The organism is Aquimarina algicola, from assembly GCF_006443095.1.
Lineage (GTDB): Bacteria > Bacteroidota > Bacteroidia > Flavobacteriales > Flavobacteriaceae > Aquimarina > Aquimarina algicola.
Map to the genome: position 1 here is coordinate 403,146 of NZ_VFWZ01000003.1, position 57,671 is coordinate 460,816.

Annotated in this window: 49 protein-coding genes (1 of these 49 only partly in view); 22 read left to right on the plus strand and 27 right to left on the minus strand. The window is 32.4% G+C overall.

Features of this window, described 5'->3' with window-relative positions; genetic code table 11:
• Window positions 1-1,764, minus strand: the 5' portion of a protein-coding gene (gene katG / locus FHK87_RS12610; protein ID WP_140593424.1) for a catalase/peroxidase HPI. It extends 483 nt beyond the left edge of the window; only the first 1,764 of its 2,247 coding nucleotides appear in the window; it begins with the start codon at window positions 1,762-1,764; its stop codon lies beyond the left edge, outside the window.
• 593 nt (window positions 1,765-2,357) lie between these two features.
• Here katG and FHK87_RS12615 point away from each other — a divergent pair.
• Complete coding sequence (locus tag FHK87_RS12615) at window positions 2,358-4,067, plus strand: cellulase family glycosylhydrolase (protein ID WP_140593426.1); 1,710 nt, start codon at window positions 2,358-2,360, stop codon at window positions 4,065-4,067.
• A gap of 84 nt (window positions 4,068-4,151) precedes the next feature.
• On the opposite strand, the gene FHK87_RS12620 is transcribed toward FHK87_RS12615, so the two are convergent.
• Window positions 4,152-4,907, minus strand: coding sequence for a helix-turn-helix domain-containing protein (locus FHK87_RS12620; protein ID WP_140593428.1), 756 nt, complete (start codon window positions 4,905-4,907; stop codon window positions 4,152-4,154).
• Between the two features lie 315 nt (window positions 4,908-5,222).
• Between FHK87_RS12620 and FHK87_RS12625 the strand changes: the two genes are divergently transcribed.
• The 10 genes from FHK87_RS12625 (at window position 5,223) to FHK87_RS12670 (ending at window position 17,094) form a co-directional block, all read left to right on the plus strand.
• Window positions 5,223-5,618, plus strand: a complete 396-nt coding sequence (locus FHK87_RS12625; RefSeq protein WP_140593430.1) for a YbjN domain-containing protein — start codon at window positions 5,223-5,225, stop codon at window positions 5,616-5,618.
• Between the two features lie 4 nt (window positions 5,619-5,622).
• Window positions 5,623-6,336: a PspA/IM30 family protein gene (locus FHK87_RS12630; protein ID WP_140593432.1), complete on the plus strand. Its 714-nt coding sequence runs from the start codon at window positions 5,623-5,625 to the stop codon at window positions 6,334-6,336.
• A gap of 214 nt (window positions 6,337-6,550) precedes the next feature.
• Window positions 6,551-7,264 carry a hypothetical protein gene (locus tag FHK87_RS12635; RefSeq protein WP_140593434.1) on the plus strand — a complete coding sequence of 238 codons (714 nt, stop codon included), beginning with the start codon at window positions 6,551-6,553 and terminating at the stop codon, window positions 7,262-7,264.
• Between the two features lie 7 nt (window positions 7,265-7,271).
• Window positions 7,272-9,371 (plus strand): flotillin family protein, encoded by a 2,100-nt coding sequence (locus FHK87_RS12640; protein ID WP_140593436.1) that lies wholly within the window; start codon window positions 7,272-7,274, stop codon window positions 9,369-9,371.
• Window positions 9,372-9,509: 138 nt separating this feature from the next.
• The gene (locus FHK87_RS12645; protein ID WP_140593438.1) at window positions 9,510-9,764 is read left to right on the plus strand and encodes a hypothetical protein; all 255 of its coding nucleotides are present in this window, start codon (window positions 9,510-9,512) and stop codon (window positions 9,762-9,764) included.
• A 15-nt stretch (window positions 9,765-9,779) separates the two neighbouring features.
• Entirely contained in the window at window positions 9,780-10,151 is a 372-nt protein-coding gene (locus FHK87_RS12650) for an endonuclease domain-containing protein (protein WP_140593440.1), read from the plus strand.
• Window positions 10,152-10,388: 237 nt separating this feature from the next.
• Window positions 10,389-15,344: a DNA repair ATPase gene (locus FHK87_RS12655; protein ID WP_140593442.1), complete on the plus strand. Its 4,956-nt coding sequence runs from the start codon at window positions 10,389-10,391 to the stop codon at window positions 15,342-15,344.
• Between the two features lie 44 nt (window positions 15,345-15,388).
• Window positions 15,389-15,985, plus strand: coding sequence for a hypothetical protein (locus FHK87_RS12660; protein WP_140593444.1), 597 nt, complete (start codon window positions 15,389-15,391; stop codon window positions 15,983-15,985).
• A 112-nt stretch (window positions 15,986-16,097) separates the two neighbouring features.
• Complete coding sequence (locus FHK87_RS12665; protein ID WP_140593446.1) at window positions 16,098-16,589, plus strand: MarR family winged helix-turn-helix transcriptional regulator; 492 nt, start codon at window positions 16,098-16,100, stop codon at window positions 16,587-16,589.
• 43 nt (window positions 16,590-16,632) lie between these two features.
• Window positions 16,633-17,094: a GNAT family N-acetyltransferase gene (locus FHK87_RS12670; RefSeq protein WP_140593448.1), complete on the plus strand. Its 462-nt coding sequence runs from the start codon at window positions 16,633-16,635 to the stop codon at window positions 17,092-17,094.
• A 10-nt stretch (window positions 17,095-17,104) separates the two neighbouring features.
• Here FHK87_RS12670 and FHK87_RS12675 read toward each other — a convergent pair whose 3' ends face one another.
• The gene (locus FHK87_RS12675) at window positions 17,105-18,022 is read right to left on the minus strand and encodes a GYDIA family GHMP kinase (protein ID WP_140593450.1); all 918 of its coding nucleotides are present in this window, start codon (window positions 18,020-18,022) and stop codon (window positions 17,105-17,107) included.
• The gene (locus FHK87_RS12680; protein WP_140593452.1) at window positions 18,023-19,339 is read right to left on the minus strand and encodes a hydroxymethylglutaryl-CoA reductase, degradative; all 1,317 of its coding nucleotides are present in this window, start codon (window positions 19,337-19,339) and stop codon (window positions 18,023-18,025) included. It lies immediately after the preceding gene.
• Between the two features lie 372 nt (window positions 19,340-19,711).
• Here FHK87_RS12680 and FHK87_RS12685 point away from each other — a divergent pair, with 372 nt between their 5' ends.
• From FHK87_RS12685 to FHK87_RS12710, 6 genes are all read left to right on the plus strand, one after another.
• A complete protein-coding gene (locus tag FHK87_RS12685; RefSeq protein ID WP_140593454.1) occupies window positions 19,712-21,883 on the plus strand; it encodes a S9 family peptidase in 2,172 nt (723 codons plus the stop codon).
• A gap of 19 nt (window positions 21,884-21,902) precedes the next feature.
• Entirely contained in the window at window positions 21,903-23,294 is a 1,392-nt protein-coding gene (locus tag FHK87_RS12690) for a peptide MFS transporter (protein WP_140593456.1), read from the plus strand.
• Between the two features lie 13 nt (window positions 23,295-23,307).
• Window positions 23,308-24,870, plus strand: a complete 1,563-nt coding sequence (locus FHK87_RS12695; RefSeq protein WP_140593458.1) for a peptide MFS transporter — start codon at window positions 23,308-23,310, stop codon at window positions 24,868-24,870.
• Window positions 24,871-24,965: 95 nt separating this feature from the next.
• Window positions 24,966-25,505: a thioredoxin family protein gene (locus FHK87_RS12700; RefSeq protein ID WP_140593460.1), complete on the plus strand. Its 540-nt coding sequence runs from the start codon at window positions 24,966-24,968 to the stop codon at window positions 25,503-25,505.
• A gap of 121 nt (window positions 25,506-25,626) precedes the next feature.
• Window positions 25,627-27,426, plus strand: coding sequence for a pyruvate kinase (locus tag FHK87_RS12705; protein ID WP_140593462.1), 1,800 nt, complete (start codon window positions 25,627-25,629; stop codon window positions 27,424-27,426).
• 186 nt (window positions 27,427-27,612) lie between these two features.
• Window positions 27,613-28,884 (plus strand): serine hydrolase domain-containing protein, encoded by a 1,272-nt coding sequence (locus FHK87_RS12710; RefSeq protein ID WP_140593464.1) that lies wholly within the window; start codon window positions 27,613-27,615, stop codon window positions 28,882-28,884.
• 15 nt (window positions 28,885-28,899) lie between these two features.
• Here FHK87_RS12710 and FHK87_RS12715 read toward each other — a convergent pair whose 3' ends face one another.
• From FHK87_RS12715 to surE, 10 genes are all read right to left on the minus strand, one after another.
• Window positions 28,900-30,948 (minus strand): ComEC/Rec2 family competence protein, encoded by a 2,049-nt coding sequence (locus tag FHK87_RS12715; RefSeq protein WP_226294223.1) that lies wholly within the window; start codon window positions 30,946-30,948, stop codon window positions 28,900-28,902.
• Between the two features lie 457 nt (window positions 30,949-31,405).
• Window positions 31,406-32,128 (minus strand): cysteine hydrolase, encoded by a 723-nt coding sequence (locus tag FHK87_RS12720; protein WP_140593469.1) that lies wholly within the window; start codon window positions 32,126-32,128, stop codon window positions 31,406-31,408.
• Window positions 32,129-32,230: 102 nt separating this feature from the next.
• Window positions 32,231-33,061: a helix-turn-helix transcriptional regulator gene (locus FHK87_RS12725; RefSeq protein ID WP_140593471.1), complete on the minus strand. Its 831-nt coding sequence runs from the start codon at window positions 33,059-33,061 to the stop codon at window positions 32,231-32,233.
• Between the two features lie 410 nt (window positions 33,062-33,471).
• Window positions 33,472-34,158 (minus strand): hypothetical protein, encoded by a 687-nt coding sequence (locus FHK87_RS12730; protein WP_226294224.1) that lies wholly within the window; start codon window positions 34,156-34,158, stop codon window positions 33,472-33,474.
• Window positions 34,159-34,242: 84 nt separating this feature from the next.
• Window positions 34,243-34,818, minus strand: a complete 576-nt coding sequence (locus tag FHK87_RS12735) for a Crp/Fnr family transcriptional regulator (RefSeq protein ID WP_140593476.1) — start codon at window positions 34,816-34,818, stop codon at window positions 34,243-34,245.
• Window positions 34,819-34,826: 8 nt separating this feature from the next.
• Window positions 34,827-34,958, minus strand: coding sequence for a hypothetical protein (locus FHK87_RS26540; RefSeq protein ID WP_262711260.1), 132 nt, complete (start codon window positions 34,956-34,958; stop codon window positions 34,827-34,829).
• A gap of 329 nt (window positions 34,959-35,287) precedes the next feature.
• Window positions 35,288-35,872, minus strand: a complete 585-nt coding sequence (locus FHK87_RS12740; protein WP_140593478.1) for a C40 family peptidase — start codon at window positions 35,870-35,872, stop codon at window positions 35,288-35,290.
• Window positions 35,873-35,893: 21 nt separating this feature from the next.
• Window positions 35,894-37,003 (minus strand): lipid-A-disaccharide synthase, encoded by a 1,110-nt coding sequence (lpxB, locus tag FHK87_RS12745; protein ID WP_140593481.1) that lies wholly within the window; start codon window positions 37,001-37,003, stop codon window positions 35,894-35,896.
• Window positions 37,004-37,038: 35 nt separating this feature from the next.
• A complete protein-coding gene (locus FHK87_RS12750; RefSeq protein ID WP_140593483.1) occupies window positions 37,039-37,335 on the minus strand; it encodes a hypothetical protein in 297 nt (98 codons plus the stop codon).
• Complete coding sequence (gene surE / locus FHK87_RS12755; RefSeq protein ID WP_140593486.1) at window positions 37,328-38,110, minus strand: 5'/3'-nucleotidase SurE; 783 nt, start codon at window positions 38,108-38,110, stop codon at window positions 37,328-37,330. The genes FHK87_RS12750 and surE overlap by 8 nt, the downstream gene beginning before the upstream one ends.
• Window positions 38,111-38,280: 170 nt before the next feature.
• Here surE and FHK87_RS12760 point away from each other — a divergent pair, with 170 nt between their 5' ends.
• Together FHK87_RS12760 and FHK87_RS12765 are read left to right on the plus strand one after the other, a co-directional pair.
• Entirely contained in the window at window positions 38,281-40,416 is a 2,136-nt protein-coding gene (locus FHK87_RS12760) for a carboxy terminal-processing peptidase (protein WP_140593488.1), read from the plus strand.
• Between the two features lie 7 nt (window positions 40,417-40,423).
• A complete protein-coding gene (locus FHK87_RS12765) occupies window positions 40,424-41,536 on the plus strand; it encodes an ABC transporter permease (protein WP_140593491.1) in 1,113 nt (370 codons plus the stop codon).
• Window positions 41,537-41,605: 69 nt separating this feature from the next.
• Here the strand turns inward: FHK87_RS12765 and FHK87_RS12770 are convergent, their stop codons facing one another.
• The 4 genes from FHK87_RS12770 to FHK87_RS12785 all read right to left on the minus strand — a co-directional run bounded on the left by FHK87_RS12770 (window position 41,606) and on the right by FHK87_RS12785 (window position 44,344).
• Window positions 41,606-41,788, minus strand: coding sequence for a hypothetical protein (locus FHK87_RS12770; protein WP_140593493.1), 183 nt, complete (start codon window positions 41,786-41,788; stop codon window positions 41,606-41,608).
• Window positions 41,789-41,824: 36 nt separating this feature from the next.
• A complete protein-coding gene (locus FHK87_RS12775) occupies window positions 41,825-42,019 on the minus strand; it encodes a hypothetical protein (protein ID WP_140593495.1) in 195 nt (64 codons plus the stop codon).
• A gap of 27 nt (window positions 42,020-42,046) precedes the next feature.
• Window positions 42,047-43,645, minus strand: coding sequence for a vitamin K epoxide reductase family protein (locus tag FHK87_RS12780; RefSeq protein WP_140593498.1), 1,599 nt, complete (start codon window positions 43,643-43,645; stop codon window positions 42,047-42,049).
• A gap of 513 nt (window positions 43,646-44,158) precedes the next feature.
• Entirely contained in the window at window positions 44,159-44,344 is a 186-nt protein-coding gene (locus tag FHK87_RS12785; RefSeq protein ID WP_140593500.1) for a hypothetical protein, read from the minus strand.
• Between the two features lie 471 nt (window positions 44,345-44,815).
• Here FHK87_RS12785 and FHK87_RS12790 point away from each other — a divergent pair, with 471 nt between their 5' ends.
• Entirely contained in the window at window positions 44,816-45,619 is an 804-nt protein-coding gene (locus FHK87_RS12790) for a DNA/RNA non-specific endonuclease (RefSeq protein ID WP_140593503.1), read from the plus strand.
• 9 nt (window positions 45,620-45,628) lie between these two features.
• Here the strand turns inward: FHK87_RS12790 and rodA are convergent, their stop codons facing one another.
• The 6 genes from rodA to purH all read right to left on the minus strand — a co-directional run bounded on the left by rodA (window position 45,629) and on the right by purH (window position 53,037).
• Window positions 45,629-47,095 (minus strand): rod shape-determining protein RodA, encoded by a 1,467-nt coding sequence (rodA, locus tag FHK87_RS26235; RefSeq protein ID WP_226294225.1) that lies wholly within the window; start codon window positions 47,093-47,095, stop codon window positions 45,629-45,631.
• On the minus strand, window positions 47,095-48,966 hold the full coding sequence (mrdA, locus tag FHK87_RS12805; RefSeq protein WP_140593506.1) for a penicillin-binding protein 2: 1,872 nt from the start codon (window positions 48,964-48,966) through the stop codon (window positions 47,095-47,097). The genes rodA and mrdA overlap by 1 nt, the downstream gene beginning before the upstream one ends.
• A complete protein-coding gene (gene mreD / locus FHK87_RS12810) occupies window positions 48,963-49,469 on the minus strand; it encodes a rod shape-determining protein MreD (protein WP_140593509.1) in 507 nt (168 codons plus the stop codon). The genes mrdA and mreD overlap by 4 nt, the downstream gene beginning before the upstream one ends.
• A gap of 3 nt (window positions 49,470-49,472) precedes the next feature.
• Window positions 49,473-50,291 carry a rod shape-determining protein MreC gene (mreC, locus tag FHK87_RS12815; RefSeq protein ID WP_140593511.1) on the minus strand — a complete coding sequence of 273 codons (819 nt, stop codon included), beginning with the start codon at window positions 50,289-50,291 and terminating at the stop codon, window positions 49,473-49,475.
• 141 nt (window positions 50,292-50,432) lie between these two features.
• A complete protein-coding gene (locus FHK87_RS12820) occupies window positions 50,433-51,461 on the minus strand; it encodes a rod shape-determining protein (RefSeq protein ID WP_140593513.1) in 1,029 nt (342 codons plus the stop codon).
• 43 nt (window positions 51,462-51,504) lie between these two features.
• Window positions 51,505-53,037, minus strand: coding sequence for a bifunctional phosphoribosylaminoimidazolecarboxamide formyltransferase/IMP cyclohydrolase (gene purH / locus FHK87_RS12825; RefSeq protein ID WP_140593515.1), 1,533 nt, complete (start codon window positions 53,035-53,037; stop codon window positions 51,505-51,507).
• A gap of 185 nt (window positions 53,038-53,222) precedes the next feature.
• Between purH and FHK87_RS12830 the strand changes: the two genes are divergently transcribed.
• Window positions 53,223-54,476: an ABC transporter permease gene (locus FHK87_RS12830; protein ID WP_140593517.1), complete on the plus strand. Its 1,254-nt coding sequence runs from the start codon at window positions 53,223-53,225 to the stop codon at window positions 54,474-54,476.
• Between the two features lie 10 nt (window positions 54,477-54,486).
• Here FHK87_RS12830 and FHK87_RS12835 read toward each other — a convergent pair whose 3' ends face one another.
• The 3 genes from FHK87_RS12835 to FHK87_RS12845 are packed head-to-tail and all read right to left on the minus strand — an operon-like array spanning window position 54,487 to window position 57,078.
• Window positions 54,487-55,599 (minus strand): GNAT family N-acetyltransferase, encoded by a 1,113-nt coding sequence (locus tag FHK87_RS12835; RefSeq protein ID WP_140593519.1) that lies wholly within the window; start codon window positions 55,597-55,599, stop codon window positions 54,487-54,489.
• Complete coding sequence (locus tag FHK87_RS12840; protein ID WP_140593521.1) at window positions 55,596-56,591, minus strand: polysaccharide deacetylase family protein; 996 nt, start codon at window positions 56,589-56,591, stop codon at window positions 55,596-55,598. The genes FHK87_RS12835 and FHK87_RS12840 overlap by 4 nt, the downstream gene beginning before the upstream one ends.
• 49 nt (window positions 56,592-56,640) lie before the next feature.
• Window positions 56,641-57,078 (minus strand): retropepsin-like aspartic protease, encoded by a 438-nt coding sequence (locus tag FHK87_RS12845; RefSeq protein WP_140593523.1) that lies wholly within the window; start codon window positions 57,076-57,078, stop codon window positions 56,641-56,643.
• A 260-nt stretch (window positions 57,079-57,338) separates the two neighbouring features.
• On the opposite strand from FHK87_RS12845, the gene FHK87_RS12850 reads away from it, so the two are divergent.
• Window positions 57,339-57,629, plus strand: coding sequence for a hypothetical protein (locus FHK87_RS12850; protein ID WP_140593525.1), 291 nt, complete (start codon window positions 57,339-57,341; stop codon window positions 57,627-57,629).
• The last annotated feature ends 42 nt before the right edge of the window (window positions 57,630-57,671 follow it).

Consider the following 57,671-nt stretch of genomic DNA (forward strand, 5'->3'; position numbering starts at 1 on the left):
TACATCTGTTTGATCTTGAGAAGCATCTGTTCTTCCTGGTGTAAAAGGTACTGTAACATCATGACCTGCATTTTCTGCGGCTTGCTCTATTGCAGCAGAACCGGCCAATACAATCAAATCAGCAAGAGAAACTTTTTTATCAGATTGTGTGTTATTAAACTCACTTTGGATACGCTCTAAGGTATCTAATACTTTTGAAAGTTGCTCTGGATTATTTACCTCCCAGCTTCTTTGAGGCTCTAATCTAATTCGCGCTCCATTTGCGCCTCCACGCTTATCAGATCCTCTAAATGTAGATGCAGATGCCCAAGCTGTAGATACCAATTCTGATGTTGATAATCCTGAAGCTAAAATATTCTTTTTAAGCTCTGCTACATCTTGATCGTTAACCAAAGTATGCGTAATGGCAGGGACAGGATCTTGCCAGATTAACTCTTCGCTAGGCACTTCTTTACCGAGATAACGAGATACAGGTCCCATATCACGATGTGTTAATTTAAACCATGCACGAGCAAAGGCTTCTTCAAACTCTTTTGGGTTTTCTTGAAATCTTTTTGATATTTTTAAATATTCTGGATCCATTTTTAATGCAATATCTGCTGTTGTCATCATAAGATCTTGCGGTTTTGATGCATTGTGTGCCATTGGAGCAGTTCTTGCTTGTGAAGCTTCAGTAGGTTTCCATTGATGAGCTCCTGCAGGACTTTTAGTTAGTTCCCACTCATAATTTAAGAGAACATCAAAATAATCATGATCCCATTGTACTGGATTAGGTGTCCATGCTCCTTCTATTCCACTAGTAATAGTATCATCTCCATGACCGGTTCCATAAGTGTTTTTCCAACCTAAACCTTGCTCAGCTATACCAGCTCCTGCTGGTTCTCTACCTACATATTTACTTGGGTCTGCGGCTCCATGGGCTTTTCCAAAAGTATGACCTCCTGCCACTAGTGCTACTGTTTCTTCATCATTCATTGCCATACGCCCAAAGGTTTCTCTAACATCTCTACCAGATGCGATAGGATCAGGGTTACCATTTGGTCCTTCTGGATTTACATAAATTAATCCCATTTGCACGGCTCCCAAAGGGTTTTCAAGCTCTCTATCTCCTGTATATCTTTTATCACCTAACCATTCTGTTTCAGATCCCCAGTATATGTCTTCTTCAGGTTGCCAAACATCTTCTCTACCACCTCCAAAACCAAAAGTTTTAAAACCCATAGATTCTAAGGCACAGTTACCCGCAAGAATCATAAGGTCTGCCCAAGATATTTTCTTACCGTATTTTTGTTTTACAGGCCATAATAACAAACGTGCTTTATCTAAACTTGCGTTATCCGGCCAGCTATTAAGAGGTGCAAAACGCTGACTTCCTGAACTTGCTCCTCCTCTACCATCAGCAATTCTATATGTCCCGGCGCTATGCCATGCCATACGTATAAAAAACGGACCATAATGCCCATAATCAGCAGGCCACCAATCTTGAGAATCTGTCATAAGCTCAAATAAGTCTTTCTTTACCACATCAAGATCAAGAGTCTTAAATTCTTCAGCATAATTAAAATCTTCTTCCATAGGGGTGGTTAACGAAGAATTTTGACGTAGAATATTCAACTTCAATTGATTCGGCCACCAATCACGATTTGAAGTTCCTCCTCCTGCCGTTTCGTTTAAGGGACCATTCATAAAAGGGCACTTACCTCCACCATTTACACTATGACTTAAACTGTGAGGATTTGTGTTTGTTAAACTGTTATTTTCCATTGCTGATTTATTAGGATTAAAATGATTTTGTTTTAACTGTTTTGACCAAAATTACAATAATAAATTCTTATTGTTTTTAATTTATCAATATATAAAAACTATTTCAATATTTAGATCATTTATGAGTAGTAACGTTAACAAAATACGAAACAAACACTTACAAGACTAATTATTAGCACTGTAAGCAATATTTCTGTTAACTTTATAAAGAAATCTCATTATAATTTATACTATAAATTATAAAATATTTAGCAGTATTTACCAATAGAAGATAATAGCCACATCATATCAAAACTTAAGATTCAAGACCCTTTAAAAAATATTCTCACTAAAAAATAATGCTATTTTTGATCAATAACATTTAGTTTAACCAGACTTTAATAATTTAATAGAGAGAACCAAGCTTTTTTAAACATTTAATTAACATTATTGATCAACTCTCTTAGATCATTTCTAAGTATTTTTAGTAAAAATTTTACATTTTTTTCGTGGTATATTATAGATTATACCAATTAAAGTTTTATCATTATTTTAAATTTACCCTTTAAATTCGCATTGCTCTTAACCTAAACATTAATTTAAATTTATATCTTATGCAAAGCCAACTTAATGGTCTTCTTAGCAAGACAATACACAATCAAACAATTATTTTTTCTCTTTTTTTAGCATTATTTATTTTTTGTAGTCAAGCAAACTCTCAAACTATTGTACAGAAACATGGTCGACTAAAAGTTTCTGGAAACAAGATTGTTGACAAGAATAACAAACCTATTAGTTTGGCAGGAAACAGCTTATTTTGGAGTAATGCGGGAGATACTTCTGATTTTTATAACAGCCAAACGGTAACTCATTTATCCAATGATTGGAATAGCTCAATAATAAGAGTAGCTATGGGAGTGAAAGAAGTTTGGGATGGTGGAAATGGATATATTGACAATCCTGATTTCCAAAAAAATAAAATCCAAAAAGTTATAGATGCAGCTATTGCAAATGGTATTTATGTTATCATAGATTGGCATACTCACGAAGCTGAAAAATATACTCAACAAGCAGCAGACTTTTTCAAAGAGATGGCCAAATTATATGGTAACAATCCAAATGTAATATATGAGGTCTATAATGAACCTATTGGTCAATCATGGCCAACAATAAAACAATATGCCGAGACTGTTATCGCTGCAATCAGATCCGAGGATCCTGACAACTTAATAATTGTTGGTTCTTCAACCTGGTCACAAGACGTTGATATTGCATCAAACAATCCGATTAATGATGCGAATACAGCCTATACCTTACATTTTTATGCAGGAACACATTCTGAAGGATTAAGAAACAAAGCTCGAACTGCTCTTAGTAATGGAGTAGCAGTATTTGTAACAGAATGGGGAGCTGTTAATGCAGATGGAGATGGAGCCGCTGATAAAGCAGAAACACAAAGATGGCTTGATTTTATGAAAAGTGAAGGTATTAGCCATGTAAACTGGTCAGTAAGTGATAAAGATGAAGGAGCATCTATTGTAGCTCCTAACACAGGTATTTCTGGTCTAACCAGTAATAGTCTAACTGAAACCGGAAATTTTGTAAGAGGTATTATCAAAAATTGGAACGGTACATCAACAGGAGGAGGGGACTCTAACCCTCCAACAGACAATGATTGTAATTTTGGTGCTCCTACTGCATCTGCATTACCCTCTATAAGTAATAGCTCTTATTCCAATATCCATGTTATAGGTAATAATGGACCAAATTTAAGTAATGTAACTAATTTCACAATTAATTGGAGTTTACAAAATAATGGTCTATGGCAATTCTCTATGAATACAAATAACGGTAGTCCTAATTGGTGGATAGATCTTAATAGTAAAGCCTCACAAAACTTTAACTCCTCTCAACCGGGAGTTACCCTATCAGGTACAGGATTCAATAATCTAGATGGTGATTATTGGGCAGCAAAAGATGGTGATAATTTTGTTTTAGTTTCTAAAGACAAAGGATTTTCTATATATTTTAGTAATTCTAACACACCCCCAAATTGCAGTTCAAAAACAAGAAATATTGCTCAAGAATCTTCTGTAAAAATTAAGTTTTACCCTAATCCGGCTAGCAATACGCTTTCAATTTCAGGAATTGATGAAAAAGTTGACATCATTATCAGCGATATTAAGGGGAACTTGATCATCAATACTTCTGGTAACTTAGGGACAAATGATATTGATATTTCAAATCTCAATAAAGGGAGTTATTTTGTAGAGATCAAAGGAGCGAAAACAAATAAAGTTTCTCAGTTTATAAAAAGTAAATAATAACTTAAATATTGAAAACACAAAACAAAAAATGCCGGTTGTAATAATAACCGGCATTTTTTGTTATACAGAGAAGTATAAGGATCAAAGGCGATCTTTCATCTTTTTTAATTCTTCTTCAATAAACAGGAGTTTATCCTCTAAATGATCTCCAAACTCTGGGATACGTCTACAAAATACATAGCGTACTCTCCACATCTCTTGTATATCACTCAAATCATACTCTTCATCTTCAATACTTTTATGATCAGCTCTCAAAACTGCTTTACCTTTAGTTATGTACAATCGTCTAAAAATGATTTTTTCTTCGACAATTACAAAAACCAAAGTTCCGTTATTAAGTTTCTTTATGACAGAAGCAGGGACTTTTTCTCCAATTACAATATCTTTTGGGTAGAATCCTTTATCGTGAGAAGACATTTCTAAATTATTTACTGTAAACCCTCTAAACTCTTTGGTCAAATTTATAGGCAACTGCAAATCAGGTAATTCTTTTATAAAAGCTTCATTATTATATAAAGAAACATATTCATTTACATTATTTTCTGTGATACAAGGAATTGAAGCAAAGCGCTCTTTTTTTATATCTTCTGCATAAGTAGTCAAGTCTCCTTTGAACTTTAAAAGTTCATTTACAGTGAGCTCGCTCGTTAGCAAACTGTCGATCGCAATGCTAAAATAATTAGCTATTCGTATTAAAGTTTCGATTTTTGGTTCACTTCTACCTTCTTCGTATGCCCCAAGAGTTCCTCTCTTTAGATCAAATAGCTCAGCAAAAGCCTGCTGACTTAATCCTTTTATGCTTCGTATCTTTTTGATGTTTTTTCCAAAAAATGACATTTTTGCTAATTTTATTTGCAATTATAAAAATTTTGCGTACATTTACACTAACAATATTAGCTAATATAATTCAATATTGCTAATTTTAGTAGAAAAAAGATTCTAAACGTCCTACCCCAATTTAGACAAGCAAGAGCACCTACTAAAATTTTTAGCAGTTTTACTAATTATTAACATAAATTATTTACACTCATGATTATTGTTGTATATTATCTTTCTAATTTAGTGGTGCACATAACACAGAGGGTGTGCGACTATTTATAGTATTGGAAACACGAATCGAAACAAATTATTAATTTCAATTAACCATCACATATGCAAGACTATTTTCAATTAGTGAAAAACTATTTACTTCAGCTTAATTACAATATTCTTCATGAAAATAATGAAGAAGGGATTATCATGATCAGTAAAGAAAATGAGGGAATCAAAAACATGATTTTAGGGGTTGCACCTCCCATTCTAATAATGGAACAGCATATTTTTAATATCAAAAACAAAAACGAAGTCGTTTATCGCAATTTACTTCAAAAAAATCGTGACATTGTTCATGGTGCTTTTGTCCTGGATCATACAGGAGAAAAAGTAATTTTTAGAGACACGCTTCAAGTAGAAAATCTGGATCTTAATGAACTCGAGGCCTCATTAAACTCATTGGGGTTATTGCTAAGTGAATATTCAGATCAAATTATAAATTTTTCAAAACATTAAGATTATGAACTTTTTTAAAAGATTATTCAAGATAGGAGAAGCAGAAGCACATTCTGCGATAGATAAAATGGAAGATCCCATTAAAATGACAGAACAAGGTATTCGTGATATGAAAACAGATCTTGAAAAAAGCCTGGAAGCTCTAGCACAAGTAAAAGCATTAGCTATTAGAGCGAAAAATGAAACGGAAGACTTTGCTGCAAGAGCAGAAGACTATCAACAAAAAGCAATGTTGATTCTTAAAAAAGCACAAAATGGTGATCTTGATACTGCAGAAGCAGACAGACTAGCAAGAGAAGCTTTGGTAAAAAAAGAAGAGTCTATGCAGCATGTTACACGTACCAAAGGAGAGTCGGACAAGTTTGACAAATCTGTAGCGCAGCTAGAGAAAAATGTTCAGGAAATCAAAAAGAACATTAGTAAATGGGAAAACGAATTAAAAACATTAAAAGCTCGCGTAAAAGTCTCTAAAGCCACCCAAAACTTAAATAAACAAATGGCTGAGATTGACGGTTCTAGTACAGTTTCTATGTTAGAACGTATGAAAGACAAAGTAAATCAAGAAGAAGCACTTGCAGAAGCCTATGGGGATATGGCAAATTCATCAAAATCTATAGATGATGAAATCAATAATGCTATAGATGTTACAGAAGTTAATGCTGCAGACGATTTAGCAAAGCTAAAAGAACAATTGGGCATTGATAATAAAGATGCATAATACACTTAATCTGCATATCAATTAACTGATATGCAGATTAAAATTGATCTAAAATGTAAAAAAATCGATAAAATAGGGTAATAATTAAGAACCTTATGACATTTATAATTACAACATAGTATTATCATAAAACATAGAACAACTAGATAGAATCTGATTAGTGTTTTGAAAACACCATATGACACAAAACATCAACTCATAAACAACCGATCACTTGAAAGAATTATTTGACATAGCAATTTCGATAGTTAATCTACCTTTAACTATTTTATTTGGGTTATTAATACTGTATTGGGTACTAACTACACTTACAGGAATAGATCTGGATTTTTTTGATGCTGACATTGATGTTGATATAGACACTGATATGGATATAGATTCAGAGTTTGATGCTAGAACAAATCTTGATATCCAAGACGTGTCAAATACAGAAGTAAAAAGAGAAGATATCATCCGCCGTCGTGGAAAATTGAATTTTTTTCAGGTATTTCTCATCTATTTCAACTTTGTAGGATTACCATTTATGTTCACCTTTTCATTTTTTGTTCTTTTTTGGTGGGCAATTACCATGGCAGGTACTTCTATAACACATAGTTATAACAATGATTTTGGATTCTTATTTTTTTTCGGAGGAATAATTCCTGCATTATTCATGACAAAAATATGTACTATTCCTTTCAAAAAGTTCTTTACCAATTTCAATAATAAAGGAGAAAGTACTTTAGAGTTACTAGGGAGACAAGGAGTATTACAAAGCACAATATCTGGTGAAAAAGTAACTACACTAGAAGTTATTATACAATCAGATCCAATCAAGGTGATGGTAAAGTCCAAAAACGGGGTAGAAATACCCGCTAATACCACTGTAGAAATCATCAATCAGGTTAAAAACAAACAATTGTACATCATTCAACCATTAAATTATTAATTATATTATGAGTAATCTAGCAAATATTGCCATTATAGTAGTGGCATCTTTAGTACTCCTTATTGTACTATATTTTATTATCATTGCCATATTTTACAAAAAGATTCCACAAGGTGAATCTTTGGTAAGAACAGGTTTTGGGGGAACTGCAGTAGCTTTTGACAAAGGGCTATATGTGATACCTGTACTACACAAAGTAGAAATCATGGATATTTCTATCAAAAAAATAGAAATAGAGCGTACAGGGATAAATGGATTAATCTGTAAGGACAATATTAGGGCAGATATTAAAGTTGCATTTTTTGTTAGAGTAAACAAGTCTGTTGCAGATATCATCAACGTTGCACAAACGATAGGTTGTAACCGTGCTTCAGAAATAGATACGTTACGTAGTCTTTTTGATGCTAAATTTTCTGAAGCCTTAAAAACGGTAGGTAAGAAATTCGAATTTGTAGAATTGTATGAAGCCCGTAGAGAATTTAGAGACGAAATAATCGATATAATAGGAACAGACCTCAATGGATACATCCTAGATGACTGCGCTATTGATGATTTAGAACAAACTTCATTAAATGTTTTAAAACCAGACAATATTCTTGATTCTGAAGGTATCAAAAAAATCACTGAGCTTACAGCTGCTCAAAACATAAAATCAAACCTTATCAAGCGTGATGAAGAAAAAGTAATTCGTAAACAAGATGTAGAAGCTAGAGAAGCTATATTAGAGTTAGACAAACAACTTGCCGAAAAAGAAGAACAGCAAAAGAGAGAGATTTCCAATATCAAAGCTAGAGAAGAAGCCGAAATACTTAAAGTCGCTGAAGAAGAACGTCTAAAATCCGAGTCTGCACGAATTAGTACAGAAGAAAAAGTAAAAGTGGCAGAAGAAAACATGGAGCGTCAAATCATCGTGGCTGCCAAAAACAAACAACGTACAGATGCGGTAGAAACAGAAAGAGTAGAAAAAGATAGAATGCTAGAAGCAACCGAACGCGAAAGGATTGTTACTCTTGCTCAGATTGAAAAAGAAAAAGTAGTAGAAGTAGAGAAAAAGAATATTCAGGATGTTATTCGTGATCGAGTAATGCTAGAAAAAGGCGTGATAGAAGAGCAGGAAAACATGAAAGACATCGAGGCATTCAAAACTGCCGATCGTGAGAAACAAGTAAAAATAACGATTGCAGAAGCAAATGCGCAAGAAGAGCTCATCAAAACTATAAAAGCCGCAGAAGCAGAAAAAGAAGCCGCAAAACAAAAAGCTGAAGAAATAAACATAGAAGCCCAAGCTAAGAAAGAAGCTAGTGAAAAAGAAGCTGAAGCTCGCAAAACGTTAGCAGAAGCACAAGCAAAAGAAGAAGCTACAATAGGTATGTCTGAAGCACAAGTAATGCATGCAAAAGCTGATGCTCGTGAAAGAGAAGGGCTGGTAGAAGCAAATATTATAGAAAAAACAGCAAAAGCCGAAGCAGCAGGAATATCAGCAAAAGCCGAAGCTATAAAAGAAGAAGGTGTTGCCGAAGCAGAAATAATTAAAGAAAAGGCACTGGCAAAAGCTACAGGAGATAGAGAAATTGCACTTGCAGAAGCCGCAGGAATCGAAGAAAAAGCCGAAGCTATGAAAAAACTTGATGGTGTTGGAAAAGAACACGAAGAGTTTAAACTACGCTTAGACAAAGAATTACAAGTAGACCTGGCACATATCAATATCCAAAAAGAAATCGCAGATGCACAAGCAGAAGTAATTGGAGAAGCGTTAAAAGCAGCAAATATTGATATCGTAGGTGGAGAAACTATGTTCTTTGATCAAATTGTAGGGCAGATTACCAAAGCAAAAGGCATCGATCGATTAGTAAAACACTCTGATAATATTCAAGATGTAAAAGATGCAATCTTAGGAAGTGATGATGTAAAGGGAAATCTTCTAGAAAAAATAAAAGATTTCGCTACAAAATATGGAATCTCTTCTGAAGATATAAAGAATCTTACTATAGCAAATCTTCTAATGGAACTGAAACAAAGAACTACAGATCCTAATGAAAATAATTTGTTTACAAATCTTTATAACCTAGCCAATGGATTAGGGTTATCTGATAAGAAACTTAAGTAATATCCAAAGAAGAAGCTATTAAAAAACCTCTTTGATCTAGAGAAATATGAAAACTATCACAATAATAAGCCCATAAAAGTCTTCCCATTCTGGGGAAGACCGGGATGGGAATTATTTAGCTTTTAATACGGCTTAATCATGGGAATAGCAGCTATGATCGCTTCGATCAAATTCAACGATCGAAGAAACAAAAGAGAAACGTTTAGAAAATCAGTAAATAATACCAAAATAGCTATTCAAGGAATCAGGAAAGAGCAGGTTTCTGAAGATGTTTTGAAAAAAATAAGACAAAAATTAAAGAAGCAACAAGAAGTCTTGTTTAAAAAAAGATTGATCGCTTTTGGAATTTTTATACTCTTTATATCATCATTAGTAGTATATGTTTCTATTTAAAAAACCTAAGTAAGAATGAGCAAAAAGCAAATTCATAATCGAAAATACTTAGAATCCTTCAGAAAAGACCTAAGAAATAATAGCACCTCTACTGAAGCATTTTTATGGAAACATTTGCAAAAAAGTCAATTAGAAGGAAGAAAATTTAGAAGACAGCATAGTATCGGTAATTATATTGTAGATTTCTATTGTCCAAAAGAAAAACTGATCATAGAGTTAGATGGAGAAATTCACAATCATCCAAGTAACCAAGAAAAAGATCAAAAAAGAACTGAATATCTAAATGGTTTAGGTTTTATAGTGATAAGATTTGAGAATAAAACAGTATTTGATTATTTACCGTCTGTACTACAAGAAATAAAAGATAATTTTGGAGAGGGTCAATAACCTCCCCTGGTTTGTCTTTGACAAACCTTTCCCCTCCTTGGTAAGGAGAGGAGCCCATTAAGATTGATTTTATATTTTATTAATGAAATCTTTCCGTTCAGGCAATTTTCACAAAGTGAAAGAGCCTCACAAGCTCTCCTACTTTAAAAAGGAGGAGAATGAATTTCGCATAGCGGAAGAAAGAGGTGGTATGATCACCATTATAGTAAAACTAAAAAAATATCTATAGTAAAAACTATGGAAGAAACAAATAAAAACAACCAACATACACAACTAGACGGAGGCACGTACGAAATTATACAAAATCGCCTTCAGAAGCACAAAACAGAGTTACAAACCCGTCTCTCTAAGCTTAACGCCTCTAGAAAAGAAGTTTTTGGCAGTGTAGAAACTAAGCTCATCGCTAATAATCGTATCAATACCGAAAACAATTGTATCGCCAGAGATATTGTTACTATAGACGAATATTGCCTCTTTGGATATAATGTACATTTTGGACTTCGTACAGAAATTGCACTTGCAGATGTATTTAGTATTTACACGTATGATGATGATCATTTTTCTGTAAAATCTCTGGATCTTATTAACGATCCTACATTTATCAATGATTTTACAAACCTGTATAAATATTACCGAAATACAATTTTTTCAAAATTTGCTATTGTTGGCAATTATCTTCATATGGTATTTCAACTCAGTGAAAATGCCAGTGATATTAAAACCTTCAAATGGTTAATTAATGAAAGTAAGCTTACATATATTGATAATCGTAGTGAGCACGAATTCAAATTTCCGAAACAACATGAGTTTAATTGGACAGAGATAACTCGTGACATGCATCGCTATGGGACGCATCCCCATATATCGATTTTGGATAAGGTTTTTGTAGAAACCATTGGGGGCGATTTAACCATCAAAATTGAAGACAATACAGATGAAGGAAAAGGAATCTTTGATGAACCTGTAGAACATATAGATCAAACATTAGATGACGGTCAATACCGATATGCTGATTTAGGCAATCTAATCGCATTAGAGATTAAACCTTTTCAAGAACCTCATCGTTATTTTGTGTATAATCATAAAATGCAAGAAGTCAAAAAAATAGATGCTATCAAAGATTCTTGCATACTACTCCCCGATGATCAAGGCATTATTTATCCTAATGGATACTATTTACAGTCCGGAGATTTTAAACTTTTTACCAATGAAATAGGAGATGTTAAGTTTCAGGAAAAAATTATTTCTCCTAATGGAGAAGACTTCTTGTACGTTTTTTATGAAAGTGCAAATGGATTGTATACCTTAATGTCTTACAATGTTATTGAACAAGAAGTAAAAACTCCTATCGTATGTAATGGTTTTACGATTCTTAAAAATGGTGAGCTTTGCTATTTCAAAACTGAAAATGAACAAACGAAACACCATGTTATCCAAATATGGCAAACACCTTTTATAAAAGGAGATGTATTACCATCTGAGCACACAGATACGTTACTTTACAAAATAGGAAACAAAGATATTGTAAAAGCAATGGCAGAATGCCATGGGCTTATCACTCTATTAAATAAAGAAGACAGTTATGATGGTCTATATGATGATATCGCAAAGTTCTCTAATGATATTGTCGATAGCTACTATTGGATAAGAGAAGAAGAAACATTTAGACTTGATCATCCACTTGAAGAAATCAATGGAGCCGCAAATGCTGCGATCGATGAGTTCGAAAAAGTAGTACAACTTCGTAGAACAGCCTCAAACATTACCAAAGAAACACAAGAAAAAGCTGATGCAATTTTTGGTAAAATCAAGAGCAGCTCTTTTCGATCTATCGATGATTTTGTTTTAGTATTATCACAATTAAGAACATTACGAGGCGAGGTTATCGCACTTAATGATATTAGATATGTTGATAAAACATTTATCACTACTCTAGAGACCGAAATCGCAGAACAAACCGAAAAGATTTCTCAAAGATGCGTTCAGTTTTTATTAGATGATAAAGCACTACTCCCCTATCATACTCGTGTAGAAGAAAAACAAACGGTACTCGAAAACATCAAAAAAGTAATCGACGCCAAAAAACTAGAAGAAGAAGTAAATCAGATCGCGCTAGATCTCGAAATGTTGATTGATATTGTCTCGAATCTTCAAATTGAAGACACTTCACACTCTACAAAAATTATAGATAACATCTCTTTGATTTTTGCTACTATTAATCAGCTTAAAGCAGGGATCAAAAATACCATCAAGTCACTGGGTAGTAAAGAAGCTACAGCAGAGTTTGCAGCACAACTCAAACTTGTAGACCAAAGTATCATCAATTACCTTGATATAGCCAATACACCCGAAAAAACAGATGAATTATTAAATAAAGTATCTGTTCAATTAGAAGATCTCGAAGGTCGTTTTGCAGATTTTGAAGAGTTTATTTCACAGATCATTGAAAAACGAGAAGAAGTATATAATGCTTTTGAGGCTCGTAAAAATAGCTTGATAGAAGCTAGAAACAAAAAAGCAGTTGCTCTAGAAAATGCAGCAAATCGTATTTTGAAAGGTGTAAATAAAAAAGCACAAAGTTTTGATTCTGTAGTAGATATCAATGGATATTTTGCATCAGATCTTATGATCAATAAGCTTAGAGACATTGTTTCGCAACTCAAAGAATTAGAGGATGCCGGCAAAGCTGAAGCTATTGAAACTGCATTAAAAGTCGCCAAAGAAGATGCAACTCGTAAATTAAAAGATAAGCAAGACCTTTATGAGGATGGCGAAAATGTGATCAAACTAGGAAAACATAAATTTGGAGTAAATAAACAGCCACTAGATCTTACCATTGTTTACAAAGATGAAGCACTAGCATATCACCTTACCGGAACCGACTTTTATCAAAAGATCGACAATCCAATTCTAGTGCAATCAAAAAAATATTGGGATCAGGAACTCATTTCAGAAAACGATAACATTTATCGTTCTGCATATTTAGCCTATAAAATATTTGATCGTTATCAGAATAAGCGTGTTGACACGCAAACAACTTCATCAGACAAAAAAGAAACAGATCATCCTAGTCTAACAATGTTGAATGAAGAGCAATTACTGGAACTCGTAAAATCAGAAAGTAGTAAAAACTATGCCGAAGGATATATAAAAGGTGTACACGATATAGATGCATCAAAAATTTTGAAGGTATTAATCACCAAAAACCATGACCTTGGCCCACTACGTTTTTCACCAAACACTCGGGCATGGGCGCAATATTTTTGGTTTAGCTTAGATTCAGACGCGCAAGAATATTGGAACAAAACCATAAAAGCTTCCGGACAAGTATTAGCTGCATTTCCAGAAAGTAAAGAATATCACAAAGTAATTCAGAACTTATCTGAAAGTATCAAAAATGCACTATCCTCAACATTTGATAAGATAAAAGAATATTTTGATGAGGATATACAGCAAGTTGCAAATTATCTTTTTACAGAATTACAGAGTGATCAAACATTTTGCATAAGTCAAACTGCAAACGAATTGCATGAGTCACTTATCAAAGAACTTAAAACAAAAAAAGCATTAACTAAACTCAATTCATCATTAGGGTTAGACACAAAACAAAGAACCAATGGTAATACCAATTGGAGCGACAAAATTACGTTGGCCATTCAATGGGTAAGTTCTTATTTAAAAAACAGTCACCCTACTCAGTTAACATATACAAATGAAGTTGTTTGTCTATTATTATTCAAAAACGAATCTACTTCTGAAGTTATTCATGTAAATCCATCACAGGTAATTGAAGGATTAAAAGGAAGTCATACTACGATTGCAGATGGTACTTATGAATTTGATTATCATAATTTCGTAAAGGATTTATTTGATTTTACTACTGTAGAAGTTCCTGCTTTTGAAGCATACAGAGACGCAAAACATCAAGTAACAGAAGAATTAAAAGAAGCGCTTAAACTCGACGAATTCAAACCTAGAGTACTATCATCCTTTGTACGTAACAAATTAATTGACCAGGTATATCTTCCTTTATTTGGAGACAACCTCGCAAAACAATTAGGAAGTCTAGGAGATAATAAAAGAACAGACCGTATGGGGATGCTTTTACTGATTTCTCCACCTGGATATGGTAAAACTACTCTTATGGAGTATATGGCTAACCGACTGGGGTTAGTATTCATGAAAATTAATGGCCCTGCCATTGGTCATGAGGTTACCTCTGTTGACCCAACATCAGCAAATAATGCTGCTACTCGAGAGGAATTGAAAAAGTTAAACTTAGCTTTTGAAATGGGTAACAATGTTATGCTATACCTCGACGACATACAACACTGTAATCCAGAATTTCTACAAAAATTCATATCCCTAGCTGACGGAACACGTAAAATTGAAGGAATCTATAATGGACATCCTAAAACCTATGATTTACGAAGTAAAAGATTTTGTGTAATCATGGCAGGAAATCCATATACAGAAAGTGGAGAAAAATTTCAAATTCCTGATATGTTAGCAAACCGAGCAGATATCTATAATTTGGGAGATATTATTGGGGATACAGCAGACCTTTTCAAACTAAGCCTTATTGAGAATGCAATGACATCTAATCCCGTACTACATCAATTAAGCAGTAAACACTTTGATGACCTGTATAAACTTGTTGAAATTGCCGAAACAGGTTCTCAAGAAGGAGTTGAATTGGTAGGAAATCATACCAAGCAAGAAATCCAGGACTACGTTGCTGTATTAGAAAAAGTTGTTACGATTCGCAATACGGTATTAAAAGTCAATGAAACCTATATTCAATCTGCGGCTATGGAGGACGCATATCGTACCGAACCTTCTTTCAAACTGCAAGGATCTTATCGTGATATGAGCAAGCTCGTGGCAAAAGTAGTTCCTATTATGAACGAACAAGAATTACAAACACTTCTTCTCTCTCATTATGAAAATGAATCTCAAACATTAACTAGTGCCGCAGAAGCCAATCTACTGAAGTACAAAGAAATGACAGAGAGTATTTCTAAAGAAGAAATTGATCGTTGGGTATCAATTAAAGAAACTTTTATAAAAAATAATAAATTAAAAGGTTTTGGTGACAAAAATGAAATGGCACAAGTATTAGCACAAATGATGCAGTTCAGTGATCATTTGGCAGGTATACAAGAGGTATTGAAGAAAGGATTAGATAAATAATTTAATTTTTATATTCGTCAAAACATCTAATAAATGATATCAACATGAAGAAAAAGAAAAAAATTGATCCCAATCTTTTGATTGCTATAGGAGTACTTATAGCTAGTTTTTCTGCTCTTTTTGTTTACATAAAACAAGCGAATATAATGAGTAAACAAACTGATATATTACTTGAACAAACAAAAGCTAATGCTTGGCCTAGGTTAGATGTTGGTATTGATAGAGGTTATGATAATGACACGCTATACTCTTTGAACATTCAAATGAATAATAAAGGTATAGGGCCTGCAATTATTGAAGCAGTAAGAGTTACATACAAAAATGAGCCCGCAAAAGATTGGTGGGATTTGTTTGTAAAGACAAAACTTCCGGATTCTATAGATAATGGGATAGCCAATGTCGACGTTTATAATTCTGTAGTATCAGCCAACGAAAACTTCTATTGGCTAGAGCTTAAAGAAAACCCTTACTTGGCTTCATGGGTATTCGACAAAAGAAAAGACATAAAAATTGAAGTTTGCTATAAATCTGTTTTTGATGATTACTGGTTATTAACAAACAAAGAGTTGGTTTCTACTACCATTGAAAAGTTAGAAACAAATGAAAATCCAATACCAAAATCAGAACGATTTAGAAATTAAAATTATAATCTATTCCATTACAAAAAAACTACTTTATATATAATCTTACAGCATAATCAATAATAGTTAAGAAAATAATTGTATTTTTACATAAGTACTTATATAAGTGTTTATGGAAGATAAATTACAATCATATGGCGAATTAGGTTTAGGTTCTAGATTAAAACGTCTCAGTGACATCCTGATGAAAGAGACTCAGTTAGTTTATAACGCTTGTGATATAGACTTTGACCCATATCTATTTCCTGTCTTCAAAGTAGTTATCGATCAAAATATAGCAACTACAACAGACATTCAAGAAGCTTTACAATATACACAACCTGCCATTACTCAAGCCTTAAAAAAGCTAACAGACAAAAAGCTGGTTGCTTTTACTATAGATAAAGGTGATAAACGTAAAAAACAATTTCAACTCACTAAAAAAGGTAAAGAAACACATCAGCAAATGATTCCATTATGGGAAATAATAGATGAACAGGTAAAATGGCTTACAGAAGGTAACGCCTCTAGCTTAATTAGACATCTAACGTATTTTGAAGAGCAATTGAAAGAGAAATCTTTAAGTCGAAGAGTTTTAGAAAAATATCATTCAAAACCTTTTTAAATCCAATAGTATCAAAATTACTCCAAACAAAAAGCAATGTATTATGCAAGTAGAAATAATTTCTTTTGATCCAAAATATGCAAAAGATTTTGCACGTCTAAACGTAGAATGGTTAGAAAAATATTTTGCGATAGAACCCCATGATGTTGATCTTCTAGAACGTTGTGAAGAAACTATAATTAACAAAGGTGGATATATATTTTTTGCTAGAATAGAGAATCAAATAGCAGGAACATTTTCTTTAATCAAAATAGAAGACAATGTATACGAGTTAGGTAAAATGGCCGTTTCTCCACAATATCGAGGTCGTAAGATAGGTCAAAAACTCATGAAATTTTGTATTGATTTCTCTAAAGAGCAAGGCTGGAATTCACTATTACTATACTCTAATCGTATTCTCGAAAATGCCATCTACATCTATAGTAAATTTGGATTTGAAGAAATTCCTTTAGAAAAAAATCCTCCATATCAAAGGAGTAACATAAAAATGGAACTGATGTTATAGCAATACTATATTACAACACCATATCCTTATATGAAATGACTGTTGTGTATCCTTTATCAATAAAATAATTCATATCCTCTAAAGTGCCTATAGTGAGAATAAAATCTCCACCCCAACCTCCTAGGCTTTTTACACTCCTTGTATAATCCGAAAACAATGTTGATTTTATAGTTGGTGTTTTAATAATCTTAGAAATAATCTGTTCATGGGCATCTACCAAAGATTCAAATGATTCAATAGTTGTGCATGCTATCATGTTATTAGTGATTTCTTTTACAGTAGATTCTGCTTTATCAAAATCCTTTAGTGGCAACGATTGATAATGTTTTATCGAGTCTTTACTATCTTGTTTTTGATTTAAATACACAAAAAATAAATGATCCTTAAATATAGGGTCAAATTCTACTTCTGTAATAAGAGGTTTACTAGGATTACGTTTATACAAAATAGAAGTATCATGTTGCGCACAAGCAATGTCATACCCACTCCCTCCAAAACTATTCTCTAATAGAGTAAATGCATCTACTTTTGCCCATTTAGCAATATTATTAATCAAAGTTGAAGAAGAACCAAGTCCCCATTCTCTATTGAACTCTAATCTACTTTCTACTTTATATCCTTTTTTTGTAGAAAGAAAATTAGTATTTAACACTTTTGCAGCAGTAAGAATTTCTATCAGCGTTTTAGAAACGTCACTTTCGGTAGTATTTGCTTCTTTTATACCATCATCATCAAATACAAAGCGTGTTTCAAACCAGCAATTACCATTTTCATCATAACTTTGCCACAACATATCATCACCTTCTATCTCTTCTATAAACAACCATTGCCCCTTTTTAGTTGGTATCGCGAGTGCAGGCACACCATCTAATACAAGATATTCTCCTGTAAGCAATAGTTTACCATGACTGTAAAAAGATTTTTTCATTTAAGACCTTAATTTCTCAATCTGAGTTACTACTTCACTATGAGTAACCGTATTTGTTTCAAAATATTTTATAAGTATTTCTTTTTCAGAAGCTGTTGCTTGAAATTGATTTAAGATATTCATCAGATGCATTTTCATATGTCCCTGTTGAATTCCTGTGGTAATCAAAGAATTTATAGCTGCAAAATTTTGTGCCAAACCAGCCACAGCCGTAATTTGCATCAATTGACTCGAATTTGGTTTTCCTAGAAGCTGTAATGCTAGTTTTACCAACGGATGAAGAGAGGTTAACCCCCCGACAGTTCCTAATGCAAGCGGTAACTCTATAGAAAAAGTAAAAATATCATTATTAATTTCTGCATGTGTTAGACTTGTATACGTTCCGTTTCTCGAGGCATACGCATGCGCTCCAGCTTCTATTGCTCTAAAATCGTTACCTGTTGCCAACACTACTGCATCTATACCATTCATGATTCCTTTATTATGAGTAACGGCTCGGTAGGGCTCTACTTCTGCAATACGAACTGCTCTCACAAACTTTTCTGCATAGGCTCTAGAAGAAAGAGTTGTCGTATTAGGTAACTCATCAACTTTACAAAAAACAGAGGCTTTAACTAAACATTGTGGTACATAATTAGATAAAATACTCATCACAATATCGATATTCTTTTCTTCTTCTGTAAAATCAGGATAAGTATTAGCTTCTTCTTTGATTGTATTTGCAAACTGTTCCAAACAAGAATTAATAAAATTAGCTCCCATTGCATCTACAGTTTCAAAAGTACAATGCAATTGATAATAATTTTCAATATCACTTGTTTTATCTACCAATTCAAGGCTTTTTACTCCTCCGCCGCGTTTTTCCATATTTTTTGCAATAGGAGCCACAGAAAAGAGTAGTTTATTTTGAATATCGACAATAAATTCTTGTAGTTTCTTAGCATCGCCAACAAACATAAAGTGTACCTGACCTACTTTTGTTGTAGAAATAACTTCTGCATGAAACCCTCCTCTATCTTGCCAGAATTTTGCTGCCTTGCTGGCAGCAGCAACTACAGAACTCTCTTCTATAGTCATAGGAAGTGTATACCTCTTATCATTAATTAAAAAGTTGGGAGCAACAGAAAATGGCAAATAATAATTAGAAATTGTGTTTTCTGTAAATTCATCATGTAACTGCTGTAGTTGGTGATCTTCATTCCAATACGTCATCAAAGTATTGATAGCCTCTTGGTCACTATCAAAATGATGTTCTGCCAACCATTTGATCTTATCAGTTTTAGAGAGTTTCGAAAACCCTGAAACTTCTGCTGCCATTCAATTTTAATTAGTTAGTGCCTTCAAATATACTATTCTGTTTTTTGATACCAAGAATTCTTCTCATTTTTAAGACATATCTTAGAACACATCTTAAGTAATGTAATTCTTTATTTATTATTCTTGAACTTAAAGTACTTTTTAAATTTACATTAAAAAATAATTTACAAATAAAGCGCAAGAGACTGCTTATGAATTTATAACAATTGTTTCAACTTTTAATAGACATTGTTGTTACTGCCAAAAAAATTACAAAATCATAAATCATAAGCCTCAAATCCCTATTAATTTTATTGTATTTCATTCCAATTGTTGTATTTTTCACAGATTTTTTAATTATCATAAACATTAACGATTCTTTAAATGTATGTTATGAACTTTACAAAACTGTTATTGGCAGTCACATTTTTCACTACAACACTATCATTTGCACAAAACAAAGCTTTTACTTTAGAAGAAATCTGGCAAGGAAAATTTATACAAGAGCGATTACAATCGCTACATTCTATGAACAATGGTAAGGAATACGCTGTTCTAGAACAAAGCAGTCCTTCTGGCGATACTAATATAGAAGTCTACAGTTATGAAACAGGAGAAAAGGTAAAAACCTTAGTAAGCTCATCTGCGATTAACGATCTGAATTCTTTTCAAGGATACTCATTTAGCAAAGACGAAAATAGAATTTTATTATCCACTCAGGTCGAACAAATATACCGTAGATCTTCTCAAGGGATTTATTATGTCTACGATGTACCATCCAAAGGTATTTTTAAAGTAAGCGACAAAAAAATACAATCTCCTTTACTATCTCCTGATGGAAACAAAATAGCTTATGTACTAGACAACAATTTGTATGTACTTGATTTTGCATCTGGAAAAGAAATTCAACTTACTGATGATGGTAAAAAGAATGAAATTATAAATGGAGTCACAGACTGGGTATATGAAGAAGAATTTTCTATCGTACGAGCCTTTGATTGGAATGTTGACAGTAATAAAATTGCTTTTTTACGATTTGATGAGAAAGAAGTTCCAGAATTTTCAATGGATGTGTTCGGAAAAGCATTATATCCAAATCAACATGTATTTAAATACCCAAAAGCAGGAGAAAAAAATGCAAATGTGATGCTTTTTGTTGCTGATATTGAAGCTATGAGTTCTGACCCTATAAAACTTGGAGCATATAAAGATTTTTATATCCCAAGAATTAAATGGACAGCTAATCCGGATATTTTGAGTGTACAAGTACTGAATAGACATCAAAATAATCTGGATTTAATTTTTGTAGATGCCAAAACAAAGACTCCAAAAGTTGTTCTTAATGAAAAAGATGAAGCCTATATAGATATTACAGATAATCTTACTTTTCTAGAAGATAATAGTTTTATTTGGACTAGTGAAAAAGATGGATTCAACCATATTTATCATTATAACGAATCAGGTAAATTGATCAATCAAGTTACCAAAGGCCTTTGGGAAGTAACAAATTACTACGGGTATGATAAAAAGAATAAGCAAATCTTTTATCAAAGTGTAGAAAATTCAAGTATCAATAGAGATGTATATGCTATCGCTATAGACGGAAAAAATAAAAAAAGACTAAGCGAAAAAGAAGGATTTAATGATGCAGAGTTTAGTGCAGACTTTAGTGTGTATATCAATTATTTTGCAAATGCAACGACTCCTTATCAATTTACTCTACACAATAGCAAAACGGGTAAAGTAATTAGAGAAATCAAGAACAATACTCCATTATCTCAAAAACTAAAACAATACGATGTGAGACCAAAAGAGTTCTCTACCATCGATATTAATGGCGAAGCACTGAACATGTGGATGATCAAACCAAAAGATTTTGACCCAAATAAAAAATATCCACTTTTTATGTTTCAATATTCGGGGCCGGGATCTCAAATGGTTCGTAATACCTGGAACAGTGCAAATGATTATTGGTTTATGATGTTAGCGCAAAATGGATACATTGTTGCATGTGTAGATGGACGAGGAACCGGATTAAAAGGTGCTAAATTCAAAAAAGCAACTCAAAATGATTTAGGAAACCTCGAAGTACAAGATCAAATTGCTGCGGCAAAACAATTAGGAACACTAAACTATATAGATGAATCTCGTATTGGAATTTGGGGATGGAGCTATGGAGGGTTTATGTCGAGCAACTGTTTATTTAAAGCTCCGGATGTTTTTAAAATGGCAATCGCCGTTGCACCTGTTACCAATTGGAGGTTTTATGACACAATATATACCGAGCGATATTTAAAAACCCCTCAAGAGAACCCACAGGGATACGACAACAACTCTCCTATTAATTTTGTAAATGGATTAAAAGGAAAATATCTTTTGGTACATGGTAGCGCAGATGACAATGTGCATGTACAAAATACAATGCAATTAATCGAAGCATTAGTACAGGCAAACAAAGTGTTTGACTGGGCTATCTATCCAGACAAAAATCATGGGATTTATGGTGGTAATACTCGATTACACCTCTACACAAAAATGACAGACTTCATCAAAAACAACTTATAAAATTAATTAAACTTATATAATGGCAAATACAGTTAAAGCAGCCCATCAAAAAGAGCTCTTTGGGCATCCGGTAGGACTATACATTCTATTTTTTACAGAAATGTGGGAGCGTTTTTCTTATTATGGAATGAGAGCAATCTTTGTATTGTATCTTACCGCAGAGACAATGGATGAAAATGCAGGATTAGGATGGTCTTCTGGCGAAGCGCTTTCATTGTACGGATGGTATACCATGTTGGTATATGTAGCTTCTATCCCGGGAGGTTGGATTGCTGATAAATTTCTAGGGCAAAAAAAATCTGTATTGTTCGGCGGGATTTTGCTGGTAGCAGGACATAGCATTCTTGCAATAGAACAAATGTGGGCCTGGTATTCTGGACTCGCTTTAATTATTGCAGGTGTAGGAATGCTAAAGCCAAATATCTCGACAATGGTAGGTGGATTATACAAACAAGGAGATATAAGAAGAGATAAGGGATTTACTATATTTTATATCGGAATTAATCTTGGAGCCTTCTTATCGAGTTTGGTTGTGGGATATGTAGGAGAAGTACATGGATGGCATTACGGATTTGGACTCGCAGGAATAGGAATGGCATTAGGATTATTGCAATATTTACTAGGGCAAAATTACCTTAAAAATGTTGGTAATTTTCTTGGTAAATCTGAAAAGGTAGAAGATAAAGAAGCAATGAACAAACCGCTCACAAAAATAGAAACTGATAGAATCATTGTACTACTTATTTCATTTTTACTGGTAATTGTTTTCTGGGGAGCTTTTGAACAAGCAGGAGGATTAATGAATATTTATGCAAAAGAAAAAACCAATAGAATGTTAATGGGTTGGGAAGTTCCTGCTTCATGGTTTCAGTCTTTAAATGCTATGTTTATCATTTTCTTAGGAACATCTGTAGCACTCTTTTGGGCAAACCGAAAACTAAAAGGCAAAGTATCTAGCTCTTTATTCAAAATGATTATTGGACTCATCGTTATGGGAACAGGGTTTTTCTTTATGACTGCTGCTTCTATGGAGTTTAACTCAAATGGGTCGTCGGCAATGTATTGGTTAGTTCTTGCATATCTTTTTCATACCGTTGGAGAATTATGTATCTCTCCTGTGGCTTTATCTTTTATTACAAAATTAGCCCCGGTAAAATATGGAGCATTAATGATGGGAGTATATTTTGCAATGACAGGTTTTGGAAACAAACTTGCAGGTCTACTGGGAGAATGGGCAGAAAGCCAGGGAGAATTTGCCATTTTTACAGGAATAGCAGTATTCTGTGTCGTTTTTGGGTTGATCGTAATGATTTTCAGAAAGCCATTAGAAATACTTACTCATGGAGTAGAAGATAAAGAAGGAACAATTCACGAAGAGGCAGAAGGCTTCGAATTAGCAGACAAAGAATAAACCTTTACATTCTATGAGTACATTACAAGATGATGCTAAAGTATTTAGCCTTCTAGGACACAAACCTGCTTTATTTGTCTTATTTTTTACAGAAATGTGGGAACGTTTTTCATATTATGGTATGAGAGCGCTTTTTGTATTATTTCTTACTAGTGAAATTGCAAAAGGAGGTTGGGCATGGAGTAATGAAGATGCTTTAAGCTTATATGGCTGGTATACAGGATTAGTATATTTAACCCCAATATTTGGTGGATATATTGCTGATAAACTATTAGGATATCGAAAAGCAGTTGCATTTGGAGCCTTATTAATGACTTTAGGCCATGTGTCTATGGCTTTAGAAACCCCAACATTTTTATACATTGGACTCGCTTTTTTAATCATAGGTAATGGTTTATTCAAACCTAACTTGACCTCTATTGTTAGTGGTTTGTATGATCAAAATGAAGAAAAAAAGGATGGCGCCTATACGATTTACTACATGGGTGTTAATGCCGGCGCTTTTTTAGGAATCATGTTGTGTGGATACATTGGTGAAAAAATAAATTGGAGCTTTGGGTTTGGATTGGCTGGTATTTTTATGTTTTTAGGAATGCTACAGTTTTGGTTTGGAAGAAGCATCTTGGAAAATGTTGGTTTAGCTCCATCAAAACAATTAATTGATACAGAAAAAAACACTCAAACAACAACAAACAAAATTGTTGAAGAAAAAGAAATAAGCCCTAAAGTACAAGGCGATCGATATATTGTAGTAGGGGTTTTGGCATTTTTCACTATTTTCTTTTGGGCAGCTTTTGAACAAGCAGGAGGATCGATGACAATTTTTGCAAGTAAATACACCAATCTTGTACTGGTCGGTAATGCTGCAAATATTTTTAAAATAGCAGATACACTGATTACAATTATACCACTAATAATTATTACATGGGTATTATTTAAACTCTTTCTACAGACATTTAAAAAAATCTCGTTGTCTAATAGTATTTTAGGATTTAGTTTTGTGATTATCTGGGGTATTGTATCATGGAAACTCTATAGAGAGTTTAGTGCTGATACTACTGAGGTGCCAGCTTCCTGGTTTGGGATTTTAAATTCGCTATTCATCATATCGTTTGCTCCTTTGTTCTCTAAGCTATGGGAAAGTAAATATAACCCTTCGGCTGCTGTAAAATTTGGTTTAGGCTTAATTCTGCTAGGCTTAGGCTTTGCTTTGTTAGCTTTTGGGGCTATCTCTATTCCGCAAGGAGCTGAGACAGCAAAAGTGAGTATGATATGGTTAATATTAGCTTATTTATTCCACACTTTGGGAGAATTATTTTTATCTCCTGTAGGATTATCTTATGTAAGTAAGTTGGTTCCTGCAAAACTTATCGGGTTAATGTTTGGAATATGGTATCTTGCTATTTTTATAGGAAACTGGTCTGCAGGTCAACTAGGAGGAATGATTGATGAAATCACTTCAAAATATTCATTATCAACTTTCTTTTTAATATTTACTATAGTACCTTTATTAGCAGGAAGTTTATTAATACTATTAAATCCATTAATGAAGAAATTAATGCACGGAGTGCGATAAAATAATAATACGTAACTTTACTCGTTTCCCAAAGACGAGTAAAGTTTTTACTAAGGAACAGTTTTTGTTTCCGACTTAATCTAAAAACTAAAACGATGAAAAGCCTACTTACCACTATATTATTGTTGATTTGTATTTCTGTACAAGCACAAGAAATCAATTGGATGACCATGAATGAAGCACTAGCTGCTCAAAAAAAGGAGCCCAAAAAAATATTTATGGATGTGTATACCGATTGGTGTGGTCCCTGTAAACTTTTAGACAAAAAAACATTTCATAATAAAGATGTAGTAGCTTTCATTAATAAAAATTACTATGCAGTAAAATTTAATGCCGAAGGTACAGAAGAAATACATTACAACGATTTCACCTACACAAACCCTAATTATAATCCTGACAGAAAAGGTAGAAATAGTCAACACTTTTTTGCAAATGCCTTAAAAATTACCGGGTATCCAAGTATGGTATTTTTTGATGAAAACAGTAATCTTATTGCACCAGTCGTAGGGTACAAAACACCTCAGCAACTAGAGATTTACTTAAAAATGATTCACAATAATGATTACAAAAAACTTACTACTGCTGCAGCTTGGAAAAAATATGAAAGTTCTTTTGTAGGAACATTTTCGAATTAAACATAAAGCTATGTTTTCATAACATAAATAAGGCATTTTTTTATACTAAATTTAATATTAGATAAAAGGTGAAATTTCTCATTTTCAAATATCTTTAAGGTTAGCTTAAAAATGTTTGTGAATGGAAGCTGCAAAACTTTCAGAATTACTTATCGAAATAGAAAGCATCATTTCTTATATAGAAGAAAAAGAATTGCTTTACAAAGAAAAAATAGACACCACTCATGTTGCGCATCAAGAAAGTGCTTTAAATTTAATCCACTACTTATCATTACGCTCATTTGATATTGCCAAAATTCAAAAAAAACTGGGTGAATTAGGGATATCGAGATTAGCAAAAGCAGAAGGTCATATCTTAAATAGCCTATACAAATGCCATTTTTACATCAAAATGCTATTAGGAGAGCAAGCTTTATTTCCTGAAAAAGGTATAACTACTCAAGAAAGTAAAAAACTTACCCGAAAAAATACAAAACAACTTTTTGGTTACCGCAAAAAAGGCAGAAGAGTTCGTATCATGGTAACGTTACCTTCAGAAGCAGCATATAATTACGAACTAGTATATAAGATAGCTGCCGCGGGTATGAATTGCGCAAGGATTAATTGTGCTCACGATACTCCTGAAGTATGGCACTTGATGATTGATAATGTAAAAAAAGCAGCAATACAGCTCAAAAAAAGAATCAAAATCACTATGGACCTTGGAGGGCCAAAAATAAGAACAGGTGCTCTCGAAGAAGGCTTAAAAATAAAAAAAATCACTCCCAATAGAGATGACAGAGGAAATATCATACATCCGGCGAATATAAAATTTACTTCTAATGTCGTAGAAAAAAATGATATCCCTGTATATGATAAAGACTGGCTATCTTCTTTACAAATTAATGATAAAATTACGCTAAAAGATACTCGAGGAAAAGAGCATAAACTTAAGGTATCAGAAATTCAAAACGATGGAGTATCGGTAAAAAGCAACAAAACAATTTACTTTGAAACTAACATGGTACTCACAACCAAAAATGGGGCTACCACAACAGTAGGAGAGCTTCCAGAGATACAAAATTACCTCAATTTACATACAGGAGATGAACTGTTAATGTATAAAGAAGCTATAATTGGTAAAAAAGCTACTATAGACAACGAAAACAAAGTAATACGCCCCGCATGTATTTCTTGTACCTCTCAAGAAGTTTTCTCTCAAGTATCAATAGGAGACCCTATCTATTTTGATGACGGTAAAGTACCGGGAGAGATCATAGCATGTTCTGAAAATGAAATAAAAATAAAAATTGGAACTACAAAACCCGGCGGTGCTAAACTAAAGTCAGACAAAGGGATTAATCTACCTGCGAGCAAGCTAAACATTCATGGATTAACAAGCAAAGACAAGCAAGATTTAGTATTCGTAGCAGAACATGCCGATGTGGTCAATTTTTCTTTTGTAAACACTGCCGAAGATGTAAAACAATTACATGAGTTACTCCAATCATTAAATGTTGATAACAAGCTTGGAGTGATTTTAAAAATTGAAACAAATGAAGCTTTCAATAACTTTTCAGAAATTTTGCTGGAAGCCATGAAGCTAAAACTGGTAGGTGTTATGATTGCAAGAGGAGATCTTGCGATAGAAGTAGGCTGGGAAAATATAGGATGGGTACAACGCGAAATTCTTGCTATTTGTAATGCAGCACATATACCGGTTGTATGGGCAACGCAAGTACTGGAAAACATGGCTAAAAAAGGCCTCCCTTCTCGATCAGAAATTACAGACACTACACAATCTCTAAAAGCAGAATGTGTGATGCTAAACAAAGGGCCGTATATCGTAAATGCCATTCGGTTACTAGATACTATTTTAACTAAATTAGAGAAATATCAATCTAAAAATGACTCAATGTCTCCTTCACTCTCAAAATTATAATTAACAATATATTTTCATAAAACGTATTCATTACATGTATCTAATTCTTATCTAGGTACAATTAATCCTTTACATTTGCGTTACCAAATACGTAAACATTAGAATAATACCCCCAACTTTAATACTAAAAGGGATTTCAAATAACCACCAAAACCCGTCTCTTTTGTATTGAAGCGAAATTTATTTATGAAAAAAAATATCATTACAGCAGTGTTGTCTCTTGCATTAATCACGACGCTGTTCTATCTGGCTTCTAAAGAAGAAGTACAATCTCCTAAACAAACATCCAACGAATCTTTGACTCATACACAAAGAGAAACCCATATCACTGCATCGCATCAAAAGCAAATTGCTCAGGCCACTGAAAAATACTTTAATAAAGGGCTACAAAACAATGAAATTGTTGGTGCTGCTGTAACAATTGTAAAATGTGACTCTATCATCTATCAAAATGGGTATGGCAAAAAGAATAGTGGTTTAAATGATCATATCAATACAGAAACAATTTTTAGAATAGGTTCTGTATCCAAGGGGTTTGCAGGGATACTTTCAGGAATATATGTTGAACAAGGGCTTATCAATTGGAGTGACAGAGTATCTGATTATATCCCTTCTTTTGAATTAGCTAATAGTGATCAAACAAAAAAAATAACATTATCACATTTGTTATCACACACAACTGGGCTTCCTTATCATAGTTTTACTAATTTGGTAGAAGATGGGGTTCCTTTATCAAACATTGCCAGTCGTTTTAAAGATGTTTTACCCATAGAACAACCCGGTAATCTTTATAGTTATCAAAATGCAGTTTTTGCTCTAAGCGGTAAAATTATCGAACAAGCAACCGGAAAAACACTCAAAGAAGTTATAAATGAAAAGATATTTTTACCCTTGCATATGAATACTGCCTCTGCAAGCTACGAGGCTTTAACAAAATCAGATAATATTGCGCTTCCTCATCGTCTCATAAAGCATGGTTGGCAACCGGTTAAACTCAATGAAAAATACTACAATGCAATTGCCGCGGGAGGAATCAATGCCAGTATATCTGACATGGGTAAATGGCTCAAATTTTTGTTAGGTAATAATCCCGAAGTTATGATGCCCAAAACAATGAGTACTGTCTTTAACCCAACAATACAAGTAACCGGAAAAAGTCATTATTATCAAAGATGGCCAGGGTATATATCTTCTTCTTACGGTTTTGGATGGAGAATTCACAAATATAAAGATGAGACAACAAATGAACCATACACGATAATACATCATGGTGGAAGTGTAAATGATTACAGAAGTGAAATTGCTATTTATCCAAAAGAAGATTTAGGGATATGTGTATTATTTAACAGCCCCAATACAATAGCACCACACTGCATCCCTGATCTTTATAACATCATACAAGAAATTATAAATACTCCAGAAGAAAAAACCAATCAAGAAGCATTGGTTTTATTGTAAAGAGTTTTTACTTGGCTAATTCAAAAAGAATGCTCCCTTTTTATCTGTACGATAAAAAGGGACATTTAATTTATAGCAACTCTTCTCCCACCTTTCCAAATCAGATTTATGATTATTAGCATCAGCAATAATTTGTTTTGGGCATAAATCATAAATCAATCTCTCTAAATGAATCTTCGGGTTCCCTGTTAGTACAACTATCTCCGGTTTCAATCCTTGAATCTTATAGATCCCTGATTGGTCTACTATCAATATTGACTTGTTTTTGTATTGGTATACATTTTTCAATCTTAAAACAGTATCTACTGTAGCATAATGATGAATTAAATACCCATCAAAAAGAAAATTCTTATTCTTTGCAGTGATTGTGTCTTTACTATATATCTTAAACCTACGCTGGTGGAGAACTCCAAAAATCGTATTTTTAGGTTGATTAAAAATTACAAATTCTTTTTTGATCAATGCTTGATGTTTTTCAAACAAAACAAACATGAATAATAGAAGCAAACAAGTACAAAACTGATACACATTTCGCCTGCTATTTTTTTTTAAAGCTACTATTAAACTTATAATACTCAAATAGGAAATAAAAAACATTCCGAAAGAAAAAGAGATATTTTGGATCAAAAACATTTTTTGGTGTGCAATCCAATCCATCAAAGTATTTATACTGTCTATTGACACAGAAAATATTTTCACTAAAAAATCTGGTAGTATATCGCAAATTGCCAAGACAATAACAAGGATTCCAAACCCTAGAATTCCTCCTAGAAAAGGAATAACTATAAGATTAGACACAACAAATAAGGATGGAAATTGATGAAAATAGAATAATGTTAATGGCAACAATCCAAATTGTGCTGCGATGGTAACTGTAAGTGTATCCCAAATCTTTTTTAAAATATAAAATTTTGGATTATACATTTTGGTTAGTATTGGTTGAATCCAAACAATCGAAAGAACAGCTACATAACTAAGCTGAAAACTAACCGAAAACAATAACCATGGATCAAAACATAGCATTATAAAAGCTGATATAATCAAAGCATTATAGATACTTGATAATGATTTGATTTGTAAAGAGATGGCAATAAAAGAAAACATCGTAACAGCTCTTATTACTGATGGCGATAACCCAGCTAAAATTGCAAAAGCCCAAAGCGAAACGATAACAATGATAAGTTTAATGACCCCACCTTTTTTTAGAATTCTTTCCAAAGGACTTAACATTGCATTCAAAATCATTAAAATGATACCTACATGCAATCCGGAAACTGCCAAAATATGTACTGCACCGGCATTTCTATAATTTTCTAGTATTTCTGTTGGAATATCTTGCTTCTGCCCCAAGATAAGAGCATTAATTACAGACAATTGTTCTTTCTCAAAAGAATAACGCTCTAGCTTAGAGTTACAATATATTCTTATCTTATCAGCAATCCTCGATAAAGAATTGACTCTGTAGTCGTTCTTAATGAGTTTATCAGAAGAGGTAGTGATACTATAATATACATTTCTTTTACTCAGATAATCAGCGTAGTCAAATTGATAAGGGTTTAAGGGTTGAGTAATTGGTTTTAGTGTAGTATAGGCCGTATAAACATCTCCTATATCCAATACCTTATGTAAGTTATCCTTATGGATTTGCAACAATATTTTCCCCTCTACAGGTTGATTATTTGCAAATAATAATGACACCACATATTTATGATAATAAGATGTAGATTTTAATCGTTCTTTTATAGAAAATTGAATTCCGATAGGGTTATTTTTTACATCTTTTCTACTAAGTTGATTTGTATAATGATTCTTATAATTCCTAGCATCGTGAATATGAGTAAGAATCAATCCAAAGATTACAAAAGAAGGCACCACAAAAATTGCAAAAACATATCCTTTGTTAAAATTTCTATAGGCATATCGCTTAAGCATAAATAATATACAAATACAACAAAAAAATCCAAGGAATACTATTTTATAAGACAGTGAACAGTAATTACCTATACAAATCCCTAGTATTGTAGAAATGGTAATGATTAAAAAAGGAGTATTTATAAATCTCATTGCATGCATCTATAATAAAATCCCATATCAATGTATGGATTCATTCTATTTTCTAACATGCAATAATAGTAGACGCTAGTTTCATTTTTTGAAACTGCAGAATAAATGTACAATACTTATTAAAAAAAATTAATAGTATTTATATAACAAAAGAGATTTCTTAGAAAATTCAAGAACATTTTTCTTCAGAAAGAACAATAAATATTATTAACGAAATTAATGAATATAACGATAGTTTATCTATAAACTCATTTTATCATTATTAGTATCTTATGGGTTGAAAATTTTCAAAATATGCCTATATGAATACTAAAAAATAGTTTTTTTTAGAGATGTATAAAAAAAGAAGTTGACTTTAAAATTAAAGTCAACTTCTTTTTTTTGCATAAATATCATTATCAAACACATAATGTATTTTGCGAGTTTATTTTAATTAAAACTAGAATTTAGTTTTCTTCTACTTTTTTAACTCCTTAACAACTTCTTCTGTAGTAAAAACATGACTAGCAATCATTCTAAAATTTACCAAGGCTGCTTCATATCCATTTATGTCTGGTAAAATTGCAGCAGCAGTTGCGTCTTTTACAACAGAAACGTCAAAACCAGATTCTACTAAATCCCTCATATGCGACTCTGTACATAAATTAGCAGACATTCCTGCTAGAATTACTTTACTAAATCCATGTTTACGTAACTGTAAAGCCAAATCATTTGATTCAGGACCATATACTTTATGTGGGTTTGTAACAATTACATTATCATCATTTATGTATTTTTTGTATTTATCCAACCAATCAGCACCAGAACCCTCAAAACCTTCTGTTGTTAATGCTCCTTTTCTATCAAACATTCCTATTTTGTGCATTAATGCTTCTAAAGCACCTTCAATTTTCCAAGAATGATCATGTTTGTAGTAATAATGTGGAGACACAAAAACCTTGATTCCTTTCTGTTGTGCAATTTTAAATAGTGTTTCTATATTATCTACAGTATTATTTTCTGTTACACTTTTACCTACCACTCCCCAGGTTACTCCATTGGGACTTAAGAAATCATTTTGAGGATCTGTGATCACAATTGCAGTATTTTCATCTATTGTAAACCCTGGATCTGGTAATTGAGCAAAAACACTCGATATACTTACTAATACTATTGCTAAGGTTAATTTTATTTTTTCCATTCTATTCTATTTTAAATTTGACTATTAATAATTTTTAATAATGCAAAGGTCTGAACAGAATTGGCTATTTTATTAGGTAAGTTTTCCTTTATAGTTAGCAATTTATCCCAAGTGAGGAGTTTCTCTATATACTGATGGAGATACGCCTTCTTGATTTTTAAAAAATCGGCTAAATGATTGAATATCGCTATACCCAATTTTAAATGCAACTTCTTGAATTTGAAGATCTGAATAATACAATAACCTTTTAGCTTCAAGCATTTTACGATCCTGAATATAACTCAAAGGTGTTTTCAAACCTATTTTTGAAAATATATTAGAAATCGTCTTAGGAGATTTATGAAGTAATTTTGCATAGTCGCTCACTGTATGTTTAGTACTGAAGTATTGTTCTACCAAAAAATTAAATTCTCTTACGATATCATTATCTTTTGTGATTGTAGATAATTTATACTGTTCTTTGTATAATCTTGTACATAATATAAGATAACGTTTTAACATCATTTGTAACATAGAGAGTTGTAAATTATCTTTTAATCGCATTTCTATAGAAAACATTTTCCATAGCGTCTGAAAATGTTCTATGTCTTTGCCTAAAATATTAATAATAGGTAGTTGAGATGCTCCAAAAAACAAAACACCTTTGCAGCTTACTTCTACATCATGATCTATAACACAGAAAAAAGGTCTGTTAAACCTCAAAAAATGAATAGCTCCTTTTCTTAAGACAGTAATTTTATGAAACTCTGTAAGAAAAATAATTTGATGTTTTGAAAACGAATATTCTTTTCCATCAATTATAAAATCATTATTATTTGTTTGAAACCAAAGAATACTTAAGCTACTTGATTCTGGTTGATTAAATATTGAACATGAGTCAGATTTCAATTCAGTAAGTTCAATAAATTCTCCTATATTTCCTTTTATTCTCATTCTTGTAATGGCAGCCAATATTAAAAATCGATTATAATTAGTCTTGCAATGTTTTCTAAACTTTCATAAGCCCCTACTTAATTCTCCTACCTTTTTAATTTTATTTAATAACATACAACATCAAATTCTTTTAATTTCATAACATTTTTAGTCCTAATTGGGTTTATTAGGAAAACAATAAATAAATCTGTTTTAGATATATACAATTTTGATCATCTTTGATAATCCTATAGTAGTTTGATTGATTATTTTAAAACAGAGGACATCTTGTAGTGCCAAGATTCTAATGCCTTATACCTAAAAGTTCTTTCGGTCTATTTTAAATATTATTTGATTTCCATCTCAACTTGAGGAATTACATGAACAAAATAACAAATAACTGAAATTTAAAATATAGAATCATGTAAATATTACTCGTGATACAGTATGTTGTCGTTACTAAATTTAAGTAACAGTCTTATACTTACTAAATGCGAGTAAAGTACGATTGGAACAATAATGGTAGGAAGCCAAACAAAAGGAAAATATGTCACACCGATATTCGGTTGGTCAAATGCCAATTGTTGAATTGGAGTTTGAGCACTCAAAACGGCAATAGTCAAAATGTTTATCAGCAAACCTAAACAAACAAAATTCCAAATTAAAAGCCCCTTTCTTCCCATCCATTTTTTTACATATACAGCATAATAAATAATTGGTGCAGAAAGACCTGAAACAATATCATAGTTATACCCCTCAAATGTCATTAGATCCGGTATATATCCAACCAGGAACAAATAATACAAAACAATTTCAACAGGAATTCTAATTGTATGAAGTAATGTTAGATATTTTACATTTTGTTTATCACTAAACCTCTTACCTCTTTTGGTTAATAGACTAAAGATTACAAATAATAATCCGGGAGCCAAGAGGAATACAAACCTTGGTGGTGTGACATTTTGGGTTCTGTAAAACCCTAGAAAACCCAAAACTCCAGCGATGATCATCCAAACAAAAACAACTATAATTACCTTTTTACTCTTAGAAGATTGATAAAACCAAAATAAAGTTACTATCGTTGTAAAAACGAAAAAAATCGTAATTGAGTTAGGCATTTCTGACATTGCGATTAAAATTTTATTACAAATTTCAAAAGACAAGTTGTAAACTTACTTGACAAAAGGCAAGAAAATAAGAAGCTAGAAGTTTTTTCGTAACCTACTCAATGTACTATCGGTAACCCCCAAATATGAGGCAATGTATTTAAGCGGTGCATATTTAACAATTTGCGGCTTTGTTATTAAAAGATTTTGATATCGTTCTTTAGAAGTTCTATTAATCATCCCATAATTTCTTTGCTGAGAAGCGATAAACTCTTTTACCAAAATGGCTCTCCCAAAATCTCTAAATGCAGGTTTATGATGAAAAAGAGTATTCAATTCTTCGTACGAAATTCTAAAGCCTGCACATTTTGTAATAGCTTGGATGTATGCTTCTGAACGAACCCGATTAAAGAAAGAAGTAATTTCAAAAACAATGTTATTTTCAGTAAAAAAATCTATAGTAATTTCTTCTCCCTCTAAATCATGAAGATAAATTCTCATCAATCCACTCTCTAAATATAAATAATCATCACTTATTTGATTTTTCTTCAACAAAAAATCTTTTTCCTTTATTTCTATTGAGTGAAAGGAGTTTGCAATTTCTTGTGCGTCATCTTTTGAGATTTCAACGACACTTAATATGAAATTTACTAATGATTCTTTATTATTCATTCCTCATATCATGGTTTAATTGCTATCCTTAACTTGTCATAAGATTTTCCAAAAGAAACATTCTGATTGGTTACTAAAATAGCAAATCTACAATGAATTTTGTCAAGAAACTTTCTACCGTAATAAGCTATATACTTCATTGTGTAATGTTTTTACATTTTCTATTTTATTTCAGTAAAAAATATTCATTATCGAATATTTCAGATAAACCATTAATTACTTTACCATAGTTTTATCTTAAATAGGAACAAAAACAGCTTATAGATCCGAAATCTCTCCTTTTTTAAAAAATAACCCTAAATATAGTCTAGTGTCTTTTGATTTGAAAACTTGTTCTGAGCTTAAATCGACATATTTGTTTTTTCTGCATGAAGCTTTAGAAAGCAAATCAACTCAATAGGATTAGAACAGACCGATCTTGATAGAGAATAGACATGACTCTTGTGGAACTGCTTCAATATTATAAGAACTAAAGTACCCTTCTGGCACTTGCAAAAGCTTTGTTCCAATATTTTTCATTGAGGCTAGAAATAATAACCCCTTTTGATGTTGAAGCGTGAATAAATTTGATAGCTCCTTTTGTTTCGACAACCAAGCCTACATGAGAAATTACATTTTTTCTTTTATTTGTTTTAAAAAACAGTAAATCCCCAACAACAACTTTCTTCAAAGAAATTGCTTTGCCTTGTGTTGCCATCGTACGAGAAGTTCTTGGCAATACAACATTTTCTTTTTTAAAAGAGGTATATACCAATCCTGAGCAGTCCATTCCTCTTTTTGTGGTACCTCCAAATTTATATCGTGTTCCTCTAAATGTTTTAGCATAAGAAACAATACTCTTAATTTTTTTGTTGCCCGTATTTTTTGGTGCTTTTGTATTCTTAAGAGGCGCTTTACTTCTTGTGCTTGCCGTACGTTTAGTAGGTGGTGGTGTATTTTTGGTAGTTACTCTTTTACTAGAAGAAATTACGGTTCTCTTTTTTGAAGAACTCCCGCAAGAATAGAGTACCAAACAAGCCGTTAAAATTGATATATAATATAATAGTTTTTTCATCTTTAGGGCATTTATTATTGTTTAAGACAACGATTCGACAATCAATTTTGCTGTTTTATCATTAGCTCCTTTTCCACCAAGTTTTTTTTCCAGATCATAATAATCCAAAAACATAACAGCTCTTTTATAATCATCAATGATTACTGTAAGCTCTTCTTTAAGTCGATTTGTTGTAAATTCATTCTGTATCAATTCTGTAACTACAGGTTTATCCATAATTAAATTTACCAAAGAAATATAATCAAGATTAATAATTCGCTTCGCAATTTGGTAAGAAATATAATTTCCTTTATAGCAAACCACCTGTGGCACTTTGAACAAAGCAGTTTCTAAGGTAGCAGTCCCAGAAGTCACCAAAGCTGCATTACTAAGACAAAGAAGATCATAAGTTTGATTCATTACCAGGTGTACGCCTTTCTTTTTAATAAAAGGTGCATAAAAAGAAGCTTCTTGACTGGGTGCTCCGGCAATAACAAATTGATACGCTTCAAAATCATCAATCACACTCAACATAATCTCTAGCATTTTACGAATCTCTTGTTTTCTACTTCCTGGAAGTATTGCAATAATCGGTCGCTCATCAAGCTGATTTTTTCTTCTAAAATCATCAGGCATTACAGGCTTGTAATCAGAAATGGCATCAATAAGTGGATGACCTACAAAATTTACATCATAATTATACTGATCATAAAAATCTTTGACAAACGGCAAAATCACATACATATGATCTATCGTTGCTTTTATAGTTTTAACTCTACTGGATCTAGAAGCCCACACTTGAGGGCTAATATAATAATGTGTAACATATCCTCTAGGTTTAGCCCATTTTGCTATTGGCAAATTAAATCCGGAATTATCTATAAAAATAAGGGCATCAGGCTGATATTGCTCAATATCTTTTTTGCAGTATTTCATAAAACCTAATATCTTTCTAAGATTTAATAGAATCTCTATAAATCCCATAAAAGCCCTTTCTTTGTAGTGTTTTACCAATGTACCCCCAACAGCAGCCATTAAATCACCTCCCCAAAACCTAAACTCTGCATTAGGATCTTTTTTATATATGGACTTCATCAAATTAGAGCCATGTAAATCTCCGGACGCTTCTCCTGCTATTAGATAGTATTTCACTTGTAATATTATTTAAAAACTATTAAGCTATTATTTTAGCTAAATTTACTGATCGCTATACATACTGCTGCAATAATTGTAGCAAGAAGTACGCCACGAGCTCTATATATATTATTTTTTTTAATTGTCAAAAAAAACAAAACTAAATTTGGTATCGCTCCTAGTGCGATTATACTGCCAAGTGTATCGTTTTGGATTGATGTTTTTATCGTCTCTGTAAATGTTAAATTTTGGCTACTCATTGTAGAAAATATAAACACACAAATAGCAAAACCAATACTATTAAAAAGCAACCCTAATATAAACCCAATACCAATTTCTTTTTTAATCATTTAATGGCCAATTATTTATTTGTTCTATAAACTGGTGAGCTGTAAGATCAAATTGTGTAGGTACAACAGATATATATCCGTTTTGTAATGCCCACTCATCTGTATCTTTACCTTGATCTTCGTTAATAAATTTTCCTGACAACCAGTAATATTCTCTACCATTTGGATTTGTTCTTTTGTCAAACTCTTCTACCCAATGTGCATTGGCTTGCCGACAAACTTTCACCCCTTTAATATCTTTTTCTGCCAATTTTGGTATATTTACGTTAAGCACTACTCCTTTTGGCAGTCCATTTGCCAAAACATTTTCAACGATAGTTTTAACGTACTTTTTTGCAGGTTCAAAGTTGGCTTTCATAGAATAATCAAGCAACGAAAAACCAATAGCAGGAATACCTTCTATCCCAGCCTCTACAGCTGCACTCATAGTACCAGAATAGATAACATTGATTGCTGAGTTAGATCCATGATTGATCCCACTTACACACAAATCAGGTTTTCGATCAAGAATTTGCCTGGATGCCATTTTCACACAATCCACAGGAGTTCCAGAGCAGCTGTATTCTTTTTGGGGTTCGTTTTGATTCACCACCACATGATCACAAAACAATGTGTTATTAATCGTAACAGCATGCCCCATGCCGCTTTGAGGACTATCAGGCGCAACAACGACGACATCTCCGATCTGATTCATTACACTGATCAAGGCACGTATACCAGGAGCAGTAATCCCATCATCATTGGTAACTAAAATTAAGGGTTTTTCTATCTTCATAAGCAGGTATTATTTACGAAAGTAAAAATACACTTTTTTTATACTTATTATAAGGTTAACAAAGAGTAAGAAATATTATTAGTTCATTTGAGAAAATTTTAGTAATATTACTTGCTATTGGCACGATTTTTAGTGTAAATTGTTATGAATCCCTAAATAAAAATAAGCGTATGAAAAAGAGTTTTTTGATTTTGATGCTTACCATCATAGTTTCTGCTGCCTCGTGTAGTTTTACTACTAAGACCGAAAATGATCCCGACAAAGATAAATTACTTATAGATTTGATAAGTTATGTTTTAGGCAAAGGTCATTATGATGCGAAAGATATAAATGATGATTTTTCTAAAGAAGTTTTTGCTGATTATATAGAGGCATTAGACCCTCTAAAAAGATATTTTTATCAGAAAGACATAGAAGAATTTAAGAAGTATGATGAATTAATTGATGATGAAATCAGAAACAAAGAAATTGCATTTTTCAATTTAACATATAATCGTCTACAACAAAGAATGGGTGAAGCAAAATCATTATATAATGAAATTTTGGAAACCCCATTCGATTTTAATAAAGATGAAAGCATAGATACCGACTACGAGAATCTACCATATGTTACGAATAGAGATGAAATGAAGAATCGTTGGAGATTACAACTTAAATTTAATGCGCTTTCGAGCTATTATGATAAAGTTGAAGAACAAAACGATTCTCTAAAAAACAATAAAGACTACAAAGAAAAAACGCTAGTTCAGATAGAAGAAGAAGCTAGAGATATTACCAAAAGCTCTTTGAAAGAATATTTTGAATTTGCTGACGATCTGGAACGTAAAGATTGGTTTTCTATTTACATCAATTCAATTGTAGAAGAGTTTGATCCCCACACCTATTATTTTGCACCACAAGATAAAGACAGGTTTGACATTGCAATGTCTGGAAAACTAGAAGGTATCGGAGCACGACTTCAAAAGAAAAATGATAATGTAAAAATTGTAGAGATTATATCAGGTGGACCGGCATGGAGAGGCAATCAAGTAGAAGTTGGTGATCTTATCATGAAAGTTAAGCAAGAAGATGAAGTAGAACCCGTAAGCGTTGTAGGTATGCGTCTAGATGATGCAGTAAGTCTTATAAAAGGGCCTAAAGGAACCAAAGTAACACTTACGCTCAAAAAAGTTGATGGTACTACAGAAAGTGTAGAAATTGTGAGAGATGTTGTAGAATTAGAGGAAACATACGCAAAATCATCTGTTGTAAAGAAAAATGATAAAGTATTTGGTATTGTAAATCTTCCTAAGTTTTACTTTAATATGCAGGATTACAACCAACGTAATGCAGCAAAAGATGTAAAACAAGAAATTATAAGACTCAAAGAAAAAGAAATGGATGGCCTTGTTGTAGACCTTCGTGATAATGGAGGAGGGTCACTACAAACTGTTGTAGACATTGCAGGTCTTTTTATAGAAAAAGGACCAATTGTTCAGGTGAAAACCAAAGGAGAATCTCCAGAAGTTTTAAGTGATAAAGACAGAAACATTCTTTGGGATGGTCCATTGGTAATCCTTGTAAACGAACTTTCGGCTTCTGCCTCAGAAATACTTGCTGCTGCAATGCAAGATTATAAAAGAGCAATTATAATAGGAAGCAAACAAACTTATGGAAAAGGTACCGTACAAAATGTTATGGATCTAAATAGATGGATGCGTAGTAATGACTTTGGAGACTTAGGAGCTCTAAAACTTACTACACAAAAATTTTATAGAGTAAACGGAGGTTCAACACAATTAGAAGGTGTAAAAAGTGATGTGGTAGTCGCAGATCGATATAGCTATATAGATATCGGAGAAAAAGATCAAGAAAACCCTTTACCATGGGATAAAATTTCTGCTGCTAATTATGATATCTGGGATGGATACATAGATTTCGAACAAACGATTAAAAACAGTAAAGAAAGAATGGCTCAAAATGAGCAGTTAAAATTAATTGATGAAAATGCAAGATGGGTAAGAGAAAAGAGAGACGTCAATAAATACTCTTTAAAATTTGATAAATACAAAGAGAATATTGATTTTAATGAAACTCAAGCTAAACATTTTGATGCAATCAACGACTATAAAACAAATCTAACTTTTGAGTCGCTACCATATGAGATTGAGCTTATTAAAAAAGATACTGTTTTAGCAGAAAAAAGAAAAAGATGGCATAAAAGTTTAAGTAAAGATGTATATGTAGAGGAAGCAATAAGTGTATTGGAAGATATGAAAATAAACAACATCAAAAGATCCAAAAACCCACTTACGCTAAAGAATTAAAACATTAATGCCTCGTACAAAATCAAATTCTTTAAGTACATTAGCGCTTCAAAAATTCAAAAAGAATTTTTGGGGCGCTTTAAGTTTTTACTTTATTATCCTTTGTGCTTTTATCTCTATTTTTGCATACATTCTTGCTCCTGATAATTCAAAGAATGCCAATCAGATGCATTTATCTATACACTCTAAACCTCCTGGTTTTGCAGTAAAAATGCTTACCATTCCATCTAAGAATATAACTAAACAATCTTTTTTTGACAAGCTATTTTTTGGCACAAAAAATACTGATACAGAGATTCCCATCAATGATGTCAAAATAAAAGACAGTTTATTAATTACCAACCTCTATAGCGAAAACAATACTATTAAAATACCAAAAGAAATTAATTTAAAACGATTTCCAGATGGTTTGACATCACAGCAAATCATCGACAATTTTATAGAAAAACACACTTTCATATTAGGAACTGATAAGTATGGAAGAGATTTATTAAGCAGAATGTTGATCGGTATTAGGATATCATTTTCTATTGGTTTTATTGCAGTGTTCATTTCTCTTGTACTCGGGATTTCACTAGGAGCTATAGCTGGTTATTTTGGAGGAAAAATAGACGCTGCTATCATGTGGCTTATTAATGTAACATGGTCTATTCCTACATTACTTTTGGTCATTGCAATCACACTCGCTTTAGGAAAAGGATTTTGGCAAGTTTTTATTGCTGTTGGTCTTACGATGTGGGTCGAAGTAGCAAGAGTCGTTAGAGGGCAAATTTTGAGCGTAAAACAAATGCAGTATATTACTGCTGCAAAAGCATTAGGATATACTAATTTTAGAATTATTACAAAACATGTCTTGCCTAATAGTATTGCCCCTGTAATTGTAATAGCTGCTGCTAATTTTGCTTCTGCAATTCTAATTGAAAGCGGACTAAGTTTTCTAGGTATTGGAGCGCAGCCTCCTATACCAAGTTGGGGCGCAATGATCAAAGATCACTATTCTTATATTATCTTAGGAAAAGCGTATTTGGCAGTTATACCCGGCTTAGGAATTATGAGTTTGGTTATGTCATTTATGCTAATAGGCAATGCGCTAAGAGATGCACTGGATGTAAAAACCTAATAATCTTATTAAAACAAAAGGGATTAGAATACATTTTCTAACCCCTTTCTACTACTTTACTTTTACTATTTAAGAACAATTTCCTTGAAAACAAGTTCCAATATTTCCATTACTATCAATACAAGAACAGCCTTCTGTTTGGGACGTGCAGAAAAAGACACCACATGTGCTTTTACTAGCCCCTCCATTGATCGTTCTTTGATCTTGTTTTGACAATGCTCTAACGTTTTGAAGTTTTTTAATTTCTTTCATGATTTAAAGGTTTTAAGATAATTACATTTCATTAATTCAATTACTGCATACATCAATAGTGCAAGTATAATAAGGGTCTGTGGCCAAAAAAGGATATTGTTGTATCCACCAGCCTTGAGAACGCGGTCCGCAACAGAACTCTTTTAAGGTAGGAATTCTCCCTCCATTTATAAACTTCTGTTGTTCTCTGCTAATTTGTTTTAATTGAGTAACTTTTAAATTTGGTAACATATCTTATGTTTTAATGTTTGAGATTGATTACACTTCTGCAGGCTCTTCAACTCCTTTAGGGTCTAATGAAGAATCATGATAGCTTTCTATCATCATGCTTACAAAATGAAAGAACTCATCATAACTATACTTTTTGGGATAGATCGTTCCATTAATAAGAGAAGCCGGTGTATAATACAAGCTGTTATCTTCTGCCCATTTAGACTGCTTTTCTAAAACTGCTAAATGTTTAGCATGATTAGTAAAACCAGGATATTTTTTTGACCAATTACTATACGTTCTATCAGCAAACCATTCAGAATAAGCAGATATAAAACTCTCCTCTCCTTTGGTATAATATACTTCTAATAATCTTAGGCCAATTTGGGTAGCCTGGTTTTCTAGATTATTAAGATCCACTTTGAGCCTGATCACAATTTGAACTTGATCATGCATAGATTTTAAAATTCTTGTATAGGCTTCAAAAGCACCTTTACAATACCCACACATAGGATTAGTGAGTGAAATAATCTTAAATTCTGAATTGGGATTACCTAAAACAATCTCGTTTGTAATTGTTGCCGTATCCCCTACTTTTTCAGAAAGACTCAATAAATGGTTAAAAATTTCGCCATCTCTCTTAAAATGACTTAGTTTTATATTTTCAGACTTAAAAGTTTTGTTCTCCTTGATTCTTTCTTTTATATAAAGATATCCTAAAGTAAATACCGAAGACAACATAAGAAAAGTTACAGCTTCTCCAAGATTAAAGCTAAAAGAGAAATATAAAAAAGATAGTATTGCAAGACCAATTGACAATGATCCAATTGCCATACAAATCGCACACCATTTTTTTATAATAAATGCCTGCGAATATATAGAATACAATACAAAGGGTATTCCTAGCAATGGGAGTATAAAAAGAATATTCGCAAAACCATATAATAATTGATACATCGACAAAGATCCAAAAAAGACCATTCCTGCATCTGCAAGTGAAAAGTTTTGAAAAATTTTACCGCTGTTATTATTGATAACTTCGCCACAATTTGTATTCCCGACAGAGGTACAAAATTGATGTATAGCCTGTGATTGTATCCCTAAACTTTCTCGTACAGCAAAAAAACTAAATACTACACCGGCAATAGATAAAGTCAAAAACAATATGTGGTTCAAATCCCAATCTCTTGCTAGAAGTAAGAAGGTTAAACTAATTAAAAGTATCCCTAACAAACCATTATACAAAAGAGAGTTGTTTGTTATAATTTTTTGTTTAGCATTATACTCTACTGCAATAACTTTTGGAATCCAAATATCATTAAACTCTTCGAAACTAAACTTTTTTTTCTTTAAAGATGAGTGTTTAAGCTCTATAGTATTGTTACTTTTAATTACAGAAACAATTTCTTCTGAATTATCAGTTTTAACTAAAGAAATAAAACTCTTGGGAAGTTGATCTAATGCTTCTTTGGGAACCTCTACAGCAATGTTATCTATATTAAAATAGTCTAAAGTATCTGTAACCGATTGAAAACTTGGATAGTTAGGATGTATTTGTAATTGTAATTCTAAATCTTTCTTATCATAATTCCGAATTCTATTTTGAATCAATACACTTTCAACAATTTTTTCGATAGTATTCTTCATTTTTGGTAAAAGGTTTAATATTAATAATAATTCATTTCATGATAAGAGCTGAAGCAATACTACATATGCTCAATCACAAAATTAATGAGTGAATATTCTTGTTTAAATTTAGAATACGGTAAAATAATCTATTCTAAAATAAAGATTTTATACCATAAGAATAGAGGGGTTTACCTCAAAAAAGATATACAAACACCATATTTCAACCATCTTTTATAGAAAAAACTTATTTTAACACCTTGAAAAACAATGTTTTACACTAAAAATACTTTTTACTAAATGACTATTCAAATATGATGTTAATCTTTTACTAAACCTTTAATAAGAGAAGTATATCAAAGTAGACCAGTAAATTTTCAAAGAGCTATTATTTATAGGGGGCCCAAAGGTTTTTTCCACTTTTAAACTATTGCTCATTTACTTGTGTAGAAAAGTTTGGAGTACATCGTCTTAAAATAAAAAAAGGAGTATGTCTAATACTCCTTTCTTTATCACAATGAATATAATAATATATTAACAGAATTCTGGAGAAGATCCGTCTGGACATAACTGGTCACAAGGAATAAAATCTATAAATCCATTATCTAATCTGCAAGCCCCAATAGGACCATCGCCAAAGCCAAAGCCTCCATTGATCGACTTTTTTTCGTTATTGTTTAATGACTTTACTCCGTTTTGATTTAAAATGTTCTTTAACATCGTTTTAAGTTTTAAAATTAATTATAATTATCCCCCCTGGTTTTCTTTAGAGACACACAGGGTATATGTCTGATCAATTCTTGCAAGAAATGTATTTTGATAAAATAAAGCATATCACTTTACATCATAAAAAACTACACTATTGAAGATCAAAGAATAAATAAAGCCATTTATTATTCAATTAAAATCTTCGTTACAAATTGACGACTTAAACGGGATTAATTTTAGATGTTATAAGAATGTGTGTGTGAGGTGTTAATCAATACATAATTATGTATTAATTTATTCTAAAGATACTTTTTATATTCATATCTCGTATGAGAGTTTACATCGTATTTTTTAAGGTTTTACCGTAAACATCTGAAAAACAGCATTTTTACTAGGGTTAACACGTAGTTCAATAACTAAAAAACTAAATTTTATATGCAAAAAATTTTATTTTTCATTCTTTTGTACCCATAATAGTAGAAAATGAATACAAGAAAGTACATATATCCAATACTTATCATACTGATATCCATTGGTTTTTATTATTTTGAAAAGAAAATTGATCAACACGATAACACTTCTGATAATGACAATGTAACTCCTGAAGAATCAAACTTCTATTATTTGCCAACCTCAACTACCGGTTCTATAATTATACATCAATATTATTCTTTATCATATTCAGAAAAACATGAACAAGCAGAATGGGTTGCTTATGAATTAAAAAAAGAACATATTGCTAAAAATAACTTTAAGAGACCTTATTTTGAGGAAGACCATAAAGTAAAGTCTTCTTCTGCTGATTGGCGTAATTATAAAAAATCAGGATACAATAAAGGGCATTTATGTCCTGCAGCAGACAGAACATTTAGTAAAAAAGCTTTTGAAGAGACATTTTTAACCTCTAACATATCTCCACAAGAATATAATTTTAACAGTGGTATATGGAATTCTTTAGAGCAAAAAGTTAGGACATGGGCAAAAACCTACAATAAAATTTATGTCGTAACAGGAGGGATATTAACTGATGACCTTTCTACTATAGGTTATGAACATGTTTCTGTTCCTCAGTATTTTTATAAAATTGTTTTTGATAATAGCCCAAAACAACCTAAAATGATTGCATTTTTAATTCCTCATGAAGATGTAGATCAAAAACTAAGTAGTTTTGTTGTCTCTGTGGATCATATAGAAAAATTAACCCAAATTGATTTTTTCTCGAAGCTAGAGGACAGTCTTGAAAAAAATCTTGAAGCTACTGCATCTACAAAAGGATGGAGCTTTTGACCATATTGATCACCACTCATTGACTCTGTTAGCATCAAGTTTTACAAAAATGAATAACAATATTGTAAATCCCCAAAGTCCTGATCCTCCATAACTAAAAAAAGGTAAAGGGATTCCGATAGTTGGCATCAATCCTGTAACCATTCCTATATTAATGGCAAAGTGTATAAAAAGGATTCCTATTACACTATATCCATAGACCCTACTAAATTGATTTTTCTGCCGTTCTGCCAGATGAATTAATCTAATGAGTAATAATACAAAAAGAACAATTACCATTCCACCACCTAAAAAGCCCCACTCTTCTCCTACTGTACTAAATATATAATCCGTATGTTGCTCAGGAACGAACCCTCCTTTGGTTTGTGTTCCTTCTTTCCAACCTTTGCCTATCCAACCACCACTACCAATTGCAATCTGGCTTTGATTGGTATTATATCCTATCCCTTTTGCATCAACTTCTTTACCCAGTACGATATTAAATCGATCTCGGTGTCGTTGTTCAAAAACATTATTAAAAATATAATTTACCGAAAAACAAAATCCAATAATGACGAGCAGCGTAATGATATATCCAGAATATTTTAATTTTTGCCTTTCGAACGACTTCTTTTCTACTAATAATCCTGTAATAATTCCGAAAGCAGTGACTAAAAATCCAAAAATTATAAGTTCTATATAGTAATGAAGGCCATCTAATGCTATTTTGATAGATGATATCTGAATTACAAAATAACAGATAACCAGTAAGCTTATTAATAAGCTGATACTTAAATATATTTTTGTTTTTCTTTCTTTATGAAGAGAGCTTACTTTAGGTATTAGTAATCCGATTATAAATAATAACGAACCAATTATGATGATAAATGGTCCTAAAAGCAAAGTATAGACAAATAAAACAGCGGCAGAAACTCCTATAATAAGGTAAATAGCTGCCAACCCTTCTCTATATAATGGAAAAAAGAAAGCTGCATACACCAAAGCACTACCAGGATCCGGCTGAGGAACAATGACGATAGCCGGTAATGCAATAATTAAAAAAGCTCTCAACTGATGATTAACCAACTTGATATTGGTTTGCATGTCACTTAAGAATTTAGCCAAGGCCAAAGCTGTACATATTTTTGCAAATTCTGATGGTTGTATTCTAACGGGTCCGAACGCATACCAGGATGTAGCTCCTGAAATCGTTTTACCAAAAACAAAAAGACCTAATAAAGATACTATGGAAATAACATAAATTAAGCCAGCAAACCGTTCATAAAACTTTGCTTCTATTGCCTGAATAATTACAATCAAAACAATACTTAAGAGAATCCAATAGGCCTGTTTTACGTATACTTGAGAAAAATCTGTAAGCGAAAAGGCTTCATTTTCATAAGATGCAGAATATATATTTCCCCATCCGAAACCAACAAGTAATAAAAATAATAAGACCGTTATCCAGTCAATTGCGGCTACACTGGACTTTGCCATTATTGGTTAATTTTAAAAGGTTCTCCACTATAAGGTTTTGCATACTCTTCTTCTAGGCTATGCGTAAGTATCCAGTCTTCTATATCAGTTCTGGAAATACTATCTCTAAGATGTTTTTCTATCATTAAAGAAGCTATTCTACCAGCATATCTTGCCCCCCAATATCCATGCTCTATAAATACCGCCAATGCTATTTTAGGATTTTCTTTTGGAGCAAAAGCTATAAAAACAGAATGATCTGTCAATTGTGTTTTGACACCATCAATTTTTGTAAAATTTTCTGCTGTTCCTGTTTTCCCACAAATATCTATTCCTTCTACCTGAAGAAAACTAGCAGTACCTTTTGTATAAACCTCATGCATTCCTTCTATTACAGGTTCAAAATGCTCTTTATTAATTGTAGTAGATTTTGGTTTTGTATAATTTTCGAATTCTACAGGTTTTCCATCAATTGCTTTTATAATATGAGGCGTATAATAATGACCTCTATTTGCAATTGCCGCAGTCATATTGGCTAATTGAATTGGTGTAGACAACACTTCTCCCTGACCAATCGCATTTGATAATGTAGCCGTAGCATACCATTTATACTTTGGATATTGATAAATTTTGTCATAATACTTCGCTGTAGGCACTTTACCAGGTCTACCAGCAGAAAGATCATTCCCGAGATAATGCCCTAAACCAAAACTCTCTACATGTTTTCTCCAAGCCTCAATACCTTCTTGGGGAGTATCATATTTCTCAATAATTCTTCTGTAGACAGTGGCAAAATATGCATTGCAAGAGTTTGCTATTCCCGGAATCATGCTTAGAGGACTTCTATGAGAGTGACAGCCTAATTTCTGTCCTCTTCTACCATAATAATACCCCATTCTACAAGAAACACTTTCTTCTGTGTCTATAACTCCTTCTTGCAATCCTATTAATGCATTTATAGTTTTAAAAGGAGAGCCGGGAGGATATTCTGCTTTTAATCCTCTATCAAACAAAGGAATTGCTATTGTATCATAAACAAGCTTGGTGAAATTTGCAGATCTTTTTCTCCCTACTAATAATTCAGGTTTATAACTAGGTGCTGTAACAAGAGCCAAAATTTCGCCTGTAGACGGTTCTAAAGCAACGATTCCTCCTCGCTTATTTTCCATCAACTTTTGTCCATACTCTTGTAGTTTTGTATCTAAAGTGATCGTGATATCTTTTCCATTTACAGGTAGCGTATCAAATCTTCCATTTTTATATGCGCCTATATCTCTATTAAAACGATCTTTTTGAATTCGTTTTACTCCTTTAATACCTCTAAGTGTTTTTTCATATTTCTTTTCAACACCATCGATACCAATGAGGTCACCCGAAAGATAGTAAGGGTCTTTTCCTATTTGAGATTCATTAACTTCTCCTATATATCCTAAAACATTTGCACCATAAGTCGTTTGATAATCTCTTAGCGAACGTTTTTGGATATAAAAACCTTCGAACTTACGCATTTTTTCTTGTAGGTAAGCATATTCATCTTTTGTAAGTTGAGGAATCACAATTGAAGGTACTCTTGGTGAATACACTCTAGCTTTCTTAAGACTTTTCTTTAGTTTTTCTTTTGTAATATTTAAAATCGAGCAAAATTCTAAAGTATCAAATGGCTTTAACTCTCTTGGAATAACCATTACATCATAAGAAGGTTGATTTGTTACCAAAAGCTTACCATTTCTGTCATAAATAGCTCCTCTTTGGGGATAATCATAGATCACTTTTATGGCATTATCTTCTGACAATGCGATAAAAGAAGTATTATAAATTTGTAAATAAAAAAGTCTTGCTATAAAAACAACACCTGTTGTAACAATTATTAGGTAAAGTAATAACTTTCTCATGAATCATCTCTTCTTAACAATACCAAAATTAATAAGGTAACTACTATAGTAAATAAACTAGTGAATAACGTTTTCTTTAAGATTAAAAGTATGTGAGAGAAGTTAAAAATTTCTAACGAAAAAAGAACAATGTGGTGTATAAGAACCATCAAAGTGACATACAAAAAACGTTCTCCAAAACCTAAATTACCAAGTTTTACTGTTTGAAATTCATAACTCAACCCAAAAACTGACCTCAATACTACTGGTCTTATAAATGCAATGACTGTACATGCTGCTGCATGTACACCTCCAGAGTCACTAAAAATATCTATAAATAGCCCTAACAAAAAGCTTATTACCAAAAAAAGACTCTTGTTTACATTAATTGGAACCAATAGAATAAAGATAATATAAATATAAGGATTTAAAAACCCTAAAAAATTGATATGATTGAGAATGAGTACCTGAATTAATACCAACAGAATAAATCTGACTATATGTAACAGAAGATCTTTATTCATGTATTAATCAATCTTTTCTAGACTTTTTATTTCTTTTGAATCTCTATTTTGTATGGAGTATACAAAACCTATATCGGTCATATCGTTAAAAAGTTTTACGTTTATTAAGTAATAACTTTTGGTTTCATTGAGTTGATAATTAAGTATTGTACCAACACCTATGCCTTTTGGAAAAATTGTTGATCGCCCATGTGTAATAATTGTATCCCCTTCTTTAATAATAGCTTGCCTAGGCACAGTCTCTAATTGAACAATATTAGGATCTTTCCCATCCCAAACTAGAGAACCGTATTGATTTGATTTTTTTAATCCTGCGTTAATACGAGAATTACTATTCAAAATAGATATTACTCTACTATAGTTTTTTGAAGTATTTTCAACTATTCCAACAACTCCTTTATCAGTGATCACACCCATATCAGGAAAAACACTGTCTTTTTCTCCTTTATTAATTAAAATATAGTTGTCGATTTTACTATAGTCATTTTTAATTACTCTAGCTTTAGTAAAACTAAAAGGTCTGTCAAATGAAACTGTATCAACATATTTTGTAGAAACTGTATCAACTCCTAAGGCGCTAAGCTGGTTACGCAATCGTTCATTTTCTTCCAATAACCTTTCATTTTCAATTTTTAACCCAAAATAATCACTAACCGAGTGTTGCCATGAATATAATCCGCCACTCAAAAAATTTGTAGAACTTACTATTTTACTCTTATGATAGGAGTGCGATTGTACAGTGAATGACAGTGATAAAATTAAGAGCAGAAGAAATAGCAGAGCGTTTTTGTTATTGATTAAAAAATTAATAATCTGCTGCATAGTCTAAAGCTGTAATGACTTTTTTTTATGTTAAACGTTATGAATTATATCTTTTGCTAAGCTATGCTTAACAAGTTAAAGCTGGATAACGTAAAATCTAAAGTTTAGGTATATATTTATTAGAGTATTTATCTAAAAATACTACTTTATTAATACACTTTTATATCTGTTAAGGTTTTTAAGAGTAATCCCGGTACCTCTTACTACTGCTCTAAGCGGGTCTTCTGCAATATACACAGGTAAATCAGTTTTTTGTGACAGACGTTTATCCAAACCTCTTAACATAGATCCTCCACCTGCTAAGTATATTCCTGTATTATAAATGTCAGCGGCAAGCTCTGGCGGTGTTTGCGATAATGTTTCCATAACGGCATCTTCAATGCGTAGTATTGATTTGTCTAATGCTTTTGCCATTTCTCTATAAGAGATTTGAACTTGTTTTGGCTTACCTGTAAGTAAATCACGCCCTTGAACATTCATCTCTTCTGGTGGAAGTTCTAAATCTTCTGTAGCGGCTCCTATCTGAATTTTTATTTTTTCTGCTGTACGTTCTCCAACATACAAATTATGTTGTGTACGCATATAATAAATAATATCATTGGTAAACACATCTCCTGCAATCTTTACAGATTTATCGCAAACGATTCCTCCTAATGCAATTACAGCAATCTCGGTAGTACCACCTCCTATATCCACGATCATGTTTCCTTTGGGCTGCATAATGTCAACTCCAATACCTATGGCTGCAGCCATAGGTTCGTGAATAAGATATACTTCTTTACCATTTACACGTTCGGCACTTTCTTTTACCGCTCGCATTTCAACCTCTGTAATTCCCGAAGGAATACATATTACCATACGTAACGCAGGAGCAAATATCTTTTTCTTTAATGCAGGAATATCTTTGATAAACATACTTATCATTTTTTCACTGGCATCAAAGTCTGCAATTACTCCGTCTTTCAAAGGACGTATGGTTTTTATATTTTCATGAGTTTTTCCTTGCATCATTGCAGCCTCTTTTCCGGCGGCAATAATTTTACCTGACATAATGTCTCTAGCAACAATAGAAGGACTGTCTACTACTACTTTATCATTATGGATTACTAATGTGTTGGCAGTGCCTAGATCTATCGCGATCTCTTCGGTAAAGAAGTCAAAAAATCCCATAAAAGTCAAAAAAAGGGGTTAAAATTTCGTAAATGTACTAAAATTAATGTTTAAAATGACGTGTTCCGGTCATAACCATTGCAATTCCGTTCTGATCACAATACTCAATACTAAGCTCATCTTTTATAGAACCTCCAGGTTGAACAACTGCTTTGATACCGGCTTGATCAGCAAGCTCTACACAATCCGGAAACGGAAAAAAGGCATCACTTGCCATCACTGCTCCATTAAGATCAAAGCTAAATGTTTTTGCTTTTTCTACAGATTGTTTTAATGCATCAACTCTAGAAGTTTGACCTGTTCCACTGGCTAATAATTGCTTTCCTTTAGCAAAGACAATAGTATTTGACTTTGTATGCTTGCAAATTTTTGATGCAAACAGCAAATCATCGATCTGCTCTGCTGTAGGAGCAACTTTAGTTACTGTTTTAAGATCTTCTACCACGTCAGTTTTAAGATCTTTATCTTGCACTAATGTCCCATTTAAGCATGTTCGGATTTGCGTTTTTGGCAAATCAACATCCTTTTGGATCAAAAGAATTCTGTTTTTCTTTCCTTTTAACACCTCAATAGCCTCTTCGGTAAACGAAGGAGCGATCACAACTTCGCAAAATAATTTATGAATTTCTTCTGCAGTTGCAATATCAATTTCGGTATTGCTAATCAAAATTCCTCCAAAGGCAGAGATTGGATCTCCTGCCAAAGCATCAACATACGCTTGTAGCACAGTATCTCTTTGAGCCAATCCACAAGCATTATTATGCTTTAAAATTGCAAATGTAGGTGCTTCTCCTTTGAATTCACTCATCAAATTCACTGCAGCATCAACATCCAAAAGGTTGTTATATGACAATTCTTTACCATGTAATTTTGTAAACATCGCATCAAAATCTCCAAAGAAAAAACCTTTCTGGTGCGGATTTTCTCCATATCGTAATACATTTGCTTTGGTTTCACTTACTTTGAGTGCAGCAATATCTTCACTAGCATTGAAATAATTAAATATGGCTGTATCGTAATGAGAAGAAACGTTAAATGCTTTTGCAGCAAAACGTTTACGATCTTCGATCGAAATATTTCCGTTATCTTTAGAAATCACTTCCAAAAACTCACTGTAATCATCAACTGAAGCAACACAGGTTACATCTGCAAAGTTTTTTGCTGCTGCTCTGATTAATGAAATTCCCCCGATATCAATTTTTTCTATAATATCCTGTTCTGAAGCACCAGAGGCAACTGTTTTTTCAAAAGGATATAAATCTACAATTACGATATCTATTTGTGGAATTTTGTACTCTTCTAATTCTGCAACATCGCTATCGTTATTTTGACGATTAAGAATCCCACCAAATACTTTGGGGTGCAAAGTTTTTACTCTTCCACCTAAAATTGAAGGATATGATGTAACATCTTCTACAGGAATAACATCGATCCCTAACTCTTTAATAAAAGCTTCCGTTCCTCCGGTAGAATAAATGGTAACATTAAGTTCGTCTAGTTTTTTTACAATAGGTGCTAATCCATCTTTACTAAATACAGAAATTAGTGCAGATTTAGCTGTTTTTGTGTTGCTCATGAGAAAGTTTAGTTATAAAATGCAAAAGTAGTAATTTAGTAACGAATTAGACAACCCATTAGCACTAATTGTTTTACACATTTTTGTAACAAAAAAACACAAAAAACGTCTTATTTTTTGGATTGCAATTACACTCTTTAAAAATATAAGAGTCGATCTTTGAGACCGTTTATAAAACTTATACTATGTTAATCTACCTAAGAGTCCTTAAAGAAAGTTTCAATTTTGCTGTAAATGCTCTTGTAAACAACAAACTGAGAACATTTCTATCACTACTTGGTGTAACTATAGGTATTTTTTCTATTATTGGAGTTCTTGCGGCTGTAGATTCCTTAAAACAAGAAATCAAAGGCAGCATTAGCTCTCTAGACAATAGCACAATCTATTTAATGCGCTTCTCTTTTGGACCTTCGGATATCCCACAATGGAAAAGGGAACAATTTCCTGATGTTACGTTTGAAGAATATCAATATATCAACAAATCTATGCCCAATCTAAAGGCAGCAAGTTATATATTAAATGTAACACCAGAGACGATTAGGTTTGAAAGCAACTCAATTAACAATGTAGAAGTAATACCGGTTACAAGTGACTATTATGATATTGAAGAACTACAAGTTGTAAAGGGCCGCTTTTATAACGAGCAAGAATCTGTTGCCGGTGCCCCTGTAATAGTTATCGGAGATGAAATTGCAAATAGTCTTTTTGGGTCAATAGACCCTATCGGAAAAAAAGTGCGCCTGTACGGAAGAAAATTCACTGTAATCGGTGTATTGCAAAAAGAAGGAACTGGATTATTCGGAAACAGTAAGGACACTGCTATTATAGTACCTGTAAATATCGTAAGAAGAATCTATGGAGACAACAACAAATCTGCTTTTCCTGCTATCATCATCAAACCCGACGCTGATGCTGACACACAAGAATTCGTAGCATTATTAACTCAAAAAGTAAGAACATATCGAGGCTTAAAACCTGATGAAATTGATAATTTTTTTGTGAATCAACTTCAAGGGTTTACAGACTTTATAGATAACATTACAGGGACTATGTCAACTATTGGAGGGTTTATTGGTATGTTTTCTTTGCTTGTTGGGGGTTTTGGCATTGCAAATATTATGTTTGTGAGTGTAAAAGAGCGCACAAATCTAATTGGAATACAAAAAGCACTAGGAGCAAAGAAAAAATTCATTCTTTTTCAATTTTTATTTGAAGCGATTATACTTGCTGTCTTTGGTGGATTGATCGGTCTGTTGTTAGTATGGCTAATATCAATATCTGCATCTCAATTCACAGGCGACTTTGAGTTTATACTCTCGAGTAAAAATATGTTTTGGGGCATGTTTTCTTCTACTCTGATAGGTTTGATCGCCGGAATTTTACCTGCCATATCAGCATCAAAATTAGATCCGGTAGAAGCCATAAGAACAGGAATGTAACCTTTAAGTACTAGGCAAAACTACAATCTCCATCTCCAAAATTCATAAAAACATCATCAAAATTTGTTTTTCCGAAGGTTTTAGAAATAATCGATTGTTTGTTCTTTTTTGTTTTATATAAAAACAACCACGATCGCTGTATCTGAAAGCAAATCCCAGGATCGTAGCATATCACCTCTCTAATATTTTGATCTATACAATGCAGTTTTACAATATCTGCAAGTTCTTTTGAATATTGACCTTGATCATAGTATGCAAATAAAACTTTCATTGTTCGATGTCGTTTTTGCAACACTATAAATCCTATCGGTTTATTTTGCTTAATAACTTTGATCAAATACACTGAAAAAGAACGATCAACCATCGAAAAAGCATACTTGTCTTTTTGCGTATTTGACAGTAAAGGGGCATCTTGAACCCAATGATATGCCTTTAACCATTCAAAAAAAGCAGCACCTTTCGGAGAAATATGACTTTTACCATATTTTTCTATTAAATCAATAGCCTCCGGATCAAGTATATTCAAGTATTCTAATTGACAAGAATTTACTCTTTTTCTAACTCCAAATCTTTGCAAACTGATTTTAACATTAACAAAAACATCAAAAAAATGATCAGCCTTTACCAATAAGCCTCGAAACTTAGATAGTTTTGGCAACACAATAGGAATCACAAAAGAAAGATTACTTCTTAAAACTCCTTTTATACCTTTACTTTCTTTTAATGTAACAAAATACCCGGATTTATCATAAACCCTTTTAGCACTTGGCGTAAATTGGGAAATTCCAATTTTTCCGCCTTGTACTCCGTACATAGTATTCAAAATCTTTCGACCTATTCCTGTACCTTTAGTTTTTGGATGTACCCACCAAGTAGATAACCAACCAATTTTTTGCTCATGACCATCTAGTTTTATTTTGTCTATAAAAACCCCCATATACCCTACAAGTTCATCATTGAGATACCCTAACAACAACACTACATCATCATCGTCGCAAGTAGGATTTTTATAATGTGCATATAGTCGATGCTTGCTAACAGGAAGAAAAGAGCCATTCCAGTATTCAGGGTTTTGCAAAACATCCGGAATTTCTTTTTTTAACACTTGTTTTATCTCAATCATTTTCTTTTAATCCTATAATTTCCAATCAACTTATTAAAATAAGAATACAAATGTTCAGTAACAATTTGCTTCTCTGCAGGTCTATCTGGATGCTCCAAAGAAAATCGTTGGATAATTCTATTATCAATATCCTTTTTAATTCCTGCATTACCGAAGATAAACATATCAGCATCATATAAAAACAATTCTTCTAATAATTCTCTAGTGGCACTTTTATCAGAAAAAGGAAATGCAAAAAGAGAATAGGTAATATCAAAGTTTGATTTTAACCATTTTATTGAATCTAGAATCTCTTTTTTTTGATGTTTTAGGTCAATTTCATGTAAAGGAGGGTGAGACATGGTATGCCCCCCAAAATAAAAGCCATTATCCATCATTTCTTTAATCTGGTCTTTGGTCACATAAGGCTTTTGCATCTCCAAATAGGCCTGAATGTCTATCTCCAAAATTTTTAAAATCTCATCCACTTTTTCTCTTTCATGAAAACGTATGGCTCTCAGTCCTTGAATGAGGTTTTTTTGAGAAAAAGGATCAACAGAAATAAGATCTCCTATTTTTTTAATTGTTTTAGAATCAAAGTTTCCTTTTTCTATTTTATCAATAATCACACTAATACTATGCTTGTAGAGACACTTTTGATTGTCGACAAAATCAGGATTTATAAAAAAAATGGCATTGACTTTATTTCTCTTGAGAATAGGATAAATAACAGAGTATATCTCCTCAAGACCGTCATCAAACGTAAGTAGAAAAGAATTTTCAGGAACACTCCCTTCTAACAAATTTTTAGGATCTAAAGCCTGGTAATGCTGTAACAAAAACTTCAAATCAGCTTCAAATTGGTTTTTGTTTTTATATGGATATAGATTTTTTATGTGCGCAACCTTATTATCTCTAACAATATGATAATACGGATATATCGTTTTTTGCTTAAAGAAACGAATATACTTCTTATGCGAAATTTGATACAAGCTGTTTTTTACAATACCCATAAAGTGATTACAAATAGTTTACGAATCATGTGTACTTAAAGAAGGCTTTTTATTTTAGGTATAAACATTTTTGATGATAATCTATAACCGCCTTGCCTCTTCTTAAAATATCAGCACCTATAATACCATCTACAGGCTCAGCGTCATGTGCTGTAAGTGCAGTATTTACATGAGTAAGGTCAAATAAAACCAAAGAAACTCTTTTTTTATGCCAATTTCCCAGTTTCAACTCATTGCGTTTAGAAAGTTGCGTCAACATATCTGTTGCTCCTGCTCCTGCTGCCTTTACATCACTTTCTTCAGTAAAAAGAGAAAATTTATCTACAGCTTCAAAGCCCACACAAGAATTAGAAGCTCCAGTATCGACAATAAAATTACCTTCTACATTATTCAAAACTGCTTTAATTTCAAAATGATTTGTTTTAGTAAAAACCAAAGGAATACGATAATATGATTTTTGAATTAAAAATTTTCGGAGTGTACTCATATTTTTTATTGAGGGAATCTGTGTAAAAATACTACAATTATAAATAAAGAAAACATTGCCCCTTACAATCAACTAAACCAACATTAAAAGCTAAGTCTTTTTTAAACAAAAACTAACAAATACTTAAAAAATGACCAATTCACTTACATTATTCACTTAAATCCATGCTAATTAACAATTAATTCTCACAAAGCAGAGTAGAGTTATTGTAAGTTAAGGGTTTAAATTTCTACTAAATTTCTAAAATAAAATTACTGATTATGAAGACGAGAAAGAAAATAGAACAAGTTGAAAAAGAAGAAATAAAATTTTTACACTTTCCAAAACAAGAGGTATTAAATAACCTGAGTGATCAACAAAATAGGAAAGAAAATCTCATTAGAGGATTAAGTTTAGGAAACCTGGAACACCTAAAAGTTAAAATAGTATTTGCAGACGATCAAGGTATTAAAAAAGTAGAAACTACTATCTGGGGGATAACAGATAAGTTTGTCATTTTAAAACAATCAATTGTAATCCCACTAGAAAGAATATTAAGTATCTCTTATTAAAAAAATAAGCTTAAAGTGAATTAAAACACTTAAAAATCTTAC

Coding starts and splice junctions, on each gene's coding strand:
- FHK87_RS12615 (WP_140593426.1), top strand. CDS start 2,358: ATGCAAAGCCAACTTAATGGTCTTCTTAGCAAGACAATACACAATCAA.
- FHK87_RS12620 (WP_140593428.1), bottom strand. CDS start 4,907: ATGTCATTTTTTGGAAAAAACATCAAAAAGATACGAAGCATAAAAGGA.
- FHK87_RS12625 (WP_140593430.1), top strand. CDS start 5,223: ATGCAAGACTATTTTCAATTAGTGAAAAACTATTTACTTCAGCTTAAT.
- FHK87_RS12630 (WP_140593432.1), top strand. CDS start 5,623: ATGAACTTTTTTAAAAGATTATTCAAGATAGGAGAAGCAGAAGCACAT.
- FHK87_RS12640 (WP_140593436.1), top strand. CDS start 7,272: ATGAGTAATCTAGCAAATATTGCCATTATAGTAGTGGCATCTTTAGTA.
- FHK87_RS12645 (WP_140593438.1), top strand. CDS start 9,510: ATGGGAATAGCAGCTATGATCGCTTCGATCAAATTCAACGATCGAAGA.
- FHK87_RS12650 (WP_140593440.1), top strand. CDS start 9,780: ATGAGCAAAAAGCAAATTCATAATCGAAAATACTTAGAATCCTTCAGA.
- FHK87_RS12655 (WP_140593442.1), top strand. CDS start 10,389: ATGGAAGAAACAAATAAAAACAACCAACATACACAACTAGACGGAGGC.
- FHK87_RS12660 (WP_140593444.1), top strand. CDS start 15,389: ATGAAGAAAAAGAAAAAAATTGATCCCAATCTTTTGATTGCTATAGGA.
- FHK87_RS12665 (WP_140593446.1), top strand. CDS start 16,098: ATGGAAGATAAATTACAATCATATGGCGAATTAGGTTTAGGTTCTAGA.
- FHK87_RS12670 (WP_140593448.1), top strand. CDS start 16,633: ATGCAAGTAGAAATAATTTCTTTTGATCCAAAATATGCAAAAGATTTT.
- FHK87_RS12675 (WP_140593450.1), bottom strand. CDS start 18,022: ATGAAAAAATCTTTTTACAGTCATGGTAAACTATTGCTTACAGGAGAA.
- FHK87_RS12680 (WP_140593452.1), bottom strand. CDS start 19,339: ATGGCAGCAGAAGTTTCAGGGTTTTCGAAACTCTCTAAAACTGATAAG.
- FHK87_RS12685 (WP_140593454.1), top strand. CDS start 19,712: ATGAACTTTACAAAACTGTTATTGGCAGTCACATTTTTCACTACAACA.
- FHK87_RS12690 (WP_140593456.1), top strand. CDS start 21,903: ATGGCAAATACAGTTAAAGCAGCCCATCAAAAAGAGCTCTTTGGGCAT.
- FHK87_RS12695 (WP_140593458.1), top strand. CDS start 23,308: ATGAGTACATTACAAGATGATGCTAAAGTATTTAGCCTTCTAGGACAC.
- FHK87_RS12700 (WP_140593460.1), top strand. CDS start 24,966: ATGAAAAGCCTACTTACCACTATATTATTGTTGATTTGTATTTCTGTA.
- FHK87_RS12705 (WP_140593462.1), top strand. CDS start 25,627: ATGGAAGCTGCAAAACTTTCAGAATTACTTATCGAAATAGAAAGCATC.
- FHK87_RS12710 (WP_140593464.1), top strand. CDS start 27,613: ATGAAAAAAAATATCATTACAGCAGTGTTGTCTCTTGCATTAATCACG.
- FHK87_RS12715 (WP_226294223.1), bottom strand. CDS start 30,948: ATGAGATTTATAAATACTCCTTTTTTAATCATTACCATTTCTACAATA.
- FHK87_RS12720 (WP_140593469.1), bottom strand. CDS start 32,128: ATGGAAAAAATAAAATTAACCTTAGCAATAGTATTAGTAAGTATATCG.
- FHK87_RS12725 (WP_140593471.1), bottom strand. CDS start 33,061: ATGAGAATAAAAGGAAATATAGGAGAATTTATTGAACTTACTGAATTG.
- FHK87_RS12730 (WP_226294224.1), bottom strand. CDS start 34,158: ATGCCTAACTCAATTACGATTTTTTTCGTTTTTACAACGATAGTAACT.
- FHK87_RS12735 (WP_140593476.1), bottom strand. CDS start 34,818: ATGAATAATAAAGAATCATTAGTAAATTTCATATTAAGTGTCGTTGAA.
- FHK87_RS26540 (WP_262711260.1), bottom strand. CDS start 34,958: ATGAAGTATATAGCTTATTACGGTAGAAAGTTTCTTGACAAAATTCAT.
- FHK87_RS12740 (WP_140593478.1), bottom strand. CDS start 35,872: ATGAAAAAACTATTATATTATATATCAATTTTAACGGCTTGTTTGGTA.
- FHK87_RS12750 (WP_140593483.1), bottom strand. CDS start 37,335: ATGATTAAAAAAGAAATTGGTATTGGGTTTATATTAGGGTTGCTTTTT.
- surE (WP_140593486.1), bottom strand. CDS start 38,110: ATGAAGATAGAAAAACCCTTAATTTTAGTTACCAATGATGATGGGATT.
- FHK87_RS12760 (WP_140593488.1), top strand. CDS start 38,281: ATGAAAAAGAGTTTTTTGATTTTGATGCTTACCATCATAGTTTCTGCT.
- FHK87_RS12765 (WP_140593491.1), top strand. CDS start 40,424: ATGCCTCGTACAAAATCAAATTCTTTAAGTACATTAGCGCTTCAAAAA.
- FHK87_RS12770 (WP_140593493.1), bottom strand. CDS start 41,788: ATGAAAGAAATTAAAAAACTTCAAAACGTTAGAGCATTGTCAAAACAA.
- FHK87_RS12775 (WP_140593495.1), bottom strand. CDS start 42,019: ATGTTACCAAATTTAAAAGTTACTCAATTAAAACAAATTAGCAGAGAA.
- FHK87_RS12780 (WP_140593498.1), bottom strand. CDS start 43,645: ATGAAGAATACTATCGAAAAAATTGTTGAAAGTGTATTGATTCAAAAT.
- FHK87_RS12785 (WP_140593500.1), bottom strand. CDS start 44,344: ATGTTAAAGAACATTTTAAATCAAAACGGAGTAAAGTCATTAAACAAT.
- FHK87_RS12790 (WP_140593503.1), top strand. CDS start 44,816: ATGAATACAAGAAAGTACATATATCCAATACTTATCATACTGATATCC.
- rodA (WP_226294225.1), bottom strand. CDS start 47,095: ATGGCAAAGTCCAGTGTAGCCGCAATTGACTGGATAACGGTCTTATTA.
- mrdA (WP_140593506.1), bottom strand. CDS start 48,966: ATGAGAAAGTTATTACTTTACCTAATAATTGTTACAACAGGTGTTGTT.
- mreD (WP_140593509.1), bottom strand. CDS start 49,469: ATGAATAAAGATCTTCTGTTACATATAGTCAGATTTATTCTGTTGGTA.
- mreC (WP_140593511.1), bottom strand. CDS start 50,291: ATGCAGCAGATTATTAATTTTTTAATCAATAACAAAAACGCTCTGCTA.
- FHK87_RS12820 (WP_140593513.1), bottom strand. CDS start 51,461: ATGGGATTTTTTGACTTCTTTACCGAAGAGATCGCGATAGATCTAGGC.
- purH (WP_140593515.1), bottom strand. CDS start 53,037: ATGAGCAACACAAAAACAGCTAAATCTGCACTAATTTCTGTATTTAGT.
- FHK87_RS12830 (WP_140593517.1), top strand. CDS start 53,223: ATGTTAATCTACCTAAGAGTCCTTAAAGAAAGTTTCAATTTTGCTGTA.
- FHK87_RS12835 (WP_140593519.1), bottom strand. CDS start 55,599: ATGATTGAGATAAAACAAGTGTTAAAAAAAGAAATTCCGGATGTTTTG.
- FHK87_RS12840 (WP_140593521.1), bottom strand. CDS start 56,591: ATGGGTATTGTAAAAAACAGCTTGTATCAAATTTCGCATAAGAAGTAT.
- FHK87_RS12845 (WP_140593523.1), bottom strand. CDS start 57,078: ATGAGTACACTCCGAAAATTTTTAATTCAAAAATCATATTATCGTATT.
- FHK87_RS12850 (WP_140593525.1), top strand. CDS start 57,339: ATGAAGACGAGAAAGAAAATAGAACAAGTTGAAAAAGAAGAAATAAAA.